Genomic DNA, 57671 nt, shown 5'->3' with positions numbered 1-57671 from the left:
CCGTAGCCGATCGCGGTGCCGACAAGGCCGCCGATGAGGCCGTACATGGCCGATTCGACGTAGAATTCGATGCCGATCGCCGACGAGCTGGCGCCGAGCGCCTTGCGCAGGCCGATCTCGTTACGGCGCTGCGAGACGATCGAGCTGATCGTGGTGCCGACGCCGACGAGCGTGAGCACGAGCACGACGAGCGAGACGATCCAGAACAACGTTTGCAGCATGGTGATGATGCGCGTGTCGGATGCGGTGATCTTGGTGACCTGCTGCGCCTTGACGTGCATGGACGTCATGTCGTTGATGCTTTGGACCAGCGCGTTGAGATCGTTCGCACCGGCGGAGTATTCGATGACGTCGACGCCGCGCGTGACGCCGGTGAGCTTGTTGACGTCGGCGTTGGTGGCGTAGATGATCGAGTCCTCGCTGCCGCCGGTGTCGACGATGCCGGCGACGCGGAATTCGGTGCCGGACGTGTCCATGATGTCGCTGGAGACGCGGCCGTCCTGGGTGGGCTGGCCGGAGGACTGCGTGCTGGTCGTTCCGTTGGTGCTGGAGGTGGAGCCCGTGTTCCCTCCCTCAGTCTCGCTGCGCGAGCCAGCCTGCCCAGCAACTGCGGAGCCTTCGGCCGTTTCACTGGAGCGACTGTCGTCGCTCTCTCGCCTAGAAACGCCGCCGGCGTTTCCTTCACGGCTCGACCCATCTGAGGGAGCCGAGGTGGTGGAGGAGTTGTCGGAGGCGCGGTAGGCGATGGTGATGCGCGAGCCGACCTTGAGGCCGATCGCGTCGGCGATGTCTCGGCCGACGAGCACCTTGCCGTCGGACGGCCACGAGCCGTCGACCACCCAGTGATGGTTGAGGTTCTTCACCTGCGCGGCGTCCACGCCGGCCATCACGTATGGCGCGGCGTTCACGCGAACGTTCTCATACCGGTAGGTCGCATGCTTCTCGGAGCCCTTCGCCGCAACCATCTCGGTGGTGTGCTCGACCATCGCCTCGTCGATGCCGGCCTTGTCGGCCGACGCGGTGGACGAGGTCGGCGTGACGATCAGGTTCGCGCCGTACGCGCGCATCTCCTCGTTCATCTGCTGCGGCACGGCGATGCAGATCATCGCCAGGCAGAACAGCGTGGCCGCGCCGACCAGCGACGCGACGACCGCCATCATCGCACGCGAGCGCCGCCGGAACACGGCGCTGAGCAGCATGCGGAAGAACATCCCGGTATTCGTCATCTCACCACTCCTTTCCTCGTCATATCAATGCGTAACCTTGTCATTTCGACCGAGGCGACAGCCGAACGGAGCAATCTGATCATGTCGAAAAACGACCGTATACGAGGCATCGTCACACGCGTCGAAAAGAAGAGATTTCTCGACTTCGCTGCGCTGCGCTCGAAATGACACTGTGAAGAAAACTCACCGGCCATGCAGCACCTCCGCGGGGCGCAGGCTCAGGATCGAGCGGATCGACGACGCGGACGCGATGAGCACGGTGATCGCGAGCAGCACGAACACTAGCACGAACACCATCGGCCGCATCGTGATGCCCGAGCCGAACACCACGTGCCCGATCAGCTGCGCCACGCCCGAACCGAGCCCCGCGCCAACGATCGCACCGAGCAATGCGATCGCCGCCGTCTCGGCCATCATCAGACGCGACACCGCGCCGTCCGTCGCGCCGATCGCCTTGAGCAGCGCCAGCTCGGCCGACCGCTCCCCGATCGAGGCGACCATCAGGTTCGCCACGGCCACGGCCGCCGCGATCAGGCTCAGCACGGTCATCAGAATCATCACGGCCTGCGTCTTCTGCAGCACGTTGCCCTGCAGCGCGGCGACCTGCCGCACCTGCTTGGCGACCGCGTCCGGGATCACCTCTTCGATCTGGTACGCGATCGAACTCGGGTACGCGGTGCAGTACCACGTCTCCCAGTCGTCCTGGCTGAGCGCGGCCGGGTTCTGCGCGGCCTTGCGCGCGAGGTCGTTCTCCGGCGTGGTCAGCGCCTTCACCTCGATCTTGTCGGCCGCATCGGGCAGGTCCGCGAGCACCTGCGCGACCGAACTCGACAAGTACAGCGAACCGTTCTCGTCGTCGCCGGAATCGTACACGCCGACGATTTTGATCGCCTGCTCGTTGTGCTTGCCGGATGCCGTGGTCTTCTTAAGCGTCACGGTATCGCCCACGCCCACGCCGAGCTGTTGCGCGAGCGTCGCACCGATCATGCCCTGATCGGTGTCGTCCTTCGGCCACGCACCTTCGATCTTCCACCACGAACGCATGCCCTCGACGCCGACCACGGTCGTCTCGCCGGACGCAAGCTTGAGCTCCTTGTTGAACCAGGTGCCGACGAGCGGCGCGTTCATGCCGTCGACCTCGGCATGCACGTTGAGCTGCGGCGCGAAGTTGGTGATGTTGAACGCCCAGAAGATCGTCTTGATCTTGGCTGCGTCCGATTCCTTGAGGAACGCGGTCGGGTCGGCCTGGGCGGCCGCGCCCGTAAGCCCTGTTGTGTTGTACAGGTCGGAGACGACCGCATCGGCCTTCGGCTGGACGACGATGTTCGAGCCGTACGTCGACAGTTCGGCGTTAAGCTTGTCGCCGACGTCGAAGACGACGCCCAGCATCGAGACGCTGACCGTGGCCGACAGGCACACGGTGAGCGCGATGAGCAGCCGCCTGCGCAGCTGGCGCGTGAACGACCGCGCGATCATTCGCAGAAAGAACAACGTGTTCCTCCTTTTCCGGGTTCTCGGCCCCCTCGGCTGAGGGGGCTGTCGCGGCGTAGCCGTGACTGGGGGAGCGTCAGAAGCTATGCGCTCGAAAAGCTTTGATTACCTTCAGGGGAGCTGATTGAGGGACAGCCAAGTGCTTATGCGTTCAATCCCCTGACACTCCCCCAGTCAGCTTCGCTGACAGCCCCCTCAGCCGAGGGGGCCAAGAGGTTGTGGTCTCACTGGAAGTGGGCGCTCAGGGCGTCCAGATCCGCAGTCTGAATGGTGATCTTGCCGTTGCCGGTCTTGTACGGGAACGGCACCGGGTTGCATCCGCCGCGGAAGCCGATGGTCGCCAGGTTGATCGCGACCTCGCACTTCTTGCAGATGATCTTGCCGTCCTTCTCGTAGTATCCGGCGTCGCCGCAGTTCTCGCATGCGTCGAGGCCGATGCCGTATGCGCCGCCGTTCTTCTTGATGATGATGAACCGCATCACCGTGCCGTCCTTCGCCTTGTATTCGAAGCGGTGCAGGTGGCCGTCCTCGACCTGGCTGAACGGGATCGTCGCGACGCCGTCCTTCAACGAGTACGCCTCCGGCGGCGAAAGCGTGACCTCCTGCTGGGTCGCGGCCACGCCGACCGTGAGCGTCAACGTCACGCCGATCATCGCGACGACGCTCCACACGGCCGCCGCGACCGCACGACGACGGAACGCCTTGTGCTTGCGCACGGTCGCCTCGTTCGGACCGGTCATCGGCATGCGGAATCCGGCGACGATCGACGCGACGGCCGGGATCAGGAACGTGAACGCCTGTGCCATGATCATGCCGCGGTTGTTGTTGATCGACCACGCAAGCAACACGAACTCGGTGTGGTTCATCGGGAATCCGCGCGCCTGCAGGATCTGCGCGAGGCCAGTCAGATGCTGCACGAACAGGATCGCCATCGTCAGCACGACGGCGGCCGTGAACGCGGGCCGCACCGCGGTCGATCGCATCGTGCGGAAGATCGCGGCGACGATGATCGACATCGCCAGTCCCAGCGCAAAGCCGAGCGCGCGCAGCAGCATCGCCGACGTGAAGATCGGGTCGCCCGGCTCGACCCAGATCGTCAGCTGCAGGATGACGTCGGGCAGCGCGTAGAACAGCGTGAGCGCGATGTCGATCGCGGCGACCGCGTTCGCGACGTGCATCCAGATCGCGTGCCGTTGCCAGTTCGTCGTGATGCGGCGGGCGAGGATGACGGTCGCCAGCGCGAGCAAGTCGACGACGACCGCGACGCACAGCACCGGATAGTTGACGAACGTGCGCTGGTTGATGACGGCCGACGCGCGCAGGGCCGCGAACACGATCGCGGCAACGAGGCCGACGCCGACACCCCACAGGCGCCAATGCGTGCTGATCGGCTTGTCGCGCCCCTCGCCGACCGTGAGCATCACGCTCAGGCACATCACGAGCAATGCGGGGGCTAGCGTCCCCGGCATCACCGTCACGAATTGTTCAAGCATTCGCGTCCTTTCATCGTTTCGTCAGCATCCTAAAAACAGCAAAAGCTCCCCTCGTGCGGAAGGGAGCGTTGTGCTATGCAGTCATGATGGAATTGCCCACGTTAGCCGCGGTTGTCATCACCACTGACGCGGCGTGTAATCCCAGTTGTCGAAAGTGACTTCGATCGGCTCGGTCCAGAAGCGGCCCTTGACGCCGGTCTCCGGGTCGACGTGCAGCATCCAGCCCTTGGCGGCCGGGGATTCGATCGAGAGCTTGAGCTGGTAGGTGCCGGCCTTGTCGAGCTTGACGTTGGCGCCGTAGTGCGGGCCGTCGGAGGCGTTCATCTGCATGAAGGTACCGGAGGTGGCCTTGCCGCCCTCGACCTCCTTGCCGGTGGACTTGTCGATGATCGTGTAGTTCACGGTCAGATCCGGCACGAAATTGCCCTTGCCGTAGCCGAGCTCGGTGCCCTTCTCGTTGGCGTGGATGTCGGCCTCGAGGTGGAAGGAGGCGTCCGCGGCCTTGAGGCCGGAGGAAGCCGGTTCCATGTCGATCGGCTGGAAGTACACGGCGCCGACGGTCAGCGGGCCGTTGTCCTGATCCTGCTCCTCGGCGGTGCCGGACGGGCCGACCGGGACTTCCTCGAAGCCGGCGCCGGCGTCGGAGGAGGTGTCATCGGACTTGGTGTCGTCCGACTTGGTGGTGTCGGAGGTGGAGGTGTTCGACTTGGCGTTGTCGTTCGACGCGGTGGTCGAGCCGCAGGCGGCCAGCGAGAAGGCCATCGAACCGGCGAGCAGCACACCGAGGACGGCGGCGAGTTTCTTGTTCTTCATATTTCTCTTCCTTTGTCTAGGTTGAAATTTTTGGGAAAATCTATTACTTGGCTGCGGCAGCAGTCTCGACCGGTCCGGAACCGCCCGCGGCAAGCTCGGCCTTGGCCTTGCGCTGCTTGACGAAGCCGACCACGAACAGCGCGATCACCGCGATAGCCGCGATCACCTGCGCCACAATGCACTCGACGTACGGGTAGAAGCCGAGCCAGTCGTTCGTCGGCACGCCCTGCAGGTAGTTGGCCGGCAGCGCGTCGCCTTCGATCAGCGCGTGCACGCCGCCGCCCGCGAAGACGACCACGAGCACCGACATCAGGATCGATGTGACGAGGAAGAACGGGCCGATCGGAATCTTCACCGACGTGAACCGGATGACGAAGAAGATGATCACGAGCACCACTGCCGCGGCGATGCCGCCCGTCCACATGCCCTTCGTATCCTGGCTCATCGAGTAGATCGACTGGTAGAAGATCACCGTTTCGGCGCCCTCGCGGAACACGGCGAGGAAGCTCAGCATCGCAAGCGACATCACCGTGCCGAACGCGACGTGATCGCCGGACTCGACCTGCGCGGACACCGACTTGACGGCCGCCTCAGTCTTGGTGCGAATGTACCGGTTCCATGCCTCCACGCTCGACTTGTTGAGCATCCAGTTGCTGGTCCACAGCAGCATGCCCATGGCGATGAGCGCGCACACGCCCTCCATGATCTCCTGGATCGGGCCGGAGCCGCCGAACGCGAGCACGAAGATCACCGCGACCAGGCCGGCGCCCGCAAGGCCGGCGAGCACGCCGAGATAGATCCACTTGGTGAAGCGCTTGTTGCCGGACTTGACGAGGTACGCCACCACGGCCGCAACCACGAGCAGCGCCTCAAGACCCTCGCGGATGAGGATCAGGAACGCCTGGCCGACCGCGCTGGTGATGAACTTCGTGAAGCCACCCTCCTTGTCGGCCGCACCGCCGTCGAGGATGCCCGCATCCTTGACCAGCATGGCCTTGAGGTCGTCGATGAGCTGCTTGGTGCTCTTGAGGTCCGCGCCGGTGTTCATTGACTTGCGGCACATCTTGAACTGGTATTCGACCTCGGAGACGCGGTTGCCGCTGATCGCGTTCATCACGTTCTTCTCGAAGCCGAGCTTCTCGTAGTACTGGTAGTACGCGTTGTTCACGAGCGTCGCGCCTTTGGCCGCGTCGCCCGCCGCGTACGCCTTGTACGCGTTGTCGAGGATCGGGGTCATCTCGTTGGCCACGTCGGTCCACGAACGGTTGCCCTTGCCCGGGTTCTTCTTCTTTTTGGCGTCGAGTTCCTTGCGTTCCTTGGCGATCTGCGCCTGTAGGTCCTCGGCGTACTTCTTCGGGTTGGAAACACCGGTGTTGGCGTCGAGCTGCTGCGCCGTCGCGTTCAGGTCGTTCACCAGATCGGCGATCTTGGTCTTGAGCTGTTCGTCGTTGCCGGACGTGTACGAGAGGTTCTGGATGTCCTGGAACGCCTGCTGCTGTGCGGCCTGCTTATCGGAGCTGACCGAGTCGCGCACGACGGCGGTGAAGTTGGACGCGATGTAGATCGTGTTGTACGCGGCCATGAACTTGGACGTCGAACCGGCCGTGTTGCCGGACGTGTATTCCTTGAGGCCGTCCTGCAGCTGGTCGTCGATCGCCTTGGCGACAGCGGCCCAGGTCTGGTAGTCGACGGTGCCGTCGGCGGCGGCCGCGGTCTGCGTGACCGGCAGGATCGCGGACGTCGCGCCGCCGGAGACCGGGGCGACGGCGAGGCTCAGCATGGTCACGAACGCGGCGATGAACGCGATCGCGGCGGCCGTGGCCTTGGCGATCGTGTGCGTTGCCGTGCGCGCGACAAAACCACCGTCCACGGCGCTCGTGGCGGCGGTCATCATGGCACGATTCGACATTGCGAAGCTTCCTCTCATATGCGCATATGGGCGTTTCGCCCACCGCGCAATAAAGTACGAGGAAACTTCCAGAAAAAACAGTCTTGATTTTTTGGACGGTTTGCGGTAGTCGCACGATTATGGCGGAATATCAACGGCGAATATGTCAGAATTCATCCGGCATCGTCTCACCATCCGATATTCCGCCGCAAGCGTCCCCTCGCAACACGCCGATCACGGCACCGGTGCTTATGCCTGCCGCGCGAGGCTCCGACGGCTCGTTCTGACGGTTGAGAGACCTGTTTCACGCCTCAAGCACGGCGAGCACCTTCTTCTCGTCGTAGAACGCGAAGATCAGCCCGCCCAGGCCGCACAGCACCGCCGCGCACACGGCGGCCGCGCGATAGCCGAAGCCGCTTCCCGCGCCGATCGTGCTCAGGCCGGTGAACAGCAGCATCGACAGGCTCTGCCCCATCTTCATCGCGAACGTACGCGCCGCATAGAACATGCCCTGCCTGTCCTCACCGGTCGTCTTGGAACTCGCGCCCGCGATGTTCGCCACCACGGCCTGCGGCAGGATGCCGAAGATCGCCATCGGGATCGCGCACGCCACCGACAGCACCACGCCCTGCGCCATCGCCGGGATCGTGCTGAGCACGCCCGAGCCGAGCAGCGACGCGAACACGTACGCGCATGTGAAGATCACGAATCCGACCAGCATCAGCCGCTTCTTGCCGATGCGGCCTGCAAACATATTCACCGGCAGGTAGAACAGCACCGAAACGCCGGTCATGAGCACGAAGTAGATCGTCGTGCTCGTTTCCGGCAGCTTGAGCAGACTCGTCACGAAGAACGGCAGACCAGTCTGGAACATCGTGATCGCAATCCAATACACGATGTCGGAGCTGACGAACTTCACGAACTCGCGGTCGCGGAACGTCTCCTTGAGCGAGGTGAGCGTGTCCTCGCTGGTCGGCTTCGAATCCACATACTCGCGCTCGTCGATCGTGAGCGCAGGCACGAGCATGCATACGAATGCAATCGCGGCGAGGATCGTGAACGTCACGCGTATCGCGTTCACGCGGCCAAGCCCGGGCACGAACGCGCCCCAGATGACCGGCGCGACGTACGCGACGGCGGTGCCGGCGATGAACGTGAACGAGATGGTCGTGGAGATGTTGAGCTGCTGCTTCGAGTCATGACCGAGCTCGGCGATGAGCGCGTTGTACGGCGTGCAATAGAACGTGAGCGCGATGTAGTAGCCGATGACGGTGACGAACAGGAACGCGGCGTTCGCCCAACTGGTCGTGTTGACCGGGCTCCAGAAGACGAGGACCGTGACGACGGCGAGCGGGAGCGCGGCGAACTGCAGGAACGGGATGCGCCGGCCGCGCGGGGATTTGCTGCGGTCCGACAGGCTCGCGACGGCCGGGTCGACGAACGCGTCGAAGAAGCGCGCGAACGCGGTGATGCCGCCGACGACGGTGACGATCCCGAGGATGACGAGACCCTGCGGCACGAAGACGGTCTGGCCCTGCGCGATGGTTTCGGCATCGGGCTGGTAGAAGTACACAAGCCAGTTGGAGATGATGCCGCTCAGGAGCGCCCAGCCGAACTGGCCGGTCGCGAACGCCCAGACCTTGGCGGTTGGCAGATCCTTGACGGCCGGTTTGACCGATGTAGCCAGATTCGTCGGTACGACCGGCGTCGGCGCGGAATCAGGTGCGATGCAGGACGAGGCCGGTTCGGTGGCCGCAATGGTCGATGCGGCATCCGTTTTTCGGCCGTTGATGCCCTGCGTGTGCGTCTTCGTGCTCATCCTTGAACCTCCATCCACTTTGACACTATGTCAAGGATACCTCATGTCAGCAGGATGACCCGTCCGATCCGCTGTGGCCGGCACGATCGTTCACGAAAAGGCGGGGAAGAACTGATTTCGTTCACAAGGACAGGATGATCCAAGACTTCACCCACAGGAAAGTGGGTAAATCCGGACTCCATCCGGCCCGAAAAACCAAAAGTGGGTAGATCTCTACCCTTTGGACCACCGAATCGGCAGTTACTAGTACAGATTTACCCACCTATGGATTCTTGGGTCCGGATCTACCCACTTTTGGGTTGGCGGAGTCCGGATCCACCCACCTACGGATTGTCGTGTCCAGATCCACCCACTTACGTGAGCAACGGGGGATGAATCCGACGACTGCCAAGACCCGTTTACATTCCCCGGCCCACCTAGCGCAAACCGGCGGCCTCCCGAAAGGGAAACCGCCGGTTTGCGCTAGCTATTCAACGGAGGCGTTCAGCGCTGGTGACGACCGCGGTTGCGGCGTCCGCCTATCTTGAGCGCCAGACCCATGACGGCCAGCATCAGGGCCACGAGAGCCGCCACATTGGACGCGGCACCGGTCTTCGACAGACTCGTCTTCTTGTCGTCGGAGGCCTGCTTGCCGGACTGACCGGAAGCCTGGTTCTGATCCGCAGTACCGGACTGGCCGTTCTGACCGGACTGACCGGACTGACCGGACTGGTTGCCGGAGCCGTCGGCAGTGCCGGAGCCGCCGTTCTGACCGTTGTCGCCAGGCTTGGCCGGCTGTTCAGGCGTCGGCTTGTCGTTCGGTTCGGAGGGCTGCTCGGGCTTGCCGGGCTCGGCCGGGTTCTCCGGCTGTTCCGGTTCTCCGGGCTTGCTCGGGTTCTCCGGTTCGGTCGGCTTGTCACCCGGTTCGGAAGGCTGTTCCGGCGTCGGTTCGCCCGGCTTGCTCGGATTCTCGGGCTCACCCGGCTTGCTCGGCTTGCCCGGGTTCTCCGGTTCCGGCGTCGGCTTGACCGGCTCGGCCGTCACGGTGATGGTGCGCACCGCCGTGGTGACGTTGCCGTAGGAATCGGACACGGTGTAGGTCAGCGTGTAGCTGCCGGCCTTGGTCGTGTCGACCGTACCGTCGACCGTGATGTTCGCGGTGACGTCGCCGTCGACGTTGTCCTTGGCGGACACGCCAGCCAGCGGGTCGAACTCGTCTCCGACCTTGATGGACCGGTCATCGATGCCGGAGAGCACCGGTGCCTCGGTGTCGTTGACCACGGTGACCGTGACCGAAACCGGCAGTCCTTCGACCGTACCGTTCAGCACGGCGACGAAGCCGATCTGCGCCTTCGGCCAGTCGACGAACTGTTCGGCGTCCCATGCGATCGTCTTGCCAGCCTCCTCGGAGCCGTCGTCGTAGACCACGGTGGCGGTCGTCGGCAGTTCGGGCGCGTGGCCTGCGTACACGGTCAGATCAGCCAGCGGCTTGACCGATTCGGCGGTCTTCGGCACGGTGATCTCGATGGTCTTGGTGGCCACGAGCTTCTCCTTGCCGGGCTCGAGGTTCACCGGGTTGGCCTGGTAGACCTTGAGCGTGATGGTCGCCTTGCCGCCGCGCAGTGCCTTGACGGTTGCCGTCCGACCTTCGCCGGCCTCGACCGCGGCCACCTTCTTGTCGGAGGTGGACCATGCGATGCGCACGTGCGTCGCGTTGGCCGGAGCCACGGAAGCGGCGACAGACAACGTCTCGCCCTTCTTCACGGTGACCTTGCCGCCCTTGACGCCCTCACCGGAGATCGCGGTCTTGGACTCGTCCACGTCCACGGTCTTCTCGACGATGGTCACCTTGCGCGTCGCGGTGGCCGTGTTGCCGGCCGCGTCGGTCGCGGTGTAGGTGAGCGTGAACTCGGTGCCGACCTCAGCCGCGGTATCGACCGTATCGCCGGACACTGCGACCTCGACCTTGCCGTCGACGTTGTCCTTGGCGCTCACGCCGGCCAGCGGGTCGAACTTGGCGCCCTGCACGACGTACACGTCGTCCGCACCGGAGATGACCGGCTTGGCGGCATCCTTCCACTGCGCGTACAGCGTCAGGTCGCCGCTCACCGGAGCGTCGAATCCGTACACGTCCGAACCGTCCTTGTCGGTCGTCCAGCCGACGAACGCGAAGCCGTCGCGAGTCGGATCGGCCGGCTTGGCGACGCGAGACGCACCGTCATCGGCAACGGACTGCGATGCGACCGCCGAGCCGCCGTTCGCATCGAACGCGACGGTCCAGTAGCGCTCGGCGACGGTCAGCGAGAACGTGGTCGTGACGGCCGGGTTCGCCTTGAACGTCACGGTGACGGTCTTGCCGCCGACCGTGTCGAGCGTGGTGTCGGAGAGCGTGTATTCGTCGGACTTCAGCACGCGGCTCGTGCCGTCGTCGAGCGTGGCCGTGACGGTCAGGCTCGACGGGTCGAACGCGTCGCCCTTGGTGTACTCGGTCTTGCTGGCCTTGGCCGCGATGGCCGTGACGGTCGCCGGCACGGTGACCTCGATCGACGCGGACTTGCCGGAGCCGTCGGCCGCGGTCGCGGTGATGGTCGCCTTGCCGCCGCGCACAGCGGTGATGACACCGTTCGCCACGGTGGCCACGGCGGTGTCGTTCGACTTCCACGTCACGGACTTGTTGGTCGCGTCGTCCGGGGAGACGGCGGCGGATGCCGTCAGCGTCTCGCCCTTCTTCACGGTGGCCTTGCCGTCCTTGACGCCGTCGCCGGAGATGGTCACCGCGGTGACCGGCACCGGCTTGAGCGTCCACTGCGCGTACAGCGTGGTGTCACCCGTCGGCACGTACGGCCAACTGACCGGGTTCTCTCCGGCCTTGTCGGTCGTCCAGCCGGCGAAGGTGTACTTCGCGCGGGTCGGGTCGGCCGGCTTGGCGAGCGCCACGCCTTCGTGCACAAGCGCGGAGGACGCGGTGCCTGTGGCAAGAGCGCCGCCGTTCGCGTCGAACGAAACGGTGAACTTCTTGGCCTTCTTGACGGTGACGACGACCTTGATCGGGAAGCTGCCGATCGCGGTCACGCCGTCGACGGTGAAGGTCTTGGACTCCACGCCGTCCGGCCAGTCATCGCTGTCGGCCCAGTCCTTGAGCGCGACGTCGTCCCATTGGATGGCGGAATCCTTGGTGGAACCGTCGTTGTAGTGGATCGTCACGGTCTGCGGCAGCTTGGGCTCGATGCCTTCCAGCGTCTCGGCGGTCAGGTTCTCGGTCGGCGCCTGCGGCACCGCCTGTCCCTTGACCACGTTGATCGTGATCTTCGCGGTCTTGGAGAAGCCGGCGATCGCGGTGGTTTCCAGCTCGATCTTGCCGACCGTCTTGACGGCCTCGTCGGTGAGCGGGGTCAGGTTCCAGTCGACCGGCACCAGCTTGGTGGAGCCGTCGGAGTACCTGGCCGTGGCCACCTGCGGCAAGCCGTCGCTGACCTCCTGGCGTGTCTTGGTGCCGACCTCGATCGTCTGTTCCATCGGCGCGAAGTCGACAAACGACACGCTTTCGGTCTGCGCCACGTTGATGTAGTAGACGAGCTGCCTGTCGGTGCCCTTGAGCGTGGCGGTGGCCGTGTAGCTGCCGGGCTTGGAGTAGTCGACCTTCGAGTCGTCCCACTTCGCGACTTCGACGCCGTTCTGGCTGCCGTCGGTCATGTACACGGTGGCGTACTGCGGCGCGTCGAGCTTGCCGGAGCCGGCGAGCACCGTCGTGGTGACGTACTGCACCGTGCTGACCTGCGGTTCCTGCTGGGCCGCGATGACCTCGACTTCGGTGGTCACGGTGCCGCCGTTGTTGGCGACGCGCGCGTCCATCGAGCGGGCGGAGAACAGGCTGGCCGTGGCGACGCCGCCGGAGACGGCATCGATGTGGCCGGTTGCGGTGAACTTGCCGGGCTTCCTGTAGTTCTTCGGCGGGATCGGATCCCACGTGACAGGCACGTTGACGATCAGACCGTCGGAGGTCTTGACCGGCAGGGAGCGCAGCAGCTGCGGCGGCACGCCGACCTCGGTCTTCGTGCCGTTCTGCACGGAGGTGATGACCTGCTTGACGCCGTTGACGCGCACGGTGACGCGCACGTCCATGAGCTTGGTCGTGGCGTAGCTGCCGTTATCGTACCGGCTGACGAACAGGCTGCCGTTCACGTAGAACGTCGAGCCGGCGGTCTGGTAGTCGTCTTCGGAGAAGCCGCTGGTATCCCAGTCGACGTCGATCGGACGGGTCTGGCCGTCGGACATCGGCACGTTGACGGAGTACGGCAGGTTCGGCGCCACGCCGGGCACGGTGGTGACGACCGGGATCTGCGGCTGCTTGGCGACGGAGGCGACGGTCACGGTGGCCTTGGCCTTCTTCTTGCTGCCGGCGATCGTGCCTTCGACGGTGAACGTGCCGTCCTTGGCGTAGGACTTCGGATCGATCGGATTCCACGTCACGGCCGCGTACGCCTGGTTGTCGGCCAACGCGGAGCCCATGCCGCTGCCGGCCGATCCGCCGGCGGCGAAGAGCGTGAGCATACGACGCAGCAGGCTCTTCGGGTAGTTCACGACGACGCTCTCCGGCAGGCTCGGTGCCACGCCGGGTACGGTCCACGTTTCGGTCGGCTCCACGGACTCGACGTCGGAGACGACGTTCACCTTCACCGAGATCTTGTGGCTGGTGCCGCCGCCGTTGTAGTCGGCCGCGGTGCCGTTGACCGTGAACGAGCCGGCCTTGGCGTACTGCTCGGGCTTGACCTCGTTCCATGCAAACGCGGCGTATCCCGTCTCACCGTTGGTGTAGGTTACCTGGCCGCCGGACGGCAGCGCCGGGGCGGTGCCGGCGATGGTGGTGACGGCCTTGAGCGCCCCGACCGACTTGATGTCGACCACGTTGATCGTGGCGCTGACCTCGATGGCGGATGCGACGCCGCTGGTCTTGCCCTTGACGGTGAACGAGCCGATCTTGTCGAGCAGGGTCTTGTCGTAGGAATCCCACGTCACGTCCACCGAGACGACGTCGCCGGTCGACGTGTACGCCTGCAGCTGCGACGGCAGGTACAGGTTGCTGTGGGAGCCGACGACCGTGTTCACCTCGTACGGCTGCTGGCCGCGCACCCAGCTGTCGAACCCGCTGACGATCACGTGGATGTAGACCACGAGGCTCTTGCCGAGGAACTTGCCGGCGACGTTGAACTCGCCGACCGTGTTGTACTTGGCGGAATCCACCGTGTCCCAAATGATGCTGTCGTTGTAGCCGAACGAGTAGGTGTCGCCGTTGGTGAGCGTGATCTTCGCGTCGTAGACGTCGAGCGACGGCACCGAGCCGACCACTGTCTTGACGGTCTTGATCACCGGATCGGCCGCGTCATAGACGCCGACGTGCGCGACGATCGGGAATTCGGAGCCGCGGATGTAGCCCTTGACGTCGAACGAACCGGTCTTGGCGTACGATGCCGGGTCCGGGGTCTCCCACTGGGCGGCCACGGTTTCATGGCTGCCGTCCCATAGCGTGGTATCCACCGAGTACGGCAGGTTCGGTGCGAAGCCGGTCAGCGTGGAGACGGAGACTTCCTTCGTCTTCTGGCTGTCCTGGACCGTCACCGCCACGGTGATGGGCTTGCCGAAGCGGACCACATTGCCGGTTACCGTGAACGTGCCGGGCTTGGCGTACTGCTCGGGGTCGATCGGCTGCCAGTTGATATCGTAGGTGCCTTTGCCGCCATCACTGAAGTTCACGGTGGCGTGGCCCGGCAACTCGGGCTGGACGCCGGTCACCGTGGTGACGGGTGCCAGCGGATCCACGGACTTGAACGACGCGACGGTCACGTGCAGGGTGACGACGAGATCCGAATTCGAGATCTTGCCCTTGACGTCGAACTCGTTGTCCTTCGCATACTGTTCGGGATCGATCGGATCCCATGCGATGTCGGACTCGTTCAGCCAGGTGGTGGAACCATCGGTCAGTTCGGCGGAGATGGACAGGCTCGGCGCTTCGCCGGCGATCGTCCATTCCGTGTACTCGGTGCGCTTGAGACCGGCGACCGTGGCGGTCACCTTGACCGGCAGATCGGTGCCGTCGACCTTGCCGTTGACGACGAACGAACCGAGGGTGTCCCACTTCGACTCGTCGTAGGAATCCCACGTCACGTCGCGATAACCGGTGCGACCATCGGCATAGGTGACGTACACGCTGCCCGGCAGGCTGGCCCTGCGGCCGACCAGCGTCGACACCGAGACGTCGTCCACGCTCGCCACCGCAACCACACGCACCGTGGCGACCGAGAAGATGTCGGTGCTTTCGACATCGCCCTTGACCTCGAACGAGGTCTGGTTCTGATACTGCGACGGATCGATGCGCTCCCACGTGACGTTGCGCCACAGCGAGGAGCCGTCCGTCAGTTCGGTGGAGACGCCGTCAGGCATGACCGGCGCATGGCCTGGAACCGTGTAGATGACCGGGTTCTCGACGGAGCGGATGGCCCACGCCTGCACCTTGGCCTTCACCGCGATGCCGGTCTTGTTGCCGTTCTCGTCCGTCACATAACCCGTCACCTCGAACGAGCCCTGATGGTCGTACTGCGAGGCCGGGATCTCGTCCCACTGCACGCCGTAGGACTGCACGGAGCCGTCGTCAAGCGTGATGTTGACCGAATACGGCATGTCGGGCGCCACATTGACGGCCGTGGTGACGAACACGCTTTCGAGCGCCTTGAAGTCGCGTACGGTGACTTCGGCCTTCGCCTTGAGATCAGTCTCGTCCACGGTGCCTTCCACGGTGAACGAACCGGTCTTGGCGTACTGGGCCGCGTCGACCGCCGCCCAAGTCACGTGAAGGTTCGCCTTCGTGCCGTCGGACAGCTTCGCCACCACGATGTACGGCAGCGACGGGGCCATCGTCTTGATCGTATCGACCTTCGCCGTCTCGAACGAATCGACCTTGACCACGTGGATCGTGGCCTTCGCCTTGAGATCAAGTCCCGAAACGTTGCCTTCAACCGTATAGTCGCCGGGCTTGTCGTACGGCTTGACCGTACCCCAGTCGACGTATTCGGTCGTCTTGCCGCCGCCGGAAAGGTTCACGGTGACTCGGCTCGGCAGCGAGGTCACGTCACGGTTGACGTATGCGTCGGCCGTCACCGGTTCTACGGACACGGCGTCGCGCACGTGCACGGTCGCGGTCACGGTGAGCTCGGACCTCTCGAACGTGCCGGTGACCTTGACGTCCTGCCCGGACTTGGTCTTCGACCAGTCGGTCTCGTCACGCTGCCACTGCACGTTCTCGTCGGAGGTCTCGCCGTTGGCCAGCGTGAACGTCACCGAATACGGCAGCTCCGGGGCGGTTCCCGGCATCACGTACGTTTCCGGCTGTTCGATGCTCTTGACCGCGACGAAGTGAATGACCGCCTTCGCCTTGAGGTCGGTGCCGTCGACCGTGCCTTCCACCGTCACGTCGCCGGCCTTGGACGAATCGAACTCGTCCCAGACGACCGGCACGGAGGATGTGTCGCCGTTATCGTAGGTGACTACCGTCGAATCGCCCAGATACGGAGCGATGCCGGCCGGCTGGTTGTAGAAGTTCTGCTCTTCGATCGACTTGATGCCCCGCACGTTGACGGTGGCGGTCACGCCGACGGTGCTGTTGCGGAACACGCCCTTGACGGTGACGACGTCGCCGGCCTTGGTCTTCGACCAGTCGATGCCGGACTGGTCCCAGTCGACTTCGGCGCCGGTGTTCACACCGTTGACGAGATCATATGACACGTAGCCGTAGTTGTCGGCCAGTTTCGGGTCCTTGCCCGCGGACGTGGTAAGCGTGGGGTTCTCGATGGACTTGATCGCAATGAAGGTCACGGTGGCCTTCGCCTTGATGTCCGTGCCGTCGACCGTGCCTTCCACCGTCACGGTGCCGGCCTTGGACGAGTCGACCTTGTCCCAGGTCACCGGCATGGAATCGGTGGGGGCGTCGTCGCCTTCGCCGTATCGGACGGTCACGTAGCCCGGCAGGTCGGGCTGGAACCCGACCGGCACGTTCGCGAGTTCGACCGGCTCGACCGAGGTGGCGCCGGCCACCGTGACGGTGGCCGTGACCTTGAGATCGGTCTCGCTCAACGTGCCGGTGAAGGTGTACGTGCCGACCGTGTCGTAGTCGACACCGGAGTCATCCCATGTCGGGTACAGGTACGCGGTGGTGCCGTCAGACAGATGCGCGGTCACGGTGCCCAGATACGGGGTGACGCCGACGCGCGTGGTTTCCTTCACCGGATCGATCGAGGTGACGGCGACCACGTGGACGGGCAGCTTGAACTTGACGCCGTTGGCGGTGCCGGAGATCTCATAGTCGCCGGCCTTGTCGTACTGCTTGTTATACGCGCCGTCCTCCCACTGGATGTCGGAGGTCGTGCCTTCGCTGCCGTCCGAATACTTGATGTCGAGCTGGTACGGCAGGTCCACGGTGCGGTCGACGTAGGCGACGACCTTCTTGGCTTCGACCGAGGCGACGCCGAGCACCTTGACGGTGGCTTCGACCGTCTTCTCGGAGCCGTCGAACGTGCCTGTGACGGTCTTGACGTCGCCGGCCTTGGTGGCCGACCAGTCGATCTTGTTGGTGTCCCAGTTCGGATACTTGTTGACGACGGAACCGTTGTCGAGCGTTATGTCCACGCCGCTGAGGGACGGATACTGGCCCGGGCTGACGGTGGCGGAGACCTTGCCGATGCTCTTGATACCGACGAAGTGGATGATCGCCTTCGCCTTGATATCTGTGCCCTCGAGCGTGCCCTCGACCGTCACGTCGCCGGCCTTGGACGAGTCGATCTTCTCCGGCCAGGTGACCTGCCGGTAGGCGGTGTCGCCGTTCGAATAGGTGACCGTCACGCCATACGGCAGGTCCGGAGCGAATCCGACCGGCTGGTCGTACGCTTCGGAATCCTCAACGGTGACGATCGTCGGCTCGCTCGCATCACTGTCGTCCTGCGTCGATTCGTCCGTCGCGGGAGCGGCCATCTTGTCGGACTGCGTCTTGTCGGCATCCGCCGTCGCGGCATCGGTCTTCACTGCCGGCTCGGCCAGCTTGACCGTGGCCGTGGCCTTCTTGTCGGTGCCGTCGACCGTGCCGGTGAACGTGTAGTCGCCGGCTTCCAGCTTGGCGAGATCGGAGCCGGACTGGTATCCGTTGCCGGACCATGCCACCTTCGCGTCCGTCTTGCTGCCGTCGCCGTAGTGTACGGTCACCGTGTCGGGCAGGGTGACCGGATCACCCTTCGTCGCGCGGATGATGCCCGGATCGTCGACCGATGTGATCGTCTTCTTCGATGCCGTGGTTCCGTCCGCCGATGCGGTGTCCTTGGTTGATGATTGCTGATCTTGCTGGGGCTGATCCGACGATCCGTTCTGGCTGTTCTGATCGTTCGGCGTCGCCGACTGGCTGGTCGACGTGCCGGATGTTGTCGGATCATCGGCGAGTGCGCCCGGCGCGACGATGCCGCCGCCGAGCAGTGTCGCGACCGCGGCCAATGTGGCCACTGCGTTGCGAACGCTTCCCGCACCCTTCTTCGGGTTTTCTTCTCCCATGAGCTGTCCTTCTCGTTATGGGCATTTCAATACACATCGGCGTGCCACAGCTTCGGCCCCCACAGCCTCCGCATGCCATAGCAGACCGATATATACCGATCCACTTTCTGGATTACCCCCTACTGACGACAAAATCCAGCATCTTTGCAGGATTCGTCTAAGGTATGGACGACACGCCCTGCACAACGCACTCAGCCCCGGGCGCCCCCTCCCGGGCTTACGCCCGTCTTAACCGCCCAAACCGGCCGTATGCCCGGGAAGCAACAAACCCACAGGATAGCTCCCGGGCTTACAGCCGTTCCCACGACTCAAACCGGCCGTATGCCCGGGAAGGACAGAGGACACGGGGCAGCTCCCGGGCTTACGCCCGTTTCCATGACTCGAACCGACCGTATGCCCGGGAAGCAACGGCGTCAACCATGCCCCGAGACATACGTCAACTATCCGCTGAAACTAGACGACCGGGAAGGCGAGCCCACGGGATGATTCCCGGGCATACGCCCGTTTTCGGACGCCAAACAGGCCGTATGCCCGGGAAAGACAGAGGACACGGGGCAGCTCCCGGGCTTACGCCCGTTTCCATGACTCGAACCGGCCGTATGCCCGGGAAAGACACCGGGAACTACCGGGGAGACACCGGGAGCCACCGGGAAACTGGGGGCTGAGCGGGCAACCTCCCGGGCTTACGCCCGGTTCGGGGTATGAAACCGGCCGTATCCGGACAAAAAAGCGAAAGGTGGGTAAATCTCTACTCCTTAGTCTGCCGAATCGGCAGTTACTGGTTGAGATTTACCCACCTATGGATTGTCGTGTCCGGATCTACCCACTTTTACGAACGAAACGGACGACGGATCCGGACCACTGTGACAGGCCCGGCCGGCTATCCGGCGAAATCCGTCACAAGAATCACACGATCTTCGGCATCGGGGTGGTGAGCGACGTGGTCAGATTCACGTGCACCAGACCGGCGCCCGCGTGTACTTCGACCTTCTTCAGGGTCACCGTGCGCTCGCCCTCCGGCAGACGGTCGTTGTCGGTCATCGTGGCCGGGGACTTGACCGCGACCAGCGCCAGATCGGCCAGCGACAGGCCCGCGGACTCGCACAGCGCCACGGCCGCGTCACGCGAGGAGACGAAGCCGTCCTTGAGCAGCACGCGGTCGGCCGGCACACCGTACGCATGCTCGGCAACCCACTTCACGTTCTCGATCACGGACATGCCCTTGTGGCTGTGCGGGCGGGCCGGCATCGAGCCGTTCGTCAGCACGTCAACGAACGCATCCAACTGCGAAGCCAGACCCTCGCCGCCGTCGCGGTACAGGTTGCCGATGATCGGATCGCGGAACTCCAGCTTCTTGGCGGTTTCGCGAAGCTCCGGAATCTGATCGTCCTCGCCCTCCCACAGGTTGATGAGCGGGAACGCCGGAATATCAAGGCCTTCAAGGCGGTTCACGTGGAACGGATAACGCCACGCCAGCTCCGGATCGTCACGCCACGTCGAAGCGCGGGTCACGACGATCGCGGCGGACGGCCACTGCGCGCCGAACTCGCGGCACGCGATGTCGAGCCACTTCTGCGCGCCCGCGTCGGTACCGTAGCCGGCCTCGACGATGACGACGTCGTGCAGCGCGCACGCCATCTCCACCGAGATCAGCGTCGGGATGCCGATCGACACGTTCGCGAACGGGCCGCCGTGCACGTACACCGGCGAGCCGTTGACGGTCTCGGTCAGGGCCGGCTTGACCGCGTCGGCCAGCATGTTCGTGATGCGCCACAGGTCGATGAACTCGCCGAAGGTGACGGCCTTGCCGTCCTTGGTGCCGGCGATCATGCGGGACACGCGCTCGCCGATCTCGTCCATCGAACGCGACAGCACGACGATCTGCATGAGCTCGGAGGTCGGCGTGAGCACGACCTTCTCGGCCACGTTGTTCTTGCCCGCGTCCACGGTGATCGAACGCAGGGAGCGCGACGGCACTTCGGAGACGCGCGGCACGAGCACGTCGTCGAGCTTGCCCTCGTCGATCGCCTTCTCGGCGAAGGAGACGAGCAGGTTCTGGGCGGCCGCGATGGCGGCCATCTCGCCGCACAGACCCCAGTCGATGAGCTCCGGGTGGGTCAGCGACGCCTTGCCGCCGCCGGACGCGCCGCCCTTCGAGCCGGCCGCGGTGATGCCCATGCTCGGCTGGCGCAGCACGGCGGTCGCGTCGATGCCACGCGCACGCAGCGCGTCGATGAGCGCGATCGTGGTGGTGGTCTTACCTTCGCCGCGAGACGCCTTGAGCGGCGTGTCGGCGGTGACAAGCACGACCTTGCCGTGCTTGCGCGGCGCGTCAGGGTTGGACTTGAGGTAATCCATGTAGCCGAACGCGTCGATCTTCTTGACCAGGCCGTACTGGCTGGTGAAATCCTCGATGGAGGTCATATACGGGAATCCTTTCTTTCCTCGCGCCCGGGATCGACAGATGAAACGACCGAGGCGCGGCCGAGCGGAGAAATCTTCCTTTCACAGGATAACGTCTGTGAACGATTTCTCGACTCGGCTGCGCCTCGCTTGAAATGACTAAGGGTGGGGAAAAGGATTGCACCTCGCTTGAATGACAGCGGGAGAAGAGACATGACAACCATTATCGTCAGTTTGCTTCTGACACTCCCCCAGTCAGCTACGCTGACAGCCATCTGCAATTACGGACGGCCTTCGCCCGCTGTTTTTTAGGTTCGCTGTCGCTCACCCTCGCCTAAAAACGCCTCCGGCGTTTTCTTCACGGCTCGGCCTAGCCGAGGGGGCCAAGTAAAACGAACACCTTAGAAATCGGACAGGTGGAAGCCGTTCTTCATCTTCATGCTGGTGTTGTACAGCACGGTGTCGAGCAGCTTGTCCGTCTCGGTCTTGAGCCGGTCGGCCAGCCGCTGGTTGGCGGCGGTCAGCGTCTCGCGCACGGCCTCGTTCGCGCGCAGCGCGTCCACGATCTCGTCCGGTTCCATCGGCTGCACGTCGAGATCGGCGCCGGCATCGAACTCGTCCAGCTCGCCGTCGAATCCATCCGTCTCATCAGCGTCATCCGCGTCCGCAACGTCTTCGGCAGCGGCCTCGGCCACGGCCTCCGCGACCGTCGGCCACACGTCTTCCATCGCGTTGACCTCCGCATCGGTCTGCGCGACCAGCTGGTGTCCGAGCGCGCCGGTCTTCTCCTGGTAACGCGCCACGGCCGGCTCGTTGTCGGAGAACTGCGCGTCGCACAGCGCGGCGATCACACGGTTCGCCCAGTAGTAGTTCTCGGTTGTCACGCGCGTGGTCGTGTCCTCCAGGTACGCCGGCGTCGCGTCGACGTTCGTGTAGAACGGCATGAGCGTGTTGAACGGGTTGGAACCGTAGGCGATCCACTGGATCGCGCGGCTGACCTGCGGGCGGTACGGGCGGATCTGCATGACCGACAGCTGGCTCTGGCGGTTGATGCCGATCGGGCGGTACATGTGCTTGGTGCGTTCGTCGCCGCGTTTGCCGTACGGATCGAATTCGGTGCCCTGATAGTGGTCGGAGAGCACATACTTGATGTCTTCGATCGTCACCTTGCGTTCGGGCTGGCGCGCCCACGGAATATCGTTCGATTCCGGCGTGTGATCGGCGTCCGGGCCTTCCCAGACCTCGTCGTACGGGTTGAGGAAGCGCTGCATCGACCATGCGCGCGGCGTGTTGTAGACGTGGTCCATGTCGGAGTGCGAGCCGAACGCGTCGCGCGGGTTGAACGGCGACGTCGATTCGACCGACAGGTCCAGATGGTTGTCTTCGATGAACTCGGCGAGATCGGCCGAGCACATGTGATTCTCCTGCTCGCCGAGCGCGTCTTCGAGATCGAACTCGTCGATGCCGAGCTGGTTCGGCATGGTCACGTACGCCTCGTCCGGCACGCGCTTGGCGATCCAGTGATGGCCGCCGACCGTCTCCAGCCACCAGATCTCGTTCACGTCGGAGAACGCGACGCCGTTCATCTCGTAGGTGCCGAACCGTTCGAGCAGCGAGCCGAGACGCTCGACGCCTTCGCGGGCGGTCTTGATGTACGGCAGGACGAGCGTGACGAAGTCCTCCTCGCCGATGCCGCCGAGCACTTCCGGTTCGTAGTCGTCGCTGTCCGGATCGCCCTTGGCCGGCTGGTACTCGACGAACGGGTCGGCGCCGAGCACGCGCTCGTTCGTGGTGAGGGTTTCGGTGGCGCTCATCGCGACGTTCGCCTCGTTGATGCCGGCCTCGCCCCAGATGCCTTCCTTGAGGTCGGCGTTCGGCGCGGCCGTGTAGCGCAGCGGGGTCTCCTCGCTCAGGTCGATGGTCAGGTGGGAGATGACGCTGTGGTAGACGCTCGGCTGTTCCTCGGGCTTGATGACGACGAAACGCTTCGGGTTGAACTCGCCGTTGGAGCTGTCCTCGTTGCGGGCGATGATCGTGGAACCGTCGTAGCTGGCGTCCTTGCCGACCAGAATCGTGGTGCAGGGCATGTTGCTTCCTTTCTGATGACTGCTGTGACTTTCTCTATGAGAGCCGTATGGCTTCCTATTTCTGGTGAATCACGCTTTTCCGGTAACGAAGATACCGCCCTGGTCCGGGGTTTCGCCGCAGTTTCTCAGTGCGTGAAGCAGCTCGTTCATCCAGAATCCTTGGTTGAGGCCGGGCAACGGCTCCTTGGTGCCCCACACGTGCAGGTAGTAGTCGTGGTCCTTGTCCGGCGGCTGCGGGCCGTTGTAGCGCATCGTGATAGCCGGATCATTGTCGCGGCCCACGAACTTGCTGGCCGACGAATTGCGGCCCTGCACGGCCTCCGGGATCATCGCGGGAAGCTGGCGCGAGAAGTCCGGCGGGATCTGCAGCGCATGCGAATCGTTGAAGTCATACATGAGCGCGTCGATCGGCAGGTTCGCGACCGTCCAGTGGATCCATTCGAAGCCGCACACCGGAATCGAATCGGGATCGGTGAACGTCCAGTGCAGGTAGCGCACGGATGGGTCGATCTGGTCGATGTAGAACGGGAAGGAGATGACGGGCACGCCGCCATTGCGATATTCGGGCGCGGCGGCTTTCGCGAAGTCGTCGGGCACCACCGTGAAATCAGCGGAAATCTTCATGGCTTCAGTGTATCGCGGGTACGTTCGGGCACGATCCCAACGACCGAGATACAAGCGCAAAAAGATCGACACGTCACAGAAAAGGTTGTATTCGCACTATCTACTTAAGATCACGTAATTTCGAAAACTTCTTTTCCAGTAATTTCCTGGAATCATCTAATCTTTGAGCTACAAAATAACGGTACATCTGCAGTTGAAACGACGTCCCGATCTCATCTCCTCGGTCACGCCATACGTCCGCAGCCTCCCAAGAAGAGCCTTTGTCATAGCTAATATAACCGACTACATCATTAAATTTATCACAGCATTGATGAAATAGCTTCGGCGGAATTCTTAATGGATCAACTCTGGCACCAATATCAATAAGCATCCTCAACCAAGCAGCATATTTGGGGAAATCCCATATTATAGTTGGCTTATCGTATGCCATTGCTATAACGCGATCGAAGAAACTCAAAAAGTCAGACCAAAGAAAACCATACTCACTTCCAAGTTCTTTCATGAAATCCAATACTCTGTGTCGAAATGTTTCATTTTTAATAAAACTCAGCACATATTTATCATCAGATGAATTAAACATGTTCCGCTTATTTTCTATTTCCCGCTCCAGCTGCTCCCGTTCCCGATCCACAGCATCACACACTGTCATCAGCTCGTCCAGTAATGAAGTAAGACTATTCGTGTCGATCACATAGATCTCGCTGTCCCCATAATGTTTGATATATGGTTTCTCTGACGCGTTATCACTGTCAGTGTAGTTCACCTGCACCACCGGATATGAGTATTCCGGGGTATCGTTCTTGTAAACCGAGTCACACCAATCCATAGCGGATGTGATATTGGAATCGCCGATACCGTAGCCCAACATCAAGACGAGATGCTCCTTGATCAGAAAGGGCATTCTCGCCTGCCAATAATTGCCGGCACGGAAGAATCTCGTGTAATCGTCCTGCGTGATAACAATCGAAGATGGATCCATCGCACTGCCATGGATGTGGCAGACGGGCGTAAGATTAGCCACATTCACAAAAGCATCATGAGTCAACAGCGGCAATGCTTTTCCCTGCAACAGCGTCTCGACGACTGAATCGTAATTCGTTGTTACGATCCAGTCGAAATTCAACTTCTCGAAATATTCCTCATATCGTCCGCCTTTTTCCTTCGATGGATCGGGATATCCAGCGATCTGTTCTGCAACCACCTGTTTCAGCACTTGAATGCTTTGAGTCTCACTGATATCGTTATGGGATTTAGCATACAGATGGCATAGCTCCGTGGCGATACCCGGATAGTCGAGATGCTGCATAGCATCGGTACCAAACAGCTTTTCCTGGTCGATCTCTCCGCGTTCCATGACTGTAGCGCAACGTTGCAATAGTTGACGCCAATTCAAGGTCTTGTCCTTGCCAAGCACATCTATCGACAATCCTGCGCCGGCGAAAAGCCCAAGCAATCCTTGACGAGAAGCCTTTGCAATGAGGCGCAACAAATCTTTACGCGTAATATCGTCTTCATACCGATAAGCCACAGCAAACCTCTTCTATGTAGCCGATACGCATCCCACACGGGAGCATCAGAACCGCTTACGACGTAGAATCTTCAGATAATTTTTCCGAAAGTCGCGTCGGTTTCTGAACATTTTGAGATCCGTAGCGGTTTCTTCTCCCGAATCGAATTTCAAAGCCGTAAGCTCGATGGTGCACATCAGATCAGCGGTTTGTTCAAGTCGATAGTCCTTCGGCTGGGCATCCTTATATACGACCGCTTCCTTGGACAGGGCATAATCGATAGCAGCTTTCAGCGCATTCGATACGACCTGTTGCCCGTTATCGTAATACACCTTGATCGTTTTATAGGACTGCAACTCATCCAGATGAGAGAGGAGGAAGTCAGCAAGATCACGCTTGAGCTGGGCTTCAAACCTGCTTTTGCGCCCGTCAAACACGCTTTTGTGATGAGCGAATGTCACATAACGAAACGGCAAGTTACGTACAAGGTTGAAAAACGCAACGAAGAGGCGCTTTCGATCCGACAGATCCACATGCTCATAGTCATCGTGCCCGTTGAACAACGGTCCAGCATGAAAGGGGATATCGGGCAATCTCGAGTCAGCCAAATGCCGTTCATAACTGGCAATATGCTCCACAATAGGCTCCGACTGAACATGGAAGACCAGTGTGATGAGATAATATTCCGACCGTTTGCCCCATTCACCGGACTCGTCCACAAAGATGCTCAGTTCGCTCATCGGACTCCTGACGAGTGGACGGAATGAAAAAAGGCTGCCGGGGGAATACCCCCGGCGACTTGGAGCCTTCCTCTTGCGAGAGAAAGCGAATATTATTATGCCAAAAACAAGACCAATACGCAAACGGTGCATGTCGGGAAACACTTGCCAAATACGTATTATCGAACGTCTCTCTACACGAATGTGATCATCGCGCGCAGACAGACACGGCCTCGGGAGTATCATCCCTACGGAATCAGGGCGCAGAAGAGGGCCTCGAACAGGAGGGTGGGGTTGCCGTTGCCGGCGAGACGGCGGCGGGCCGTGGCGATGTCGTCCAACCGCCGCACCGCACCGGCCCGGCTCAGCCGCGCCGACAGTTCCGCAATCGCCTCGCGGTTCTCCAGATTGATGATCCCGACCGCGTCCTCCGCGTTGTTCTGCATCACGGCAACATCGCGGTACACGCTGGCGATCGAATTGAGCGCACGGTCGAGCACGTCGCGACTGCGACGGGTCGCCTGCCGCTTCAGTTCGTCCTTTTTGGCGATCTGGTTGTACGCGCCGCGCAGGTTGAGCGGGATGCGATCCTTCTCCCCCAGACCGTTGACGCGACGGAAATCAGCTTCGGCGCGCGCCGCCTGCGCTTCCACATCCGCTTCGGCCTGACCTTTCGCGTTGTCGATCAGATCGCCGGCGAGCAACACCGCGTCCGATGCGCGGTGCAGGCCGATCACGCCGACGATCAGTTCGTCGCGGTCGGTCATCACGCGCTCGTTCGTAGCGTACAGCCGGGCCACGCCGATATGGCCTTCCGCGAGCCGGGCTGCGCGGGCGGCCACGTGCTCGGTAAAGCGCCGGTCGTCGGGCAGGGACGGGTTCACCGTGTTCATGAGGAACGCGGCGACGGCCTTGTTCGTGGGCACAGCAAGGTTCACGATGCGGGTGCGCGACCGGATCGTGGGCAGCACGTCCTGTGCGCTCGGGGCGCACAACAGCCAGATCGTATGTTCGGCCGGCTCCTCGATCTCCTTGAGCAGCACGTTCGTGGTGCGCTCGAGCATACGGTCGACGTCTTCGATGATGATGATCCGCCACGGCGCGGTGCCGGGCATCTGCTCGCTGACGCCGATCAGGTCGCGCACCTCGTCGATGCCGATGGTGACCTTGTTCGTGGCGAGCACGGTGACGTCAGGGTGCGTGCCGGCGAGGACTTCACGCGTGGTTTTGGTTGGCTCGTCGTTCAGACCGTGATCGGGGCTTTCGAGCGCGGCGGCGAACGCCTTGGCCACGTTCGAGCGGCCGGAGCCGGGAGGGCCGCAGATCAGCCATGACTGCGCGATGGCCTTCGGGTCGCCGGTGGAGATGGCCTTGAGCTGTTCCACGACCGGTTTCTGGCCGACGATCGAATCCCATACGCTCATCGCACACCGCCCGTCATCGTGTCATGTCGAGAGGCATTGCCGTCCTCATTGTTATTGCGGTCGGAGCGCAACTCCGTTCCCTCGTCATTTCGAGCGGAGCACAGCGAAGCCGAGAAATCTTCTTCTCCCCCGGCGATCACCTCGTCAATATCCTCATGAATCTGCGCCCACACGTCTTCGATCGATTTGCTTGCGTCGATCACGCGGAACCGGCCCGGCTCGGCGGCAGCCAAGTCGAGGAACGCCTGACGGGTGCGGGTCTGGAAGCCGTCGCCCGCGGATTCCATACGGTCGGCCGCGTGTTGCAGACGCGCGTGCGAGAGCGCCGGATCCATGTCGAGCAGATACGTGCGAACCGGCAGCAGGTTGTTCGTGGCCCACAGGCTGAGATTGCGGATCTCGTCGGCGGTCAATTCGCGGCCGCCCGCCTGATAGGCGAGCGACGAGTCGAGATACCGGTCGGTGATGACGACCGCCCCGCGTTCGAGTGCCGGACGGATCACCTCGGCCACATGCTGGGCGCGGTCGGCCGCGAACAACAGCGCCTCAGCGCGGGCGGCGATATCGGCCGCACCCTCCACGCCGTGCAGCAGCATGCGGCGGATCGCCTGGCCCAGCGGTGTGCCTCCCGGCTCGCGGGTGACCACCGCTTCGCGACCCTGCGCCTCAAGGTATGCACGCAACCGCTCGACCTGCGTGGTTTTGCCCACGCCGTCGACGCCCTCAAACGAAACAAACACTCCGGTCATGCGGCCTCGGCGGTCTTCTTGGCGGCGGACTTGCGCGTGGTCGTCTTCTTCGCGGAAGAAGCCGCCTTGGTCTTGGATGCAGCGGTCTTCTTGGCCGTCGACTTGGTCGCGGTCTTCTTCGCGGCAGTGCCCGACTTCGCCGCCGTCTTGCGCGTGCGCTTTTTGGCCGGGCCGGCCGCGCGCTTTTCGGCGAGCAGGCGGAACGCCTCGGCCGGTTCGATCGACTCGGGCGTGTACTGCTTGGGCACCGTGCGGTTGGTTTCACCGTCGGTGATGTACGCGCCGTAGAAGCCGTCCTTGATGGTCACCGGCTTGCCGGTCTCCGGATCCGGGCCGAGCTCGCGCAGCGGCGGCTTGGCCGCGCCGCGTCCACGGCCGCGACCGTACTTCGGCTGGGAGAACAGTTCCTTCGCCTTGTCGATGTCGACCGTGAAGATCTCGTCCTCCGAGGCGAGCGAACGCGTCTCACTCTTGCCGTCCACCGCCGTCTTGGTCAGGTACGGACCGTAGCGGCCGTTGTTCGCTTCGACCTTGACCTCGGAGATCTCGCCGGTTTCGGCGTTCGTTTCCTCATACGAACCCACGAGTCGCGGCAGGCTAAGCAGCCGAAGCGCGTCCTCAAGGGTGAGCGATTCGGGGCTCATCGTCTTGAACAGCGACGCCATCTTGGGCTTCGGCGCGGCCGCGGCCTTCTTGGTGGTCTTCTTGGCCTTGGTCTTGGTCTCCGCCTCGGTCGAGCCAGCCGAGGCGACCTCACCTGCACCCGTCGTCTCGGCAGCCGCAGCCTCCGCCGGCACGAGCGCCACATACGGCCCGAACCGCCCGTTGCGCACCTCGACCGTGCCGCCGCTCACCGGGTCCACACCGAGCACGCGCGGCCCGCCCGAATTGTGCTCGATCAGGTCATGCCCGACCTCGACGGTCAGCTCGTCCGGCGCCAGCGTCTCCGGCAGCGACGCGCGCTTCGGGTTGCCTTCCGCATCCAGATGCTCCATATCCTCCAGATACGGGCCGTACCGGCCGACGCGCACATGCAGCCCGTCGCCGATGTCGATCGTGTTGATCGCGCGCGCATCGATCTCGCCGAGCTGCGCGACCTGCTGCTGCAGGCCCGCGTGCGCCTCGTCGGCGTTCGCGGCCGCGCCCTCGCCCGACCCGAAGTAAAACCGCGTCAGCCAGTCACGCCCGGTTTCACGCCCGTGCGCGATCTGGTCAAGTCCGTTCTCCATGTCGGCCGTGAACTCGTAGTCCACGTACTTCGGGAACTTCGTCTCGAGCAGTTTGATGACCGAGAACGCAAGCCACGACGGGATCAGCGCCCGGCCGCGCTCGTACACGTATCCGCGGTCGATGATCGTCGAGATGATGCTCGCGTACGTCGACGGACGGCCGATCTCCTTGGCCTCCAAGGTCTTCACGAGCGACGCCTCGGTGTAACGTGCCGGCGGCTGCGTCTCGTGGCCGTCCGCGCTCACGTCATCCGCGCTCACCTGCTGGCCGACGCTCATCGGAGGCAGCGACGCGTTCTCCTCACTGTTCTTCGCAGCCTTACCATCGTTCGCATCGGCCTTCGCGCCGGCCGCGCCGGCACCAGAGCCAGCCGCCTTGCGTCCCTCCCCAGTCGCCTTCATGAAGCCGAAGAACTCGATCACCGTGCCCGACGCCTGGAACACGGCCTCGCCGTATGCCGCGCCCGCCGACGCACTCAGCCGCACGGTCGCGGTCGATCCGGTCGCATCGGCCATCTGCGATGCCAATGTGCGCTGCCAGATCAGCGTATACAGTTTCAGCTGGTCTGGCGGCACAAGGCTTGCCAGTTCGGCCGGGTCACGGAATCGCGCGCCGGCCGGGCGGATGCACTCGTGCGCCTCCTGCGCGCCGGCGGTTTTGGTCGCGTACTGCTTGGGCGCGTCCGACAGGAACGCCTTGCCGAAGTGGTATTCGACGGCGTTGCGTGCGGCCGCGATCGCCTCCTGCGAGAGCGTGACCGAATCGGTACGCATGTACGTGATGTAGCCGTTCTCGTACAGGCCCTGCGCGGCGCGCATGGTCTGGCGCGAGCTCATGCCAAGCCGGTTGCCAGCGGTCTGCTGCAGCGTCGACGTGGTGAACGGCGGCTGCGGACGACGGCGGTACGGCTTGGATTCGGTGGACAGCACCGTGAACGCGGCGGATTTGAGCGTTTCCGCGACGGCGTTCGCGGATGATTCGTCGAGTTGGAGGACGTTGCCGGCGAATCCGTCCGGCGTGAGCTTGCCGTCAGCGCCGAAGTCCTTGGAGACGGCGAGCCGCTTGCCGCCGAGCGAGACCATGCGCGCGTCGAACTGCACGTCCTGGCCTTCGGCGTCGGGGGCGACGAGTTCGGCGGTCACATCCCAGTAGGGCGCGCGAACGAACGCCATGCGCTCGCGTTCGCGCTCGACGATCAGTCGAGTGGCGACGGACTGCACGCGGCCGGCGGACAGGCCCGGCCCGACCTTGCGCCACAGTACCGGCGAGAGCTCGTAGCCGTAGAGTCGGTCGAGGATGCGGCGCGTCTCCTGCGCATCGACCATCGCGCCGTCCACGTCGCGCGTGTTGGTCAGCGACGCCTTGATCGCCTCGGGCGTGATCTCGTGGAACACCATGCGCTTGACCGGCACCTTAGGCTTGAGCGTCTGCACGAGATGCCACGCGATCGCCTCGCCTTCGCGATCCTCATCGGTCGCGAGGTAAAGCTCATCGGCGTTCTTCAGCGCGGATTTGAGATCGGCGACAGTTTTCTTCTTGTCGCCGTCGACGATGTAATACGGCTTGAACCCGTCCTGGACGTCCACGCCGAACTTGCCGAACTTCTCCTTGTCGGCGGCGGGCACCTGGCTGGGCTGGGCGAGATCGCGGATGTGGCCCACCGATGCCTTGACGGTGTACCCTTCGCCGAGATACCCGCCGATCTTCTTGGCCTTGGTGGGAGACTCCACGATGACGAGCTTGCTGCCGGTTGCCATGACTGCTCCTTACATACTTGCCTTACGGAACGTCATATTAACCATGACGTGCGGCCAAAGGCCAAACCCGTCGTGTGGCGGCTACGGCCGCGCTACTGCTGCGGCGGGGCGGGCGGTGCGCCGATCAGACCGAGCCGGCTCAGCGGGGCGGCGGTCAGCTGACGCATCGCGAGCACGAGGCCGACGGTCAGCAACGTCACCCCGTTCACGCCCACGATCGTCGACAGATACGCGCCCGAAGCGGACCATGCCGCACTCAGCGCGAGTCCCGGCAGCACCTGCCAGATAACGTATGCAGCGTATGCGATGCCGAGCAGTCCGGCCGTGATCATCACCGTGCCGACGATCTGGATGCTCGCCGACGAGACGCGACTGCCCGGCTCGTCCATCGCGGTTTTCGCCGTGAACGCGAGCACGATCAACGTCCATCCGCCAACCAGCAGCACCGACATCGCCGCGTCGGTCGGCCGATGCCAGCCGCCGGCGATCACCGAAAGCCCAATCACCGCAGTGAATCCGGCCGATATCACCGCGCACACCGCTCGCCATACGCGCGGCACGACGATCAACAGCAGCACCGACGAGGCCGCCGCGAGGATCGTGTGACCGGACGGCGCGGAGTTCGCGTGCGGCGTCTGCGTATCGATCAGATACGGCCGCGGCAGCAGTTCCTTGAGGAACGTCGACGCGTAGCACAGCGCGACGATCGCGACGAATTGGGCCAGCAACAGCCAACGTTTGCGTGCGATCGTCACGACGACCGCGATCGCGCCGAACAGCAGCGACAGCAGCACCGTGAGATTGAGGATCACCGTGCCTACGTTCCAGTCGATGAACGGGCTCAGCGTCGCCGCGAGCCAGCCGGGCAGCGCGTCCGCGAATCCGGTGACCACGATCTCGTCGTACGATTGGCCGGTTTCGGTGCACACGCCGAGCCACCACACGCCGAACGCGGCGGCGATGAGCAGCAGTCCGAACACGACGCATAGCACGCGGCTCGACGTGCGCGGACGTGCGAGCAGTGGGTCGGGCTCGGACAGGGCGCGCTCGACATCGGACGATGCGGCGTACGGATCGTCGGCGAGCGGTTCGATGCCGGGGATGACGACGGACGGGCCACTCCTGCTGACCGCGGGCGCACCCGACGACGGGCCGCCCGCCGCGTCACGGGACGGTTCGGATGATGGTTCCGGAAGCCGCAACGGCACGAATGACGTGGGAGGGGATGCGAGGGGCTGCTGTTCGTCGGTCATATCCACGATTCTACGATGGCCTCCGATGATCACCCGGGCTTACGGCCTCTACGGACCCCCAAACCGGCCGTATGCCCGGGAACCAAGCCCGAAATCTCGCCCCCACCCGGGCATACGGCCATTGTAAAGGTCAGAACCGGCCGTAAGCCCGGGAAGGAAGGCTGCTGCCGGGAAGGCATGCCCCCGTTCCCGGGCATACGTTCCCGGGCATACGGCCGTTTCAGACGCAGCAGCAGGCCGTATGCCCGGGAGAATGCGGGTATGCTCGAGAAGGGAGATCATGAGCTCGGAAAGGGAGATCATAAGCCCACACCCCTCCCGGGCATACGGCCTCTACACACCTTCGAACCGGCAGTAAGCCCGGGAGGGGAGGCTGCTGTCTGGGATAACATGGCCCGTTCCCGGGCTTACGGCCGTTACACGCCTCAGAACCGGCCGTACGCCCGGGGAGATGCGGACCCACGCCACGAATGCCGGGTTATAGCTCCGATGCCCCGAATGCCGGAAAGTATGGAAAAACCTCCACGCACCCGTCAGAGGCCACTTACCCTTGCTGCATTCCTGCCCTGGGGGAGTTGGGTGACATAGCGCCGCGTGGAGGCTGTTAAACAGTGTACAGCATCCACGGACATACCCGGCGCGCCGCGCCTTGCCGAGCGCCCGCTGAATTTGTGAGAGTTCGGCGCAAAATCATGCCGGGAACCATGCGAATCGGTTCAAAACGCCCGGTTGTTCATGGGCAGTGGCTACGGTGGTGCCCATGGTTTCACAGTCACGACGTACTTCCGGCGGCTCCCATCGGGCAGGCAGCGCCCCCCGAACGGTGAGCAGCGGCACGACCAGAAAACCAGCCGCACGACGCCATACCGGCGGCTCGCATCGCGCCGTCAACCCCAAGGGGCACGGTCGCAACCGGCGCAACCGGCGCAATAACCGGCACCCGATCCTCAAATGGATCCTCATCGTCATCGGCGCACTGTTCGGCCTCGGCATCCTGACCGGCGTCGGCGCGTTCGCATACCTGTACATCACCACCGAAATCCCGCAGGCCGACAAGATCGCGCTCGCGCAGAAGACGACCGTCTACTACGTCGACGGCACTACCGAGATCGGCTCGTTCGCCGAGCAGAACCGCGAGATCATCGAGTGCAACGACCTGCCCGACTACGTCGGCAACGCGATCGTCGCGTCCGAGGACCGCACGTTCTACACGAACAAGGGCATCGATCTGAAGGGCATGGGCCGCGCGCTGCTCAACAACGTCACCAAGGGCACGCGCCAGGGCGGTTCGACGATCACGCAGCAGTACGCGGAACGCTACTATCTAGGCGAAACGACTTCGTATGTCGGCAAGGCGCGCGAGGCGATCCTCGCGCTCAAGCTCGCGCAGGCGCAGGACAAGAGCGAGATCCTGTGCAACTACATGAACACGATCTATCTCGGCCGCGGCGCGTACGGCATCCAGGCGGCCGCGCAGGCGTACTTCGGCAAGGACGCGAAAGACCTGACGCTGCAGGAGTCCGCGATGATCGCCGGCATCATCCCCGCCCCGTCCACATGGGATCCGGCCGTGAATGCGACGATGGCCACGCAGCGCATGAAGCGCGTGCTCAACATCATGCAGGAGGACGGTTACATCACCGCTGTCGAACACAGCAAGGCGAATTCGCTGCCCGAGACGATCGAGTACGTGCAGAACAACGCGTTCAGCGGTTACAACGGCTACCTGCTGACCACCGTGGAGAACGAGCTGATCAATTCGGGCACGTTCACCAAAGACGACATCGAGACGGGCGGATACAAGATCATCACCACGATCGACAAGACCATGCAGGACGCGATCCAGACCGTGGGCGACACACGGCCGGACGGCATGCCCGAGACAATCCAGGTGGGAGGCATCGCGGTCGATCCGCGCGACGGCACGGTCAAGGCCATGTACGCCGGTTCGGACTATCTGACCAACCAGTACAACAACGCCACGCAGGCGAACTTCCAGCCAGGCTCGACGATGAAACCGTTCGCATTGCTGGGCGCCGCGCAGGAGGGCGTGAACTTCAGCACACTGTTCAACGGTAATTCCGGCCAGCGTTTCGCCGGACTGGAGAACGAGGTGAACAACGCGCTCAACATGAACTGGGGCTACATCAACCTCTACCAGGCCACGGCGAATTCCGTGAACACGGTGTTCATGAACGTCAACGAGCATCTCACCCCGCAGCGCACGGCCGAGATCGCGCATCAGGCCGGCATCGAGAGCGACATCGACGAGACCTCGCCGTACAACGTGCTCGGCATCAACGCGACGACCGTATGGGATCTGGCGCAGGGCCATTCCACGATCGCCGCGAACGGCGTGAAGAACACGCTGCACATCGTTTCGGACGTCACCGACTACCAGGGCAAGGAGATGTACAAGGCGACGGTCGCGAACGAGAAGGTCTTCGATGCGAACGATTGCGCGCTCGTGCAGAAGGCGATGCAGGGCACGACGACGACGGGTACCGCGGCAGGCACCGCGGCGGCGCTCGGCCGGGCCGTGGCCGGCAAGTCGGGCACCGCGAACGACGAGACTGCGGCCTCATTCGTTGGCTACGTGCCGCAACTGCTCAGCGTGTGGGCGATCTGGAATCCGGACGGGAACGGTTCACCGCAGGTCGTGCCGGAGTTCGCCGGCTACGGCGTCTCCTCGACCGGATACCCGGCGCACCTGTTCACCGAGTTCATGAGTCAGGCGCTCAACGGCATGTCCGTCGAGCAGTTCCCGACCGCGACCGACGACGGCAAGATTGGCGGCCCGGACGGCACGTGGGGTCTGGGCGCGACCTACTACCAGCAACAGCAGGACACGGCCAAGCAGAAGGCCGAACAGGAGGCGGAAGACAAGAAGAAGGCCGAGCAGGAGGCGCAGCAGTCGCAGTCCGGCACAAGTTCGAGCGGTGACGGTTCGAGCGGTTCGTCAGGCGACGGTTCCGGCGACGATTCGAGCGGCAGTTCCAGCGGTTCCAACGGTTCGGCCGACAGCAGCGGTTCGACCGGTAACTCCGGCGATGGCGGCTCGACCTCGAGCGACACTTCAGGCAGCAGCGGTTCGGGCTCGAACTCCGGCAGTACTGGTTCGAACTCCGGCAACTCCGGCAGTGGATCGAGCAGCGGCACCGCGACCGGCTCCAGCTCAAGTTCGAGCAACGGTTCGAGCAACACCGATTCCAACAACACCGGCCAGTAGACGGCAAGGTTCAGGGGCGGCATTCGCATCGTGCGGATGCCGCCCCTTTTCGATGACCGCTACGCGAGCAGGCTCAACAGGGCCTCTAGGAACCAACCGTGGTGTTTTAGACTCCGGGCTTACGGCCGGTTCCACCCCTCAAACCGGCCGTATGCCCGGATGACGGCGCACCGCTCCCGGGCTTACGGCTGGTTCCGAGCACCTCAACGGCCGTAAGCCCGGGAAGCGGGCCAGCGTAACAGACGCAGCCCCGCAACACATGCGAAGGGCCTTCCTGCATATGATTGCAGGAAGGCCCTTCGTCGTATTCAGTACCGACGGATGTCAGCGTTCCGATGAACAGTCCGGTGGACGGTTCGTAGCCGGAGCAACATCAGTTGCGACGCGCCGGACACGGCACGCCGACCGTACGTCAGCGTTCGCTGCGGTTCACCGCGGAGATGATCGCCTTGAGCGAGCTGGTGATGATCGACGAGTCGATGCCGACACCCCAGATGATCTGGCTCTCCGCGTCCTCACCGACCTGCGCCTCGACATACGAGGCGGCCATCGCGTCGGTGCCGACGGACATCGTGTGCTCGACGTAATCCATCACCGACACCTCGATGCCGAGGTTCGAGATCGCGTTGATGAACGCGGCGATCGGGCCGTTGCCGATGCCACTCAGCTCACGCACGACCGGCTCGGAGGCGTTCGCCGCACCCGCGCCACGGTCGAGCAGCTTCGCCTTGAGCACGGTGTCCGAACCGTCCTCACCGGAGGAGACCGACACCTTGAGCAGCTTCAGACGACCCCACTGCTCGAGGCTTTCGTCGCGGGTGTCGCCCACGACCGCGCCGGCCGCCGTCGCGCCCGACTCCTCGACCGGCAGGTACTCGTCCTTAAACAGACGCCAGATGTCCTCGTCCTTGACTTCCTTCTTCGTGTCGTCCGCGTACTTCTGCACGATCTTGTCGAACTCCACCTGCAGACGCTTCGGCAGGTCGAGGTTGTGGTTCGTCTTGAGCAGGTACGCCATGCCGCCCTTGCCGGACTGCGAGTTGACGCGGATAATCGCCTCGTACGTGCGGCCGATGTCCTTCGGGTCGATCGGCAGGTACGGCACGAGCCACACGAAACTGTCGAGGTCGGCGCCGGCACGGTCTGCGGCCATCTGACGCGCCTCGAGGCCCTTCTTGATCGCGTCCTGGTGCGAACCGGAGAACGCGGTGAACACAAAGTTGCCCGCGTACGGATGACGTTCGGAGATCTTGATCTGGTTGCAGTACTCGACCGTCTTGCGAATCTCCGGCACGTTCGAATAATCGATCTGCGGGTCGATGCCCTGCGTGAGCAGGTTCAGGCCGAGCGTGACGAGATCGACGTTGCCGGTGCGCTCGCCGTTGCCGAGCAGGCAGCCTTCGACGCGGTCCGCGCCGGCCAGCAGCGCGAGTTCGGTGGCGGCCACGCCCATGCCCTCGTCGTTGTGCGGGTGAAGCGACAGCACGATCGAGTCGCGGTCGTTCAAGTTGTTGGAGACGTATTCGACCTCGTCCGCGAAGACGTTCGGCGTGGTCATCTCCACGGTCGCCGGCAGGTTGATGATCATCTTGTGGTCCGGCGTCGGTTTGATGACGTCAATGACCGCGTTGCACACCTCGACCGCGTACTCCGGCTCAGTGCCGGTGAACGACTCCGGGCTGTACTCGTAGTACAGGTCGATGCCTTTGGCCTCGGATTCGAGGCTCTTGCACAGTTCGGCGGCGTCGGTGGCGAGCTGCTTGATCTCGGCCTTGTTCTTGCGGAACACGACCTCGCGCTGCAGCACGGACACGGAGTTGTAGAAGTGCACGACCGCGCGCTTGGCGCCGCGCAGCGCCTCGTAGGTGCGGCGGATGAGGTGTTCGCGGCACTGGGTGAGCACGACGATGGTCACGTCGTCCGGGATCAGCTCGCGTTCGATGAGCATGCGGATGAAGTCAAAATCGGTTTCGGACGCGGACGGGAAGCCGACCTCGATCTCCTTGAAGCCCATGGAGACGAGCAGGTTCCAGAAGCGCAGCTTGCGTTCGGAGTCCATCGGGTTGACGAGCGCCTGGTTGCCGTCGCGCAGGTCGACCGAGCACCAGCGCGGGGCACGCTCGAGGCGCTTGCCCGGCCACGTGCGCTGCGGATAGTCGAACGGCACCTGCTTGTCGTAGGCGGCGTACTTGTTGTACGGCATCTTGCTCGGCTTCTGCGGGTCGCCGATGAATCGTGCCGGAGGCAGCAGCGGGTCGTTGTTCCCTCCGTTGGACGCTGCGGCGACTGCCGCGAGATCAAACACTGACGATTGATCCTGACCCATCACTCCTCCTTTTCTTGGATTTGCGCCGGTGGTTCAGCCCGGCCGTATCGTTTACGTGTACGTAACATGTACAACCTTTCATCATACCGGTCTTACCCCCGCAAATCGCCGTCATTCCGGCATTTGGCGACGGCGGGTGCATAGTCGCCGCGCAACCGCCGTCCGACCGTCGGCAGTCACGCACCCGACGATCACCTGTCAATCGGAACGTTCGGCAAACGCACGGTTGCGCAAACGTGATGCTCCCGCGCAGATCGCGGCGTTCGCATGGCTTTCGCGGACGCCGCACGGTTAGATGGGGTGCATGACACACCGCACAGCGCACACCGAGCTCAAGTTCCGCGAAGACGGCACGTTCCGCGTGCTGCAGATGGCCGACATCCAGGACGGCCCGAACGTCCATCCCGACACGATCCGCATGATCGAGGCCGCGATCAAGGCCGCCGATCCCGATCTCGTCGTCTTCACCGGCGATCAGATCCGCGGCTACGATCCGGCGTACATCGACACGTTCCTGCGCCGGCGTGGTGAGAATCCGGGCGCGAAGGTGCGGCTCGTCACCGAGGTCGAGGCGAAGCTCAAGGGCATCCACCGGCGCATCGCCGCCCGCCGCAACCCCGACGTGCCGCCGGTCGAGGACGTCGTCACGCTCGACGATCTGCTCGACGACACCCGGCAGAAGGTGCGCGACACGTTCAGCGCGTTCCTCGGGCCGGTCGTGCGCGCCGGCGTGCCGTTCGCCGCGACCTACGGCAACCACGACTTCCAGTGCGGTATCCTCGCCGACGAGCAGGACGACATCTACCGCGAGTATCCGGGCTGCCTGAACCCGGCCGATTCGCTGGAGCCGGGCACGTTCGCGCTGCCGGTCGCAGCGTCGGACGGCTCGGGCCGCGTCGCGATGGGCGTGACGATGATCAACTCGGGCGACTACGCGGGCAAGCCGGAGGAGAACGACGCGCAGTATCCGCGCTACGTCGCCAATTCGCGCGGTCTTGATCTCGCCGATTCCGACGGCTACGGCACACCGAGCGACGAGGCGGTCGCATGGCTGGGCGACGTGCAGCGTGACTTTGCGACACGCAACGGCGACGGCAAGCCGGTGCCGACGATCGCGTTCCAGCACATCCCGCCGCAGGAGTTCTACGACTGCCTGACCGAGGTGAGCCCGTGGACGCCGAACGCGGTGGAGGGCGCGCGCAATTTCGCCGGGCACTGCTACGTGCTCAACCATGAGATCTGCCGGCCGGGTTCGCGACTCGGCGAGGCGATCGGCTGCGCGGACGAGAACGTGGGCGAGGTCGATGCAATGCGTGACGCGGGCGGCTATTTCGCGCTGTTCTGCGGACACGACCACAAGAATTCGTTCGTCGGCCATGTCGACGGGATCGACCTCGGCTACGCGCCGACCTGCGGATTCGAATGCTACGGGCCGAAGTCGCGCTACCGCGGCATTCGCCTGTTCGAGTTTCGCGAAGACAATCCGCGCAACTACGTGACGCGCATGCTCACGTGGGGCGAACTGGTCGGCCGGTATTCGAGCAACGAGGTGCGCGTGTTCTTCGAGGACCATTGCATCACCGACGCGATCGGCCTGCGCAACGAGCTGCGCCGCCCGCAGGTGTTCGCCGGCGTCGCCTTCGGCACGACCGCCGCGTTCGCCGCCGTCGTGCGCGCCGCCCTCAAACAGGCGAAACGCTGACGGCGACGGATTGATAGGATCGTGCTGCCGCGTCGGTTATACGTAACCGCACGGTGGCACGTCATGTCATGGTACGATAGTAGTTGTCAGATGTCTGATAACTCAGCGCAGAGCCGTTACCAACCGACCGACACACGTCCGCAGGACGGACGGCACTTCGCCGCAGCCAGCACCGGACACCCCACCCTGACACAGCCGGGCCCTTTGCCGGCCCGAAGCGTATCGCGATAGGAGCAAAACCTAGTCGTGCGTTGTGTTTGCGCCTATTGTGGTTCATAAGACCGTCAGGGGAACGGTGGTATTGCATGCAACAACGTCGTACCCGTAAGGGAAAACAAGACAAGGAGCGTATCATGAGCAACCCATCCGGTCCGGCCGCACTTGAGACGCCGAACCAGAACGGGAACCGAACCCAGCCATCAGGCGACGAAATCCTAGGCGAGTACACCCAGCAGGAACTAGCGATGCTGGCCCGTCTGTCACTGCAAAGTACGCCCACCGTCTCCGCACGCAGCCGTTGCGACGAGACAATGGACGCCATCAAATCCTATATTCTGCATGAGCATCTGCAGCCCGGTGACGTGCTGCCGACCGAGGCGCAGCTGTGCGACACGATCGGCGCCTCCCGATCCTCGGTGCGCGAGGCCGTGCGCAAGCTCGAGGCGCTGAACATCGTCAAGGTGGAACATGGCAAGGGCACGTTCGTCGGGTCGCTGTCTCTGGATCCGATGGTGGAGACACTCGCCTTCCGTTCGATGGTATCCGTGGGCAAGAACTTCGCCGATCTGCAGGACGTGGTGCAGCTGCGCCGGTTCCTGGATCTCGGCTGCGCCGACGAGGTGGTGGCCTCGCTGGCGAACAGCGAGCAACCCCATCTCATGAAGCTCGCCGATTCCATGACCGCCACCGCGAAGGACGGCAAAACCTTCCTCGCGCTGGACATCGACTTCCACATGGGCATTCTCGATTCGATCGGCAACACCATCGTCAAGCAGATGGTCCGGTCCCTCTGGCTGGTCCACATGGCGGTGCTCCCCCAGCTCGGACTGCCGGTGTCCAGCGAACTCGACCGCACCGCCTCGGCCCATCGCCGCATGCTCGACGCCGCACTGGCGGGCGATGTCGACGCGTATCGTCAGGCCGTCGTCGACCACTACGAGCCCATCGAATCCATCCTTCGGCAGCGCATCGAAGACGGCGACGAGTAGGTCCTCATCCCTCCTCCCCTCTCCCCATTCTGTGCGGGATGCACATCCAACAAGGCGGGGTCGGTTCCGGGAACATTCCGGAATCGACCCCGCCTTTATGGTGAAAGGAGCAAAGGAAAGGAAGAGAAAACGAATGTCGAGCGCCAGCCAAACCGGCGCCCAGACTCAGGCGCTCATAACGGTCATAGCGGTCAGGCGATCACGGTGGAGGCGCTCACCTCCTCGGCCGTGCGTACCGGCTCCAGGCCGCATTCGCGCAGCACGCCGGCCACAGCCTCCACGTTCGCGCCCGTCAACGCACGAACCGGATTGGGCATCTGGTTGGTCTCGAAGATGCCGAGCAGGGCCAGCGCGGTCTTGAACGCGCCTACACCGGCGCCGAATCCGGAGACGCCGGAAGTGACGTTCACGATGTTCATCAGCGCGGCGAGCTTGTCCTGCTCGGCGCGCACGGTGGCCCAGTCTCCGGCCTCGTAGGCCCGCCACATGCGCACGTAGCCGGTGCATTCCACGTTGCCCAGGCCCGGCACGCTGCCGTCGGCGCCGGCCATGTACGCACCGTCCACCACGACCTCCTGGCCGGTGAGCAGCGCCAGCGGATGGCCGGCCTTGCGGTTGGCGTCGCACAGGAAGCGGAAGGAGACATCGTCGTTGGACGAGTCCTTGACGCCGGTGAGCACGCCGTCAAGACCGAGACGGATGAGCAGGTCGCCGGGCAGCTTGACGTGCACGCACACGGGGATGTCGTAGGCGAACAGCGGCAGGTCCACTGCCTCGTGGATCAGGCGGAAGTGGTTCTCGATCTCGGGCAGACCGCCGAGCGCGTAGAACGGTGCAGTGGCGACGATGGCGTCAGCGCCGAGTTCGGCGGCCACCTTAGCGTGCTCGATGACGCGCTCGGTCTCGGTGTCGATACAGCCGACCAGTACCGGCACGCGGCCGGCGGTGAATTCGATGGCGGCCTCGATGATCTCGCGGCGGCGGGCGTCGGTGCTGAAGGCCACCTCGCCGGAGGAGCCGAGGAAGAACAGGCCGTTGACGCCCGCGTCGATCAAGCGGTCGATGGAGCGTTTGAAACTGGCGCGGTCGAGCTGGCGGTCGGCGGTCAGCGGGGTCACGACCGGGGGGATCACGCCGCGGAAAGTGGTGTTCATGATGATGTTCCTTATGTCTGTGTCGTATGTGTCTGTGTTTGGTGTCTGTGTTTGGTTCGTCGATGAAGGATGTTGGATGGATCGGTGATTTGGAGACGATTGGTTCGCCGGACCGGCAGGATTCCGCCGATCCGGCAGCCGCGCCGGCAGCGATCATCTGCGATCGCACCGACGCGAGGCGACCTCGCCGAACGATCAGATGCACTCCTCCGGCGTCGGATGCAGCAGCGAGGGCGCCGCACCCAACAGCAGTTTCGTGTAGTCGTCCTGCGGGTTGTTCAGCACGTCCCGGGCCTCGCCGTGCTCGACGATGGTGCCGTGGTTCATCACGACGATCTCGTCGGAGACATAGCGGACCGTCTGAATATCGTGACTGATGAACACCATCGACAGACCGAGCGACTTCTTCAGATCAGACAGCAGGTTGAGGATCTGCGCGCGGACGGACACGTCCAGCGCGGAAGTCGGCTCGTCGGCGATGATCGCATCCGGGTTGAGCGAGAGCGCACGGGCGATGGCCACGCGCTGTCGCTGGCCGCCGGAGAGCTGGCCCGGCAGCGCGTTGAGCGCGGACTTCGGCAGGCCGACCATGTCGATGAGTTCGTAGGCGCGCTTGCGGCGGGCCGCGGCGTCGCCGAGCTTGTGCACCACGAGCGGGTCCATGAGCTGGTCCTGCACGCTCATGCGGGCGTTGAGCGCGGTGGCCGGGTCCTGGAAGACCACGGAGACCACGCGGCCGATGTCCATGCGCTCCTTGGCGGTGCGCTTGGTCACGTCCTGCCCTTTGAAGAACACGTGGCCGCCGGTGACGGACTGCAGACCGCACATCACGTTGGCCGTGGTGGATTTGCCGCAGCCGGACTCGCCCACGATGCCGATCGTGCGGCCGGGCATGAGCTTGAGGTTCACCTTGTTGACCGCCGTCACCTTTTTGGGGTGGAACAGCGTGCCGGCTCGCGTGGTGAACACGACTTCGGCGTTCCTCAGCTCGATGATCGGGACTACGTTGCTGTTGGTTGTGCTGCTCATCGCTGTACTCCCTTCAGGGCTTGCGCGGCCTCCTGGGCGGCCACTTCCGGAGTGGGTGCGAACCAGTCGTAGGTGAATGCGGGCGCGGGCGCGGGTTCGGGATCATCGGGCAGACAGGCCACCATGTGCTGGGTGCCGGGCACGCGCTTCATGACCGGGTGGATGTCGAGTCCGCGGTCCGGATGCGAGGAGCGCGGCGCGAACCGGTCGCCCTTGGGGAAGTCGGCCGGCGACGGCACGGTGCCGGGCACTTGGTGAAGTCGGCCCTGGCCGGCCTCGATGGAGGTGACGGAACCGAGCAGACCGCGCGTGTACTCGTGGCGGGGATCGGTGAGGATCTCCTTGGTGGACGCCTGTTCGACGACCTGACCGGCGTACATGACGGTCACCGAGTGGGCGACCTTGGCCACGAGCGCCAGATCATGGCTGACGAAGATCATCGCGAAGCCGAGCTTCTCGCGCAGCTCGTTGAGCAGGTCGATGACCTGCTTCTGCACAGTCACGTCGAGCGCGGTGGTCGGCTCGTCGGCGATGATGAGCTTCGGGTCGCGGGTCAGGGCCATTGCGATGAGCACACGCTGGCGCTGACCGCCGGACAGCTCGTGCGGATAGGATTCCAACGTGCGCTTCGGATCGAGGCCCACCAGTTCGAGCAGCTCCTCGGCGGTGCGGGTGCCGCCGCGCTTGGTCAGCTGCTTCATCTGCGCCTTGATGAGCATGGACGGGTTGAGGCTGGAGAGCGCGTCCTGATAGATCATGGCGATCTCGTGGCCGCGCAGGGCGTTATGCTCCTTGGGGCTCATGCCCACGAGATTCTTGCCGTCGAACAGGATCTCGCCGCTGATCTCGGCGCGCGGGTCGAGCAGTCCCATGATGGCCAGCGAGGTGATGGACTTGCCGCAGCCGGACTCGCCCACCAGGCCCATCGTCTGTCCGGCACGCACGGCGAAGGACAGATGGTCGACCACGTTCACGTCGCCGTGGCGCGGGAACTTGATGCACAAGTCGCGCACCTCGATGACCGGCTTGGCGTGGGAGAGCGGGATGAAGCGGTCCTTGCGCCTGAGTTCGGCCTCGCGCAGCTGTTCGAGGCGCTGATCGAGGCTTTCCTTCTGGGCGGCGTAGGCGGCCACCGGGTCCACGAGCAGACGGTCCTCCTTGCGGCTGAGCTCCTTGCCCTCCTCGCTCTGCTGGATGGGCGCGGTGGGCGCGGCCACCATCGCGTCGGTGATGCCTTCGGACAGGATGTTCAGGCACAACACGGTGACCATGATCGCCAGGCCCGGGAACATGGCCTGCCACCAGTAGCCATACAGCACGCCAGCCTTGGCGGAGGACAGGATGTTGCCCCAGGTCGGGGTCGGTTCGGGAATGCCCGCGTTGATGAACGACAGGGACGCCTCGAACACGATCGCGTCGGCCACGGACAGCGTGGTGAACACCATGACGGGGGCCGCGATGTTGCGCGTGACGTGCTTGAAGAGAATCCACGGAGCGCGGGCGCCGGAGACGATCACCGCACGCACGTAGTCCTTGCCATACTCGCTGATGATGTTGGCTCGCACGATGCGGGCCACCTGCGGCACGTACAGCACGCCGATGGAGATGATGATGCCGATCATCGACTGACCGAGGATGGAGACGAACACCGCAGCGAGCGCGATGGTCGGCACGGACATGACCACGTCGATCAGTCGCATGATGATCTCGGACACCCAAGTGCGCGAGACCGCAGCCACGGCGCCGATGATGGAACCGACGACGAGCGCGAACGCGATGGAGCTCAGGCCGATGACCAGCGAGTACCGCGCGCCGTAGATGACGCGGGAGAAAACGTCGCGGCCGAGGTTGTCGGTGCCGAACCAGTGGTCGGCGGTAGGTGCCTGATAGCTGAGGGTAATCTCGGTCGGGTTGTGCGGGGTCACGACGGACGCGAAGATCGCGGCCAGCGCGAGCACCGCGATGACGATGACGGAGATGCGCGTGCCGATGCTCATGCTCGACCAGCGCTTGACCCTGACCTTGGTATTGGGCTTGCTGAATTCGCGGGTTGCGTTGTTGCTTCCAAACATCGTCACACCGTCCTGATTCGCGGGTTGATGAGGACATAGAGCAGGTCGACGATCACGTTGACCACCATGAAGGCCAGCGCCACGACCAGCGCCACACCCTGCACGAGGGTCGGCTGGTTGTTGTTGATGCCGTCGAACATCGCGGTGCCCATACCGGGCAGGGCGAAGATGACCTCGATGACGATGGCGCCGCCCATGAGGTAGCCGATCTTCATGCCGAGCATGGTGACCGGGGTGATCAGGGCGTTGCGGAACACGTTGCGGGCCACGACCACGCCCTTGGGCACACCGGCGCCGATGGCGGTGCGCACGTAATCCTTATCGAGCTCCTCGACCATGGACGTACGGATGATGCGGGTGAGCGAGCCGGCCACGGGCAGGCCGAGCGCGAAGCTGGGCATGGCCATGCGGGCCAGGTATCCGGTCGGGTCTTGGGGGAAGGCGGGCAGGTCGCCGGCGCCGGGCAGCCAGGACATCTTGATCTGCAGCACGTAGATGAGGAGCACGCCGAGCCAGAAGGACGGGGTCGCAATGGCGATGATGGAGACCACGCGGATGGCCTGATCAACCCAGGTGTCGCGGTACAGGGCGGCCAGCACGCCGAAGATGACGGCGAAGACGATGGCGATGAGCAGGCCAATGAAGGTCAGCTGGAGGGTGATGGGGAACGCGGTGGCGATGCGGCCGCTCACCGGGTCCTTGTTGACGCCGTAGACGCCGAGATCGCCGCGCAGCAATCCGCCGAGGTAAGAGAAGAACTGCTCCCACCAGGGGCGGTCGAAGCCCATTTCGTGCCGGTAGGCGGCGAGCGCCTGCGGGGTGGCGTTCTCGCCGAGGGCGGCGACGGCCGGATCGTATTGGGAGAAGGACATCAGGAAGTAGACCAGCAGGGTCACTCCGAATGCCATGAACGGCAGGGCGATCAGTCGTCTGCCGAGGAGGCGTAGCAGGTTGTTCAATGGGACTCCCTTGTCGGATTGTTCAAGACAGGTGATTCAGGATGGCTCGGGATGGCATGGCCCGATGAATGGCATGGCCCTCCCGTCTCGCGGACGTTCATATGGCCCGCGGGACGGGAGGGCCTGTTATGGCTACGAGGTCTGCCGGGCGACGCTGCCGGTTACTTGTTCAGCTCGGCGTTCACCAAGTTGATGCCGGTGGAGCCGATCGCGTCGACGCTCTTGAACACGCCCTTCTTGAAGGCAGTGGTCGTCTGGCGGTGGAACAGCGGGTAAAGCGGGACTTCTTCGCTGAGCAGGTCGAAGCACTGGTTCCAGTAGTCCTGACGCTCGTCGTCGCTGGTGGCGTCCAGGGCCTTGTCCATCAGCTCGTGGAGCGTGGTGTAGCCTTCGGAGCCGTTCCAGAAGGTGCGGGTCTTGGTCCAGGCGTTGTCGCCGTACCACCAGTTCATCAGCAGGTCGGGGTCGTTGCCGAACACGGACGGGTCGCCGGGTGCGAGCACCATCGAGAAGTCGGCGCCTTCCTTGTCGGTGATGTTCGGGTAGAGGGCGGAGGATGCCATCGACTGGATGTCCACGTTCATGCCGATCTCGGCCAGATCGTTCTTGATCTGCGGGGCCAGCTGGGTGATCCAGGAGTGGTCGGTGGTGTAAAGGGTGAACTTGAGCTCACCGGTGACGCCGGCCTTCTTGAGCAGTTCCTTGGCCTTCTCCACGTTCTTGGTGTAGACGTTGCTGGCCTTGTGGTAGTTCGAGAAGTTCTCGGGCAGGAAGCTGGTGGCCGCGGAGGCCTGGCCGGACATCTGGTTGTCGATGAGCTTCTGGGTGTCGATCGCGTAGAAGACGGCCTGACGGACCTCCTTCTTGTCGAACGGAGCCTTCTTGGTGTTGAACATGAGGAACGGCAGGTTGAAGCCCTGCACGGTCTCCAGTTCGGAGCCGGAGGATTCGAGGGTCTTGAAGGCGTTGGCGGGCACCATTTCCATCACGTCCACCTTGCCGGCCTGCATGGCAGTGACGCGTGCGGTGTCGTCCACGGACACGTTCCACACCATGTGCGCGGTCTGGGCGGGGTGGCCGCCATTGTACTGGTCGTTCTTGTCGAACTTGACCTGCTGGTCGGTGATCTCCGTGTACTTCCACGGGCCGGAGCCGACCGGCTGCGCTTTGAGATCCTCGTCGCTCATTGAGGAGGGGACGATCTGGATGAGGGCGAGGCGCTGCTTGAACATCGGGAACGCGCGGGTGAGCTTGAAGGTCACCTCGGTGTCGGACTTGGCCTCGACGGAGTCGATGAAGTCGAGCATGGAGATGTACAGGCTGCCTTCGGCGGTGGTGCGCTTGTAGGAGGAGACCACGTCGTCCGCGGTGACCGCGGTGCCGTCGGAGAACTTGGCTCCGTCGCGCAGCGTGACCACGTATTCGGTGTCGGACACCTGCTCCGGTTCACCGGCGGCGAGCGCATTGAACACGGAATAGTCCGTGTAGTTGAGCGCGTACAGCGGTTCGGTCACGTGCCAGTTGCCGGCCATGGCGAGTGCGCTGGATGTGGTGGATGGCGAAAAATCACGGGTTGCATATGCGACCTGTGCCGTGATGGTGTCGGCTACGGCCGTGCCGCCGCTCGCTGTGCCTTTGGCGGCGTCGTTGCTGCCGCCGCATCCGGCGAGCAACATGAGGCCCGCGACGGTCGCCGCCACTGCAGCCTTGAATGTTCCGGTCTTCCTGATCATTGGTTCTCCTCGTCGTTGAGTACATGTAGGACCATCGTTCGAAACGAGACGGTGCCTTTCTGAAAATAGAGATGGGTGATGTTTCCCGATGGTGGATGATGCTTGCTGATGGTTGGTGATTGATTGATGATTCGGTTCTCGCCAGACCGATCGCTCGGTTGGGGGTCCACGAGAGCCGATAGCGTCGTCGTCGAACTGACTTAATGATAAGACGTCTGATGTCTGATTTCAAGTCGGGAGTGTTGCCGGTGCGGCAGATGCGGAACCGGCTCCTCGCTCGACCGTCGCAGTCACCGTTTTTCCTTGATATTCTGCGGTTTTCCAGCCTTACAGTTGCGCCACGAACCAGCTCGTGATGCTGGTGGGATGCGTGATCGCGGTGCCCACCACGGCGGCCCACGCGCCGGCGGCCATCACTTGATGCAGCTGTGCGGGCGTGTGGATGCGTCCCTCGCACAGCACGGGCACGTCGGGGAACGTCTCGATCATCTGGCCAAGCAGTTCGAAATCAGGGCCGTCGGTCTTCGGACGGTCGCCCGTGTAGCCGGACAGCGTGGTGGAGATGATGTCGGTGCCGGCTTCGACCGCGCGTTCGGCGTCGGCGAAGCTGCCGCAATCGGCCATCACGAGCACGCCTTCATCATGCAGGACGCGCACGGTGTCCGCGTAGGTCAGTCCGTCCGGCCGTGGGCGACCGGTTGCGTCGATGGCGACGATGTCCGCACCGGCGGCCGCGCAGCAGCGTGCATGACGCAACGTCGGCGTGATGTACACACCCTCCTCGCCGTCCTTCCAGATGCCGATCACCGGCACGCTCACCTGCCCTTTGATGGCGGCGATGTCCGCCAATCCTTGGCAGCGGATGCCCACGGCGCCGCCTTCGACGGCCGCCATCGCCATCTGCGCCATCGTCTCCGGATGACGCAGCGGCTCGCCCGGATACGCCTGGCAGCTCACCACGAGTCCGCCTTTGATTCGTTCGATCGTCTGATGCATGTTCGTTGCTCCTTTGCGTTTGTCAGGTATTGTCATGCGATTCGCACATCTGCGCCGTCATACGCACATGCCGATCCGCAGCGGCGGCCGCGCCGATAAGCGGCGCATCGCCACCGAGCTCGCCTTCGGCGAGCGGAGTGGGTTTGACCAGCGCGAGCGCCGATTCCGCGAATCCGGCGCGCAGGGCGTCCCACCAGATCGACCCGGCCTTGACCACCGAGCCGGACACCACGATCACGTCCGGGTCGATGAGGTTGCCCATACCGCCGATGCATTCGCCAAGCGCGCGGGCGCTGTCGGACAGCACCTCGCCGGCCAGTCGCTCGCCGGCTGCGGCACGCGACGCTACTTCCGCGCCATCGGCGACCGGTCCGAGAGCGCCGTCATCAGCCACGCCGCGCATCTCCTCGCAACGCCGGTTGTACAGGTCCTTGAGTCCCGTGCCGGACGCCACCGGTTCGATATGCCCGTCGCGGGTGCCGCACGAACACAGGAATCCTCGGCCCAGCGCACTGGGCACATGTCCAGCGTGGCCGGCCACGCCGTGCGCGCCGGTAAACAACTCGCCGTCTACCACGATGGCGCCACCGATGCCGGTGCCCACGCCGATCGACAGCACCACGGACTTGCCGCGACCGGCACCGTAACTGGCCTCGCCGAGTCCATGCGCGCCCACGTCGCCGATCATGCGCACCGGTAGATCGGTGACTTGCGCGAAGGCATCGTATATGCGCTGGCCGCGCCAGCCGGGCAGGATGTCGGTGGCGGCAACGATCACGCCGGTCTCGCTGTCCGGCACGCCGGCCGCCGCGATGCCGATGCCCGCAACCGTTAATCCTTCGGCTGCGGCACGTTCCAGCTGGCGTACGGCGAGCGCCACGATACGCCGCTTGAGATCGTCGCCGCCGCGCGCGGCTTCGGTCGGGATCTCGCAGCGACCCGTCACCACGGGCACCCCGTCGGCCGCGGCCGGCAGAGTCACGAATCCCGAGGCGACTTTGGTGCCGCCGATGTCGAATGTCAGATACGTGGACTTAACGGCCCCGCTCATGAGGTCGCCGCCTTGTCGGCAGCCTCATGGATACGCGCCAGATAGCCGAGTCGCTCCTCGATGGTCGCATCCTTGGGGACGCACACTTTGGCGCCCAAGTAATCGATCGGCGTCTCCTGCTCGCACGCGGCCCGCACGGTCGCCGCGATCGCCGCGGCGTCCATCAGCGAGGTCGGCTCGTCCGGGTTCATGGGCAGGTGGCCGTCGATCCAACCGTATCCGTATTGGGTTTCCTCCGGCCCCGCTCCGGAGAACATGAGGCCCGCAAGCACGCCGGCCTGTGCGGCCTTGCTCACATGGTCGACCGCGGTGGCGGCGGCGCGGCCTTCCACCACGGAACGACCCCAGTTCACGGTCAGTCCGATGCCGGTCTGGAGGCACAGGTCGATCTCGTCCTCGATGGGCAGGAATCCTTTTTCCGGCTTCTGGCCTTCGATATATCGGTCGCAGTGCTCGATCACCAGGTCGGCTCCGGACCAGTCCCACTGCACCAGTTCCTCCAGCGAGGCGGCCATGGCGTCGCGGCTGGCCTGCGCGGTGGGCGCCGAATGAATTTCCACGAATCGGATATCCTGAGCGCCGCGCCGTTGCATGAAGTCGGCAAGCGCGCGGCATACCTGTTCCATAAAGTCGAGCGCGGCCCGGCGTCCGTCGTGGTTCGGGCTGGCGAGGCCGAAGTTCGGGTCCTGCCATACGTGCTGCATGGTGCCGGGAATGACGGTGACCGTGTTGCCATGCCAGTGCGCGGGCAGGACGCCGGCCAGCCACGTGTGATCCGCGGGCTGCGCGAGGTCGCCGGGGAAGGGCAGTTCGGTTCCGGATATCCACGATTGTTGCCCAAGCAGGTTGTAGTAGTCCTCCTGGGCTTTTCGCCCCTGAGGCAGCGACGCGTAAGCGCCGACGACGAATAACGGCATGCTGGTTTCCTCCTTGAAAAGCTGGTGCCAAGACATACCTATCGTACTATCATCAGACGTCTGATGTCTAATCTCCGGAGCGTCCGACAACAACGCTCCCATCTGAGCAGGCTATCTGAACAGGCTCACGCCGCGACGTGACATGCAGTACGCGTTGCCCAGCCACGTATGCCGCGAATTCGGCCACACCGCACCCAGCCGCGGCGCGTTCTGGCTCATCCAGATACTCGGCACACGGCCGTCCGCACTGCGCGAGCCGAGCAGGTTGAACCCGTTCTTCTCGAGTAGCCATTCCGGGTGCTGCGTCGCGATCGCGAGTCCCTCCTCAAGCGTGAGCGGCGTGCGTTCGTCGGAGTCGATGAGCTTGCGCGCCACATCCGGCTCGCGGTTGATGTAGCAGGTGCCGGTGTGCGGCTCGACGACGAGGTAGAACGGGCCTTCCGGCGGCTCGAAGCCGTCCTGCAGCAGGAAGCTGGCGATGTCGCGCGGCGGCATCGTCGTGAAGCCAGCCATGCGGTTGATGCTGGTTCGCGCGATCAGCGACTCGGGCGAGACGAGTTCACGCGTCGGGATCAGCAGGATGTCCGTGCCGAGACGGTACCGCGGGTCGTCGGCGTCCGGATCGCACTGCTCGAGCGCGGCGATCAGGGGCTGTGCGAGCGCGCGGAACGCGGCGGCGGAGATGTCCGCCACGTCCGGGTACCCCAACGCCACCAAACGGTCCAACTGCTTGCGTGCTTCATCCGATGCGATCGACATATCCTCCAGCCTACCAGCGGCCCGACCGACCGCGGACCGGCCAGCATATGGGAACGCGCGGGCCGTTATGCGCCGCGGTTCGTACAATGGTCGGCAACTCGCAGTCCGTTTATCCGCACAAACATAGGGGTTGGTATGTCCGAAAAACTCAAGGTCGGCATCCTCGGCGCGACCGGCATGGTCGGCCAGCGTTTCGTCACGCTGCTCGAGAATCACCCGTGGTTCGAGGTGACGACGCTCGCCGCGTCCGCTCATTCGGCCGGCAAGACGTACGAGGAGGCGGTCGGCGACCGTTGGAAGATCGAGACGCCGATGCCCGAGTATGCGCGGCACATGACCGTGGTCGATGGCGACGATGCAGAGTCGGTCGCGGCCGGCGTGGACTTCATGTTCTCGGCGGTGAACATGCCGAAAGACCAGATCCGCGCGATCGAGGAACGGTACGCGAAGACCGAGACGCCGGTCGTCTCCAACAACAGCGCGCACCGCTGGACGCCGGACGTGCCGATGGTCGTGCCGGAGATCAACCCGGAGCATTTCGCGGTGATCGAACACCAGCGCAAGCGCCTGGGCACCACGCGCGGCTTCATCGCGGTCAAGCCGAACTGCTCGATCCAGGCGTACACGCCGGCGCTGGCCGCGTGGAAGGAGTTCGAGCCGCGCGAGGTGGTCGTGAGCACGTATCAGGCGATTTCCGGCGCGGGCAAGACGTTCAAGGACTGGCCCGAGATGGTGGGCAACATCATCCCGTTCATCTCCGGCGAGGAGGCGAAGAGCGAGAAGGAGCCGCTGAAGGTGTTCGGCCACGTCGACCCCGAGAAGGGCGAGATCGTGCCGTTCGACGGCCCGCTGCGCATCACGTCGCAGTGCATCCGTGTGCCCGTGCTCAACGGCCACACCGCGACCGTGTTCCTCAACTTCGGCAAGAAGGCCACGAAGGATGAGCTGATCGACCGGCTCGTCAACTACACGTCGAAGGCGGCCGAGCTCGGTCTGCCGCACGCGCCGAAGCACTTCATCCAGTACCTGACCGAGGACGACCGCCCGCAGGTCAAGCTCGATGTGGATTACGAGGGCGGCATGGGCGTGTCGATCGGCCGTCTGCGTGAGGATTCGATCTTCGACTGGAAGTTCGTGGGACTCGCGCACAACACGCTGCGCGGTGCGGCCGGCGGCGCGCTCGAATGCGCCGAGATGCTCAAGGCCCTCGGCTACATCACCAAGAAGTAAGCCGTACGCTCGCAACGCGTCTCTCATCCCCGTTCGGAACAGCCGTTTCCGGACGGGGATTTTCATATGTCTTCATCGTCATCCGTTCTTATCTTCCGTCAATACGCCATATTCTTCATACAAGAAACCTTTCCAGTTCTTTAGAATTTTTCTTCTATAGAAGAAGAATTCTAAAAAAATTGATATAATCTCTATCATGAAAGAAAGCAGGCCGCTGATTGATCGTCCCCGATACCTCGATCGCATCATGCCGTTCATCGGCGCCGACGATGTCATCAAGGTGCTAGTCGGGCTGCGGCGCAGCGGCAAATCGGATATGCTGCGGCTCATCCAACAGCGACTCATCTCCGAAGGCCGCACTCCCGACCAATTCATCTCCCTGAACTTCGAAGACTATTCCCTCACCAAATATCATGACCCGGACGCGCTGTACCCGTATCTCATGAGCCGCATCAACGCCGTCGACGGCACGCCCTACGTCTTTCTCGACGAAGTGCAGGAAGTACGCGGTTTCGAAAAGGTCGTCAATTCGCTGCGTGCCACGACAAAGGCGGACGTGACCATCACCGGATCGAATTCCACGCTGCTGTCTGGCGAACTGGCCACCTATCTTGGCGGACGCTATGTGCAGTTCGAGATTTTCCCATTCGGCTATGCGGAATTCCGCGACGCCCGGCAGCGTATTCACGGAGACGACTCCTTCAATGCGTTCCTCATGGAAGGCGGCATGCCTTTCGTCGCCGCCGGCAGCTGGGATGAGGAAAGCCGCCGCACATACCTGACGGACATCTACCGTTCCGTTGTGCTGCGCGATGTGGTTCGACGCCATCGCATCCGAGACGTGGCGTTATTGGAACGCATCGTCATGTTCGCCATGCAGAACACCGGCAACGTGTTGTCCGCGAATGCCATCGCCGCATATCTTAAGGCGGAGCGCATCGACGCCGGCACACAGACCGTCATCAATTATCTGGAGTACTGCCGCGAGGCGTTTCTGCTGGAACGTATGAACCGCACCGATCTGGTCGGCAAGCAGGTGCTGAAAACCCTGCAGAAGTACTATGTGGCCGATCATGGATTACGCAATGCGATTATCGGCGACGGCACCGCGCAGATACAGGGCGTACTGGAGAACATGGTTGCGGTGGAAGGGCTGCGCAGGGGGTACACGGTTTCCGTGGGCACGGTCAACGGCAAGGAAGTCGATTTCGTATTCGACAAGGGTTCTCAACGCCGATACGTGCAGGTGACGTATCTTATCGACAGCGACAAGACCGCTGAACGTGAGTTTGGCGTATTCACAGACGTTCCGGACAATTACCCCAAGACCGTAGTGTCGATGGATCCCATCCTGCGCCCGCGAGACGGCATCGAGCATCGGCGAATCGATGAATTCCTTCTCGCCGAGGATTGGTGATGAGGGCTCGCCGCCCTATCTCGAAGCGTCCGGCTGCCGTTAGGAGTCAGCTCTTTTGGAGGAAAACGGACGCTCAATGCGGCGTCAGCGTCCGTTTTCGACTAGGAGATCGCCGCCAGTGGAAGGAACCGGACGCTGCCGGGCAACAAAGAGGGCGTTTGTTCATAGGAAGCCACCGCTCCTATGAACAAACGCCCGCAAGCAGTACGCCGGTATCGCCGAATTCAGCCGGCAAACGATCCGGCGCCGCCGAACCCGCAGCCGACTGCCGAAATCAGCGGCCGGTGCCGCCGTAGACGACGGCTTCGATCTGGTCGGAATCCAGACCGTAGGCGGTGTGCAGCGCACGCACCGCGTCGTTGAGCTGCTCGAGCGGCACGAGCGCGGCGATACGGATCTCGGAGGTCGAGATCATGAGCACGTTGATGTTCTTCTCGCTGAGCGCGGTGAAGAACTTCGCCGCGAGACCCGAGTGCGTCTTCATACCGACGCCCACCACGGCCACCTTGCCGACGTTCGTGTCGATATCGAACGAGCGGTATCCCAGCTCCTCATGCTTGTCGAGCAGCACGTCCTCGACCTGCTTGACGGTCGATTCCGGCACGGTGAACGAAATGTCCGCGGTGCCAACCGACGCGCCGGCCTGCACGATCATGTCCACGTTCACACCGGCCGTAGCCAGCTCAGTGAACACCTTCGCAGCCATGCCCGGCTCGTTCGGCACGCCGCGCACGGTGGCGAGCGCTTCGGAACGGTCGTGCGCGATGCCGGAGATGACCGGCGCTTCGGGGCCGAGATCGGGGAACAGGTCGCCCATCGACTTGGCGCCCTCGTTGTTGGCAGTGTTGTTGTCGCTCATGGTTATTGCCTTACTCGTAAAAGTCTGTATCGGTTACGTTTATCTGATGCCGGATGACCGTCAGTCCAGGTTCGGCAGCGTGCGCGGGTCAACGCCGTCCGGCACGACCAGCGTGCCCGGACGGTGCGAGAATGACGAACGCACGTGCAGCGGCATGTTGAATCGCTGCGCGTATTCGACGCAACGCAACGCAAGCACCTTGGACCCGCAGCTGGCCATTTCGAGAATCGCGTCGTATCCGATCACCGGAATGCGCCGCGCGGTCGGCACGATGCGCGGGTCGGCGGTGAAGATGCCGTCCACATCGGTGTAGATCTCGCAGATGTCGGCGCCGAGGGCCACGGCCAGCGCGACGGCGGACGTGTCGGAGCCGCCGCGGCCGAGCGTGGTCGCGTCGCCCTTCGCGTTGATGCCCTGGAAGCCCGCGACGATCGCGACGTCGCCGAGCGAGAGCGCGTTCTTGACACGATCCGGCTTGACGGCCTTGATATGGGCCGCGCCGTAGCGCGCATCGGTGAAGAAGCCGGCCTGCTGACCGGTGAACGAGTGCGCACGGTCGCCCTCGGCGTGGATGGCCATCGCGAGCAGGCTCATGGAGATGCGTTCGCCGGCGGTCATGAGCATATCCATCTCGCGCTCGGGCGGATTGGAGTCGATACTGAGCGCCTGGTCGATCAGATCGTCGGTGGTGTCGCCCATCGCGGAGACGACCACCGCGACCTTATTGCCCTTTTTCTTCGTCTCGACGACGCGCTTGGCCACGCGCTTGATGGAGTCCGTATCGGCGACCGACGAACCGCCGTACTTCTGCACGATGAGAGCCACTGCTGTCCATTCTCTCTATGGGTAAACTTGCCGCCTATTCTACGTAAGCGGCACGATTATAAGGATTGCGCCTCATGCGGAGCGGACAAGCACCCACCATGCGGACGCAGCGCGACGGCGTTCAAGGGGCTTCCGGGTTCGTATTCGGTCACCATGCCGGAATTCAAGGAATCCAACAACGATGCCTTTATGATCGGCAAGGACATTTCCGCTCTCGCCAATGCCGCAGCCGTGGAAGGCCAATACTATGCCTACATGCTCTGGGGTGTTGACGACAACACGCACAATATCATCGGCACTACTTTCAATCCGCTCAATGAGAAGCATAAGGGACAGGAACTGGAGCTTTGGCTCCGTCTCAAATTATCCAAGAACGCGGAGTTTCGGTTTATCCCGATCAATGTCGATGATAAGCGTCTGGTAATCCTGCGCATATGGCCGGCCGCAGGTTATCCCGTGTCGTTTGACGGCGCCGAATACGTTCGGTCCGGCACCTCGACGCAACCGTTGGCAAAGAACTCACAACGCGAACGTCGGTTGTGGGAGGTCACCAAATCGGAATCGTTCGAGGAGCAGATTGCATTGCCTTGGCTGACGGCCGAGGAAGTACTGACCCAGTTGCGTTGGAAAGCGTACTTCACTCAGTCTGCGACTCCGATGCCTTCCAGTCAGGAATCGGTCTTGCGGTATCTGGAAACCGACCACTTGGTGAAGGCATTGGATAGCGGACAGTATGCCATTACCAATCTGGGTGCGTTGCTGTTCGCCGAGGATCTGCAGCAGTACCCCACCGTCAGCCGTAAGGCGCTGCGAGTCATTAAGTATGATGGAGTCCGCAAATCGTCCCCCTCGCGAACTCAAACCTACCCACACGGATATGCCGACATGGATTCCATCGCGGCTTTTCTGCAAGCATGGCTACCGGAAAGCGAGACCATCGGACGAGCCTTACGCGTCACCACATTCGCCTATCCGCCGATCGCAGTACGAGAACTGCTCGGCAACATGCTCATCCATCAGGACCTCACCATACGAGGAGCCGGACCGCTTATCGAGATTTTTGACAATCGTGTGGAATTCTCCAATCCAGGTAACTCCCTGATCAGCATCGAACGTCTCGTCAACGATCCACCGGCTGCGCGCAACCCCAAGCTCGCGGCACTCTCCCGCAGACTGCATATGTGCGAAGAAGCAGGTTCCGGATGGGACAAGATCATCGACGCATGCGAGACCGCACAACTCCCGTCTCCGGAGATACAGCAATCGGATGGCGATAGCCCAAGCATCATGATCAGGCTTTCCCAATACCGTCCGTACACTCAACTCAGTACCAGCGAACGCATGGATTCATGCTATTGGCATGCATGCATACAGTTTGCTGACGGGACCTGTCTGACGAATGCGTCCCTGCGCGCAAGGTTCGGCCTTTCGGATTCGTATTCGTCTCAGATCTCACGGCTGATCCGTGAAGCCGTACACGCAGAATTGATCAAACCAGTTGATCCCGATGCGTCGCGAAAGAAGATGGAATACATACCGGCATGGGCGTAAGCGTCGTACACTGCAGACCAATGGTTTTATTTGACGAGTAACCGTAATTCGGTGGCCTGAAACCACAAAAACGTTGATTTTCCAACGATTTTTTATTTGACAGTTATTTGACGATTTATAGTGCGCATGCGGTCTGACCGCACGGACGACGATCTCTGTACATACGCAAGGAGTCCGGCATTCCGTTGGGGGGGTGCCGGACTCCTATGATTGTTCGGAGCATTACGCGAAGGTGCGGCTCATGCGGTCGGTCGAAGACCTGAAACTGGACGGATACACGGTTATCCAGAATTATTTCGACGCGCTGACTGATTACAACCGCATGTATCGCATGCGCGAAATCGAACGACTGCGATCGGATCTGTACATGGGTGATCTGATTCGCTCGACGTTCACGTTTTTGCGTATCATATTTGACAAATGGTTTGTGCTTTCAATAGACTGAATCGTTAGATAACAAAAAACTGAACGGTTTTTTATGAGGCTTCTGCTGTTTTCGTGGGTTAGGTTGTTGGTGTTGGTAGTTGGATGTTGAGTCCGCCGCATCTGAGCATGACGAGGCTGATGAGGTTGGTGACGTGGTGGAAGCCGTAGGCCATGCGGATG

At 63.1% G+C, this 57671-nt stretch carries 35 protein-coding genes and 1 other RNA gene (1 of these 36 running past the window's edge); 7 read left to right on the top strand and 29 right to left on the bottom strand.

What is annotated here, in order from left to right; all coding sequences use genetic code 11:
- The 17 genes from JS541_RS06030 to ffs form a co-directional block, all read right to left on the bottom strand.
- On the bottom strand, positions 1-1226 hold the 5' portion of the coding sequence (locus JS541_RS06030) for an FtsX-like permease family protein (RefSeq protein WP_214373566.1). 169 nt of this gene lie to the left of the window's left edge; 1226 of the gene's 1395 nt are visible here — the first part of the coding sequence; the start codon lies at positions 1224-1226; its stop codon lies beyond the left edge, outside the window.
- Between the two features lie 183 nt (positions 1227-1409).
- Entirely contained in the window at positions 1410-2717 is a 1308-nt protein-coding gene (locus JS541_RS06025; RefSeq protein WP_214373565.1) for an FtsX-like permease family protein, read from the bottom strand.
- A gap of 224 nt (positions 2718-2941) precedes the next feature.
- The gene (locus tag JS541_RS06020; protein ID WP_214373564.1) at positions 2942-4210 is read right to left on the bottom strand and encodes a DUF2318 domain-containing protein; all 1269 of its coding nucleotides are present in this window, start codon (positions 4208-4210) and stop codon (positions 2942-2944) included.
- Between the two features lie 117 nt (positions 4211-4327).
- Positions 4328-5023 carry an iron transporter gene (locus JS541_RS06015; RefSeq protein WP_214373563.1) on the bottom strand — a complete coding sequence of 232 codons (696 nt, stop codon included), beginning with the start codon at positions 5021-5023 and terminating at the stop codon, positions 4328-4330.
- Between the two features lie 43 nt (positions 5024-5066).
- On the bottom strand, positions 5067-6803 hold the full coding sequence (locus JS541_RS06010; RefSeq protein ID WP_214373638.1) for an FTR1 family protein: 1737 nt from the start codon (positions 6801-6803) through the stop codon (positions 5067-5069).
- A gap of 412 nt (positions 6804-7215) precedes the next feature.
- Complete coding sequence (locus tag JS541_RS06005; protein ID WP_346428295.1) at positions 7216-8640, bottom strand: MFS transporter; 1425 nt, start codon at positions 8638-8640, stop codon at positions 7216-7218.
- A 573-nt stretch (positions 8641-9213) separates the two neighbouring features.
- On the bottom strand, positions 9214-18294 hold the full coding sequence (locus tag JS541_RS14755; protein ID WP_276310680.1) for an Ig-like domain-containing protein: 9081 nt from the start codon (positions 18292-18294) through the stop codon (positions 9214-9216).
- Between the two features lie 906 nt (positions 18295-19200).
- Entirely contained in the window at positions 19201-20718 is a 1518-nt protein-coding gene (locus JS541_RS05910; protein WP_214373561.1) for a formate--tetrahydrofolate ligase, read from the bottom strand.
- Between the two features lie 380 nt (positions 20719-21098).
- Positions 21099-22784, bottom strand: a complete 1686-nt coding sequence (locus JS541_RS05905; RefSeq protein ID WP_214373560.1) for a C69 family dipeptidase — start codon at positions 22782-22784, stop codon at positions 21099-21101.
- A 69-nt stretch (positions 22785-22853) separates the two neighbouring features.
- Positions 22854-23408: a YbhB/YbcL family Raf kinase inhibitor-like protein gene (locus JS541_RS05900; protein ID WP_214373559.1), complete on the bottom strand. Its 555-nt coding sequence runs from the start codon at positions 23406-23408 to the stop codon at positions 22854-22856.
- A gap of 100 nt (positions 23409-23508) precedes the next feature.
- On the bottom strand, positions 23509-24936 hold the full coding sequence (locus tag JS541_RS05895; RefSeq protein WP_214373558.1) for an SIR2 family protein: 1428 nt from the start codon (positions 24934-24936) through the stop codon (positions 23509-23511).
- Positions 24937-24981: 45 nt separating this feature from the next.
- On the bottom strand, positions 24982-25656 hold the full coding sequence (locus JS541_RS05890) for a DUF3800 domain-containing protein (RefSeq protein ID WP_214373557.1): 675 nt from the start codon (positions 25654-25656) through the stop codon (positions 24982-24984).
- Between the two features lie 227 nt (positions 25657-25883).
- Entirely contained in the window at positions 25884-27059 is a 1176-nt protein-coding gene (locus JS541_RS05885) for a DNA polymerase III subunit delta' (RefSeq protein WP_214373556.1), read from the bottom strand.
- A complete protein-coding gene (gene tmk, locus JS541_RS05880; RefSeq protein ID WP_214373555.1) occupies positions 27056-27808 on the bottom strand; it encodes a dTMP kinase in 753 nt (250 codons plus the stop codon). Before tmk ends, JS541_RS05885 begins: the two co-directional genes overlap by 4 nt.
- Positions 27805-30795, bottom strand: a complete 2991-nt coding sequence (topA, locus tag JS541_RS05875; protein ID WP_214373554.1) for a type I DNA topoisomerase — start codon at positions 30793-30795, stop codon at positions 27805-27807. Before topA ends, tmk begins: the two co-directional genes overlap by 4 nt.
- Before the next feature lie 92 nt (positions 30796-30887).
- Entirely contained in the window at positions 30888-32048 is a 1161-nt protein-coding gene (locus JS541_RS05870; RefSeq protein ID WP_214373553.1) for a phosphatase PAP2 family protein, read from the bottom strand.
- Between the two features lie 511 nt (positions 32049-32559).
- Positions 32560-32654, bottom strand: an RNA gene (gene ffs, locus JS541_RS05865) — signal recognition particle sRNA small type.
- A 349-nt stretch (positions 32655-33003) separates the two neighbouring features.
- Between ffs and JS541_RS05860 the strand changes: the two genes are divergently transcribed.
- Positions 33004-35277 carry a transglycosylase domain-containing protein gene (locus JS541_RS05860; protein WP_346428294.1) on the top strand — a complete coding sequence of 758 codons (2274 nt, stop codon included), beginning with the start codon at positions 33004-33006 and terminating at the stop codon, positions 35275-35277.
- Positions 35278-35689: 412 nt separating this feature from the next.
- Here the strand turns inward: JS541_RS05860 and leuA are convergent, their stop codons facing one another.
- Positions 35690-37603 (bottom strand): 2-isopropylmalate synthase, encoded by a 1914-nt coding sequence (gene leuA / locus JS541_RS05855; protein ID WP_214373551.1) that lies wholly within the window; start codon positions 37601-37603, stop codon positions 35690-35692.
- A 304-nt stretch (positions 37604-37907) separates the two neighbouring features.
- Between leuA and JS541_RS05850 the strand changes: the two genes are divergently transcribed.
- On the top strand, positions 37908-39305 hold the full coding sequence (locus JS541_RS05850; RefSeq protein WP_214373550.1) for a metallophosphoesterase family protein: 1398 nt from the start codon (positions 37908-37910) through the stop codon (positions 39303-39305).
- A 353-nt stretch (positions 39306-39658) separates the two neighbouring features.
- Positions 39659-40513, top strand: coding sequence for a FadR/GntR family transcriptional regulator (locus JS541_RS05845; protein WP_214373549.1), 855 nt, complete (start codon positions 39659-39661; stop codon positions 40511-40513).
- A gap of 191 nt (positions 40514-40704) precedes the next feature.
- Here the strand turns inward: JS541_RS05845 and JS541_RS05840 are convergent, their stop codons facing one another.
- The 9 genes from JS541_RS05840 to JS541_RS05800 form a co-directional block, all read right to left on the bottom strand.
- Positions 40705-41667, bottom strand: a complete 963-nt coding sequence (locus JS541_RS05840) for a dihydrodipicolinate synthase family protein (RefSeq protein ID WP_214373548.1) — start codon at positions 41665-41667, stop codon at positions 40705-40707.
- 195 nt (positions 41668-41862) lie between these two features.
- Positions 41863-42696, bottom strand: coding sequence for an ABC transporter ATP-binding protein (locus JS541_RS05835; protein WP_214373547.1), 834 nt, complete (start codon positions 42694-42696; stop codon positions 41863-41865).
- Entirely contained in the window at positions 42693-44768 is a 2076-nt protein-coding gene (locus JS541_RS05830; RefSeq protein ID WP_214373546.1) for a dipeptide/oligopeptide/nickel ABC transporter permease/ATP-binding protein, read from the bottom strand. The genes JS541_RS05835 and JS541_RS05830 overlap by 4 nt, the downstream gene beginning before the upstream one ends.
- A 2-nt stretch (positions 44769-44770) precedes the next feature.
- Entirely contained in the window at positions 44771-45727 is a 957-nt protein-coding gene (locus tag JS541_RS05825) for an ABC transporter permease (protein ID WP_221343551.1), read from the bottom strand.
- A gap of 161 nt (positions 45728-45888) precedes the next feature.
- Positions 45889-47460: an ABC transporter substrate-binding protein gene (locus JS541_RS05820; RefSeq protein ID WP_214373545.1), complete on the bottom strand. Its 1572-nt coding sequence runs from the start codon at positions 47458-47460 to the stop codon at positions 45889-45891.
- A 327-nt stretch (positions 47461-47787) separates the two neighbouring features.
- Positions 47788-48456 carry an N-acetylmannosamine-6-phosphate 2-epimerase gene (locus tag JS541_RS05815; protein WP_214373544.1) on the bottom strand — a complete coding sequence of 223 codons (669 nt, stop codon included), beginning with the start codon at positions 48454-48456 and terminating at the stop codon, positions 47788-47790.
- Between the two features lie 22 nt (positions 48457-48478).
- Positions 48479-49507, bottom strand: coding sequence for an ROK family protein (locus JS541_RS05810; protein ID WP_214373543.1), 1029 nt, complete (start codon positions 49505-49507; stop codon positions 48479-48481).
- Positions 49504-50424, bottom strand: coding sequence for a DUF4862 family protein (locus JS541_RS05805; RefSeq protein ID WP_214373542.1), 921 nt, complete (start codon positions 50422-50424; stop codon positions 49504-49506). The genes JS541_RS05810 and JS541_RS05805 overlap by 4 nt, the downstream gene beginning before the upstream one ends.
- A 111-nt stretch (positions 50425-50535) precedes the next feature.
- Entirely contained in the window at positions 50536-51183 is a 648-nt protein-coding gene (locus JS541_RS05800; RefSeq protein WP_214373541.1) for a DUF5701 family protein, read from the bottom strand.
- A 135-nt stretch (positions 51184-51318) separates the two neighbouring features.
- On the opposite strand from JS541_RS05800, the gene asd reads away from it, so the two are divergent.
- Both asd and JS541_RS05790 read left to right on the top strand, forming a co-directional pair.
- On the top strand, positions 51319-52413 hold the full coding sequence (gene asd / locus JS541_RS05795) for an aspartate-semialdehyde dehydrogenase (RefSeq protein ID WP_214373540.1): 1095 nt from the start codon (positions 51319-51321) through the stop codon (positions 52411-52413).
- Positions 52414-52609: 196 nt separating this feature from the next.
- A complete protein-coding gene (locus JS541_RS05790) occupies positions 52610-53830 on the top strand; it encodes an ATP-binding protein (RefSeq protein ID WP_214373539.1) in 1221 nt (406 codons plus the stop codon).
- Positions 53831-54104: 274 nt separating this feature from the next.
- Here JS541_RS05790 and JS541_RS05785 read toward each other — a convergent pair whose 3' ends face one another.
- On the bottom strand, positions 54105-54689 hold the full coding sequence (locus JS541_RS05785; protein ID WP_214373538.1) for an ACT domain-containing protein: 585 nt from the start codon (positions 54687-54689) through the stop codon (positions 54105-54107).
- 60 nt (positions 54690-54749) lie between these two features.
- Positions 54750-55514 (bottom strand): aspartate kinase, encoded by a 765-nt coding sequence (locus JS541_RS05780; protein ID WP_163230047.1) that lies wholly within the window; start codon positions 55512-55514, stop codon positions 54750-54752.
- Between the two features lie 153 nt (positions 55515-55667).
- On the opposite strand from JS541_RS05780, the gene JS541_RS05775 reads away from it, so the two are divergent.
- Positions 55668-57065 (top strand): ATP-binding protein, encoded by a 1398-nt coding sequence (locus JS541_RS05775; protein ID WP_214373537.1) that lies wholly within the window; start codon positions 55668-55670, stop codon positions 57063-57065.
- A 241-nt stretch (positions 57066-57306) separates the two neighbouring features.
- Positions 57307-57510 carry a hypothetical protein gene (locus JS541_RS05770; RefSeq protein ID WP_214373536.1) on the top strand — a complete coding sequence of 68 codons (204 nt, stop codon included), beginning with the start codon at positions 57307-57309 and terminating at the stop codon, positions 57508-57510.
- Positions 57511-57671: the final 161 nt, after the last annotated feature.

Origin of the sequence: Bifidobacterium sp. SO1, from assembly GCF_018555335.1 — a bacterium.
Taxonomy (GTDB): domain Bacteria; phylum Actinomycetota; class Actinomycetes; order Actinomycetales; family Bifidobacteriaceae; genus Bifidobacterium; species Bifidobacterium simiiventris.
This window is presented reverse-complemented; position numbering and strand designations above follow the sequence as displayed.

Excerpts from the sequence above, each read along its gene's own strand:
- JS541_RS06020 (WP_214373564.1), bottom strand. The coding sequence starts at position 4,210 with ATGCTTGAACAATTCGTGACGGTGATGCCGGGGACGCTAGCCCCCGCA.
- JS541_RS06015 (WP_214373563.1), bottom strand. The coding sequence starts at position 5,023 with ATGAAGAACAAGAAACTCGCCGCCGTCCTCGGTGTGCTGCTCGCCGGT.
- JS541_RS06010 (WP_214373638.1), bottom strand. The coding sequence starts at position 6,803 with ATGCTGAGCCTCGCCGTCGCCCCGGTCTCCGGCGGCGCGACGTCCGCG.
- JS541_RS14755 (WP_276310680.1), bottom strand. The coding sequence starts at position 18,294 with ATGGGAGAAGAAAACCCGAAGAAGGGTGCGGGAAGCGTTCGCAACGCA.
- JS541_RS05910 (WP_214373561.1), bottom strand. The coding sequence starts at position 20,718 with ATGACCTCCATCGAGGATTTCACCAGCCAGTACGGCCTGGTCAAGAAG.
- JS541_RS05905 (WP_214373560.1), bottom strand. The coding sequence starts at position 22,784 with ATGCCCTGCACCACGATTCTGGTCGGCAAGGACGCCAGCTACGACGGT.
- JS541_RS05900 (WP_214373559.1), bottom strand. The coding sequence starts at position 23,408 with ATGAAGATTTCCGCTGATTTCACGGTGGTGCCCGACGACTTCGCGAAA.
- JS541_RS05890 (WP_214373557.1), bottom strand. The coding sequence starts at position 25,656 with ATGAGCGAACTGAGCATCTTTGTGGACGAGTCCGGTGAATGGGGCAAA.
- JS541_RS05885 (WP_214373556.1), bottom strand. The coding sequence starts at position 27,059 with ATGAGCGTATGGGATTCGATCGTCGGCCAGAAACCGGTCGTGGAACAG.
- tmk (WP_214373555.1), bottom strand. The coding sequence starts at position 27,808 with ATGACCGGAGTGTTTGTTTCGTTTGAGGGCGTCGACGGCGTGGGCAAA.
- topA (WP_214373554.1), bottom strand. The coding sequence starts at position 30,795 with ATGGCAACCGGCAGCAAGCTCGTCATCGTGGAGTCTCCCACCAAGGCC.
- JS541_RS05870 (WP_214373553.1), bottom strand. The coding sequence starts at position 32,048 with ATGACCGACGAACAGCAGCCCCTCGCATCCCCTCCCACGTCATTCGTG.
- leuA (WP_214373551.1), bottom strand. The coding sequence starts at position 37,603 with ATGGGTCAGGATCAATCGTCAGTGTTTGATCTCGCGGCAGTCGCCGCA.
- JS541_RS05850 (WP_214373550.1), top strand. The coding sequence starts at position 37,908 with ATGACACACCGCACAGCGCACACCGAGCTCAAGTTCCGCGAAGACGGC.
- JS541_RS05845 (WP_214373549.1), top strand. The coding sequence starts at position 39,659 with ATGAGCAACCCATCCGGTCCGGCCGCACTTGAGACGCCGAACCAGAAC.
- JS541_RS05840 (WP_214373548.1), bottom strand. The coding sequence starts at position 41,667 with ATGAACACCACTTTCCGCGGCGTGATCCCCCCGGTCGTGACCCCGCTG.
- JS541_RS05835 (WP_214373547.1), bottom strand. The coding sequence starts at position 42,696 with ATGAGCAGCACAACCAACAGCAACGTAGTCCCGATCATCGAGCTGAGG.
- JS541_RS05830 (WP_214373546.1), bottom strand. The coding sequence starts at position 44,768 with ATGTTTGGAAGCAACAACGCAACCCGCGAATTCAGCAAGCCCAATACC.
- JS541_RS05820 (WP_214373545.1), bottom strand. The coding sequence starts at position 47,460 with ATGATCAGGAAGACCGGAACATTCAAGGCTGCAGTGGCGGCGACCGTC.
- JS541_RS05815 (WP_214373544.1), bottom strand. The coding sequence starts at position 48,456 with ATGCATCAGACGATCGAACGAATCAAAGGCGGACTCGTGGTGAGCTGC.
- JS541_RS05810 (WP_214373543.1), bottom strand. The coding sequence starts at position 49,507 with ATGAGCGGGGCCGTTAAGTCCACGTATCTGACATTCGACATCGGCGGC.
- JS541_RS05805 (WP_214373542.1), bottom strand. The coding sequence starts at position 50,424 with ATGCCGTTATTCGTCGTCGGCGCTTACGCGTCGCTGCCTCAGGGGCGA.
- JS541_RS05800 (WP_214373541.1), bottom strand. The coding sequence starts at position 51,183 with ATGTCGATCGCATCGGATGAAGCACGCAAGCAGTTGGACCGTTTGGTG.
- asd (WP_214373540.1), top strand. The coding sequence starts at position 51,319 with ATGTCCGAAAAACTCAAGGTCGGCATCCTCGGCGCGACCGGCATGGTC.
- JS541_RS05790 (WP_214373539.1), top strand. The coding sequence starts at position 52,610 with ATGAAAGAAAGCAGGCCGCTGATTGATCGTCCCCGATACCTCGATCGC.
- JS541_RS05785 (WP_214373538.1), bottom strand. The coding sequence starts at position 54,689 with ATGAGCGACAACAACACTGCCAACAACGAGGGCGCCAAGTCGATGGGC.
- JS541_RS05775 (WP_214373537.1), top strand. The coding sequence starts at position 55,668 with ATGCCGGAATTCAAGGAATCCAACAACGATGCCTTTATGATCGGCAAG.
- JS541_RS05770 (WP_214373536.1), top strand. The coding sequence starts at position 57,307 with ATGCGGTCGGTCGAAGACCTGAAACTGGACGGATACACGGTTATCCAG.